The following is a 56,827-nucleotide window of genomic DNA, read 5'->3' on the forward strand; positions in this document are numbered from 1 at the left end:
GATGAACGCACTCGTCGGCCAGAAGATCAGCATCACGTCGCGCAAGGCGCAGACGACCCGCCATCGCATCACCGGCATCAACACGTTCGACGACGCGCAGTTCGTGTTCGTCGACACGCCGGGTTTCCAGACCCGTCACAGCACCGCGCTGAACCGTTCGCTGAACCGCGCGGTCACGTCGACACTGACGTCGGTCGACGTGATCCTGTTCGTGATCGAAGCGGGCCGCTTCGGGCCCGACGACCAGAAGGTGCTCGACCTGATTCCGCCCGGCATGCCGACGCTGCTGATCGCGAACAAGATCGACCGCGTGGCCGACAAGGCGACGCTGTTCCCGTTCATGCAGCAGATGAGCGCGCTGCGCGAATTCACCGAACTCGTGCCGCTGTCGGCGCAGCGGCCGGAAGACATCAAGCGCCTGCTGGAGACGATCAAGCCGTACCTGCCGGAAGGCGAGCCGATCTACGGCGAGGACGAGCTGACCGATCGCAGCTCGCGCTTCCTCGCGGCCGAGATCCTGCGCGAGAAGGTGTTCCGCTGGACCGGCGACGAACTGCCGTACACGAGCACCGTCATCATCGACAAGTTCGAGGAGGAGGGGCGCCTGAAGCGCATCTTCGCGACGATCCTCGTCGAGCGCGATTCGCACAAGGCGATGGTGATCGGCAAGAAGGGCGAGAAGCTCAAGCAGATCAGCACCGAGGCGCGGATGGACATGGAGAAGCTGTTCGACGGCCCCGTGTACCTCGAGACCTTCGTGAAGGTGAAGAGCGGCTGGGCCGACAACGAGGCGGGGCTGCGCGCCTATGGGTACGAATGACGCGCTGACGTCGACTGAAGACGCGGTGACGGCCGGCGCGAACGACGCGCCGCTGCCGGCACCGCCCGAACCGCCGCGCAAGGCGCGGCGCGCGACGTCTCGCACGTCCGATTTCCGCGTCGCCGAGCAGCCGGCGTTCGTGCTGCACAGCTATCCGTACCGGGAAACGAGCCTGATCGTCGACGTGCTGACGCGCGATCACGGCCGGCTCGCGCTCGTCGCGAAGGGCGCGAAGCGCCCGCACTCCGCACTGCGCGGCGTGCTGCAGACATTCCAGCCGCTGCTGCTGTCCTGGTCGGGCAAATCCGAGGTGCGCACGCTGACGGGCGCCGAGTGGGTCGGCGGGATGCTGCCGCTCGTCGGCGACGGGCTGCTGTGCGGCTTCTACGCGAACGAGCTGCTCGTGAAGTTCTGCGCGCGCGAAGATCCCCAGCCGCCGCTGTTCAATCATTACGTGCTGACCCTCACGCGCCTCGCGCACGGCGAACCCGCGGTGCAGGTGCTGCGCTCGTTCGAGCGCGTGCTGCTGCGCGAGACCGGCTACGCGATGGCGCTGAACCGCACGGTCGCGCGCCGTGCGGTCGAACCCGACCGCCGCTACGTGTTCGATCCCGAGCGCGGCGTGCGCAATGCTGACGACGATGTGCCGTCGCACTGGCCGGTCATCACCGGACAGACGTTGCTCGACATGGAGCAGGACGATTACCATCGAGCCCAGACGGTTGCGCAAAGCAAGACGCTGATGCGCTTCCTGCTGAACACCTATCTCGGCGGCACGCCGCTTGCCACGCGCCAGATCCTGATCGACCTGCAAAACCTATGAGCTTCTTCCTGACAACGCCCACCGCCATCGACCTCGGCGTGAACATCGACCACGTCGCGACGCTGCGCAATGCGCGCGGCACCGCCTATCCCGATCCGATCCGCGCGGCGCTCGCCGCCGAAGAGGCCGGTGCGGACGCGATCACGCTGCACCTGCGCGAGGATCGCCGTCACATCGTCGACGCGGACGTGCGCAAGCTGCGCCCGCTGCTGAAGACGCGCATGAACCTTGAATGCGCGGTGACGGCCGAGATGCTCGACATCGCGTGTGAAGTGCGTCCGCACGACGCGTGCCTCGTGCCCGAGAAGCGCGAGGAACTGACGACCGAAGGCGGCCTCGACGTCGCCGGCCACTTCGAGGCCGTGCGCGCGGCGTGCAAGCAGCTTGCCGACGTGGGCGTGCGCGTGTCGCTGTTCATCGACCCGGACGAAACGCAGATCCGCGCCGCGCACGAAGCGGGCGCGCCGGTGATCGAGCTGCATACGGGCCGCTACGCCGAGGCGCACGACGAAGCCGCGCAGCAGCGCGAATACGAGCGCATCGTCGCGGGCGTGCAGGCCGGCGCGAAGCTCGGCCTTAAGGTCAACGCGGGTCACGGCCTGCATTACACGAACGTGCAGCAGATCGCCGCGATCGACGGCATCGTCGAGCTGAACATCGGCCACGCAATCGTCGCGCATGCGATCTTCGCGGGCTGGGACAACGCGGTGCGCGAGATGAAGGCGATCATGGTTGCCGCACGCGTCGCCGCGCTGCATGGCGGCGCGCGTTGAAGATGAAGTTCCATCGCGCCGCCGGCGTCGTTTGCAACCCGGCTCCGCTGGGACGCTCCGGCGCGTACTGACATGGCAATCTACGGTATCGGTACCGACATTGCCCAGGTGAGCCGCGTCGCGGCCGTGCTCGAACGCACGGGCGGCCGGTTTGCCGAGAAGGTGCTGGGCCCCGACGAGCTGCGCGTGTTCCATGCGCGTCGCGCACGTTCCGAGGCGCGCGGCATCGCGTTTCTCGCGACGCGCTTTTCCGCGAAGGAAGCGTTCTCGAAGGCGATCGGGCTCGGCATGCACTGGCCGATGACGTGGCGTGCATTGCAGACCCTCAACCACCCGAGCGGCGAGCCGTACGTGGTCGCGTCGGGCGAACTGGCCGACTGGCTTGCCGCGCGCGGCATCACGGCGCGCGTGACGGTCAGCGACGAACGCGACTATGCGGTGTCGTTCGTGATCGCCGAGACGGACGCCGCGCCCGCACCTGTTTCCCGAACCTCCTCCTGACGGAATTCCCGATTCGATGAAAACGACTCCCGGCCCGGTCATGCTCGACGTCGTCGGCACGGCCCTGTCGCGCGACGATGCGCGGCGCCTCGCGCATCCGAACACCGGCGGCGTGATCCTGTTCGCGCGGCACTTCCAGAATCGTGCGCAACTGACCGCGCTGACCGACTCGATCCGCGCGGTGCGCGAAGACGTCCTGATCGCCGTCGATCATGAAGGCGGGCGCGTGCAGCGTTTCCGCACAGACGGCTTCACGGTGCTGCCTGCGATGCGCCGCCTCGGCGAGCTGTGGGATCGCGACGTGCTGCTCGCGACGAAGGTCGCGACCGCCGTCGGCTACATCCTGGCCGCCGAGCTGCGCGCGTGCGGGATCGACATGAGCTTCACGCCCGTGCTCGATCTCGACTACGGGCACTCGAAAGTGATCGGCGATCGCGCGTTCCATCGCGACCCGCGCGTCGTCACGCTGCTCGCGAAGAGCCTGAACCACGGGCTGTCGCTTGCCGGCATGGCGAACTGCGGCAAGCATTTTCCGGGGCACGGCTTCGCGGAGGCCGATTCGCACGTCGCGCTGCCGACCGACGATCGCACGCTCGATGCGATCCTCAAGCAGGACGTCGCGCCGTACGACTGGCTCGGCTTGTCGCTGTCCGCGGTGATTCCCGCGCACGTGATCTACACGCAGGTCGACCAGCGGCCGGCCGGTTTCTCGCGCGTGTGGCTGCAGGACATCCTGCGCGGCCGGCTCGGCTTCACGGGCGCGATCTTCAGCGACGATCTGTCGATGGAGGCTGCCCGCGAAGGCGGCACGCTCACTCAGGCGGCCGAAGCCGCGCTCGCCGCCGGTTGCGACATGGTGCTCGTCTGCAACCAGCCGGACGCAGCCGAGGTCGTGCTGAACGGGCTGAAGGCGCACGCATCGGCCGAGTCGGTACGACGTCTCAAGCGGATGCGCGCGCGCGGCAAGGCGCTCAAGTGGGACAAGCTGATCGTGCAGCCCGAGTATCTGCAGGCGCAGGCGCTGTTGAGCAGCGCACTGGCGTAAGCGGGGAAGGGGCTGGCGCGGTACCGCGCCATTCCGGTCGCTGAAGCAAAAAGCCGCGCAACCGCGCGGCTTTTTACATGGGGTGCGGCAGGCGTGAACAGGACCGCGGCGGAAATCGGGTATGCCGGCGCGGCAACCTCATGGCGCAACTAACGGTCAAATCCTGCCAGCGCCCGCATGCATCGACGGCCGCTCAGTTCACCTTCATCCGCTGCAGTTTGTTGTACAGCGTCTTGGGGCTGATGCCGAGCAGCGTCGCCGCGCGGTGGCGCGTGCCGCCGACCGCGTCGAGCGTCGCACGGATCAGCAGATCCTCGACGTCGGCCAGCGGCGTGCCGACCTTGATCTGCACGCTGCTGCCGTTCAGCGCGGCGCCGGCGGCGAAGCTGGTCTCGCCGGCGCGCAGCGTCTCGATGAAGTCGCCCGATGCGTCGTACGCGAAGCGCACGCGCTCCTGCAGCTCACGCACGTTGCCGGGCCATTCGTAGGACACGCATTCGCGCACGAAGCCCGGCGCCGCGCGCTTGTCGGTCGTGTTGCGGCCGGTCGCGCGCGCTTCGCGGTTCAGTTCGTCGATCAGCGCGTCCGCGATCGCGAGTGCGTCGCCGTCGCGCTCGCGCAGCGGCGGCATCGTGACCGATGCCGCATCGAGGCGCAGCCACAGATCCTCGCGCAGCGTGCCGTTCGCGACCGCTTCGCGCGCCGGGCGGCGCGTGGTCGCGATCAGCCGGAAATCGCTCGTGATCGCGCTCGTGCCGCCGATCCGCATGAAGTTCTGCGAATCGAGCGCTTGCAGCAGCGCTTCCTGCAGCACGAGCGGCAGCGCGGTGATCTCGTCGAGGAACAGCGTGCCGCCGCCCGCCTGTTCGAACAGGCCCGATTCGCGGCGCTCGGCGCCGTCGAATGCGCCGCGCTCATGGCCGAACAGCACGCTGTCGAGCGATGCGCCGTGCCGGCCGGCCTGCGTGATCGTCCGGCAGTCGAACGACACGAACGGCCCTTTGCGGCGGCGGCTCAGTTCATGCAGCGTGCGTGCGGCCAGCTTCTTGCCGGTGCCGGCTTCGCCCGCGAACAGCACGGCCGTTTCGGTGCGCGCGTTGTGCTCGATCATGTCGTACACGTGCTGCATCGCGTCGCTGCGGCCGACCAGTGCGCCGAAGCGGCCGAGATGGCGCAGCGATGCGCGCAGCGACTGCACTTCGTCGATCAGTTCGTACGGGCGGGGGATTCGCGCGAGCAGGCTGCGCAGGCGCGGAATGTTGATCGGCTTCAGCAGGTAGTCCCAAATACCGTGACGCAGGCCCTCGATTGCGCTTTCGACCGTCGCGTTGCCCGTCAGCACGATGACGGGCAACGAGCCGTTCGGCTGTTGCTGCGGCAGGTGCTGGAGCAGGTCGAACCCGCTGCCGTCCGGCAGGTTCAGGTCGACGAGGACGACATCGGGAATCGAGCGGCCGAGCGCCGTGCGCGCTTCGGCGAGCGACGTGGCCGTGTCGACCGAGAAGCCGTCTGCGGCGAGCAGCGCGGTGAGGCCGGAGAGACTGTTGGGATCGTCTTCGACAATCAGGGCGTGTGGCATGGTGGACGCGAGTCGAGTCAAGAGAGGCGGGCCGTCGGCCATCGGGAGCCGCAGCCGCATGTCAGATTAAAAACTGATTTTATGCCCCGCCGAACGCGTAACGCGCATTATTTCTCCGGCGCTATAAAACAGTTACCGATGATACAAATTGAATATCTTTACCGGTGGATTTTGTGCTTGATATGGCACTGGTTTGTGGTCGCTGTTGGCGACAGGCAAACAAAAAGCGCCCCGAAGGGCGCTTTGTTCGACGCGGGAATCGCTGGCGATTACGCGCGGCTGCGGTATTCGTTCGTGCGCGTATCGATTTCGATCTTGTCGCCGGTGTTGCAGAAGAGCGGAACCTGCAGTTCGAAGCCCGTTGCGAGCTTTGCGTTCTTCAGCACCTTGCCCGACGACGTGTCGCCCTTGACGGCCGGCTCGGTGTAGGTGATCTCGCGAACGAGGATCGTCGGCAGTTCGACCGAGATCGCCTTCTCGTTGTAGAACACGACTTCGCATGCCATGCCGTCTTCGAGGTAGTTCAGCGCTTCGCCCATCATTTCGGCTTCGACTTCGAACTGGTTGTAGTCGGCGTCCATGAACACGTACATCGGGTCGGCGAAGTACGAGTACGTCACTTCCTTGCGGTCGAGCACGACGACGTCGAACTTGTCGTCGGCCTTGTAGACCGATTCCTGGCCTGCGTTGGTCAGCAGGTTCTTCATCTTCATCTTGACGACGGCGGCGTTACGGCCCGACTTGTTGTATTCCGTCTTCGAGATGACCCATGCGTCGCTGCCGATCTGCACGACGTTGCCTACGCGGAGTTCCTGTGCGGTCTTCATAAAAAAACTGTCCTGATCAAATCAAATAAATAGGTGCCTGAGCGTTGCGCAACAGCCGAGGTGCCAAGCGGTGCGTTCCGGTGGACGCCAAAAGCGAGCGCTTGCATGGTCAGCCGTCGGATAACCGCTTATTTTAACTGAGATTTTGCGTATTCGGCCAGCTTTCCGGCGAGATCGCCGACGGCCGCGAGCGTATCGGCCCAGCGGGCCGCGTTGGCGGCCAGTGCGGCGCGGTGTTGCAGGAAATCGGCCCAGTCGGGCGTGCCGGCGCCGTTCCACGCATGCCAGAAGCGCCCGAGCGCCGCGCGCGGCGCGTCGGCGAGGCCGGCAGACAGGTGCGCGAGCGCGGCGTCGAGCTTCGGCAGGTGCACATCGTCGGCCTGCGGGTAGATGTGCCACACGAACGGCTTGCGTGCCCACTGCGCACGGACGAACGAATCCTCGCCGCGTACGAAATTGATGTCGGCCACCCACAGCAGCGGGTCGTAGTCGGCCTGCGGAACGAACGCGAGCCCGTGAGCGACCAGGTTGCCGCTGCTCGCATGCGCGCCCGCGCCGAACGACTCGACCCCGAAAAAGCGCGCCACGGCGGGCGACACGCGGCCGGCCGGCACGAGCGCGACGACCGGTGACGGGCCGTCGCGCCACTGCGCGAGCAGCGCGTCGACGGCCGGATTCTCGTATGCGAACAGGCTGACGACCGTCGTGCCGGGCGCCGGCGGTGCGCCGCCGGTCGCGCGCTGCCACCACGCGGCGCGCGCGGCCGCGTCGGTTTCGAACGTGGTGCGGCGCGCATCGAGGTCGTGTTCCTTCAGGACGCCGCCCGTGCCGGCCGACAGGCCCGGGAAGAAGAATGTCTTCAGCAGCGGGTAGCGCGGATGCGGCGACGGCCGCAAATGGAAATCGGCGACCCAATCCTCGGCGCTCAGGTATTCGAGGTTGATCCACACCGGGCGACGCGCACGGCGTGCCATCGCCGCCAGATACGCACCGGGCAGCTCGCATGCGAATGCCTCGATCACGACGTCGGCGATCTCGAGCGCGTCGCCGGCTTCCGCATGCCAGTGCTCGATCGCGATGCCGTCGACCGACTGCCGTCCCGCGTCGGGATCGACCCCCGGCAGCAGGCGCGCGAACGTGCGCAGGTCGTCGACGAACAGGCGAACCTGCCAGCCGTGCTCGTGTGCGAGCTGGCGCGCGACGCGCCAGCACACGCCGATGTCGCCGAAATTGTCGATTACCGTGCAGAAGAGGTCGCAGGCGATCGGTTCGCCCGGCGCGAGCGGCGCAGCGGATTGGGGGGCAGCGGTGGTGCGTGGCATCGAAGCGGGCCGGTGAATGCTCTAAACTGGCGATTCTAATAGACCCGTCCCGCGTTACAAGGCGCCCGGATCACGCATGACAGCCCCAGAAGCCTCCGATACTCCGTTCGAACCGAAGAAGATCCTTGCGCAGTTGCCGCACATGCCGGGTGTCTATCGCTATTACGACACGGCGGGCGCCGTCCTCTACGTCGGCAAGGCGCGCGACCTGAAGAAGCGCGTGTCGAGCTATTTCACGAAGACGCAACTGTCGCCGCGCATCGCGATGATGGTCACGCGCATCGCGCGCATCGAAACGACCGTCACGCGCTCGGAAGCCGAGGCGCTGCTGCTCGAGAACAATCTGATCAAGGCGCTCGCGCCGCGCTACAACATCCTGTTTCGCGACGACAAGTCATATCCGTACCTGAAGCTCACCGCGCACCGTTTTCCGCGGATGGCCTACTACCGCGGCTCGGTCGACAAGCAGAACCAGTATTTCGGGCCGTTCCCGAGTGCGTGGGCCGTGCGCGAGAGCATCCAGATCCTGCAGCGTGTGTTCCAGTTGCGGACCTGCGAGGATTCGGTCTTCAACAACCGCACGCGGCCGTGCCTGCTGCACCAGATCGGACGCTGCACGGCGCCGTGCGTCGGTGCGATTTCCGACGAGGATTACGCGGTCGACGTGTCGAACGCCGCGCGTTTCCTGCTCGGCCGGCAGTCCGAAGTGATGAACGAGCTCGAGCAGAAGATGCACGCGTTCGCGGCCGAGCTGAAATTCGAGCAGGCGGCTGCGGTGCGCAACCAGATGAGTTCGCTTGCAACGGTGCTGCACCAGCAGGCGATCGAGGTCGGCGGCGACAGCGACGTCGACATCCTGGCGGTCGTCGCGCTGGGCGGCCGCGTGTGCGTGAACCTTGCGATGGTGCGCGGCGGCCGCCATCTCGGCGACAAGGCGTATTTCCCGACGCACGTCGAAAGCGCGCTGACGCTTGTCGAGGGCGGCCTCGGCGACGAGGCCGAGGTGGCGGAGGTTGCCGACGCGGTCGGCGGTGTGCTGCCCGACCAGCCTGCGGCAGAAGGAGGCAGCGCGCGCGGCGACGCGGTGGCGTCGGTCGAGGCCGAAGTGCTCGATGCGTTCATCTCTCAGCACTATCTCGGCAACCGCGTGCCGCCGGTGCTTGTCGTGAGTCATGCGCCCGCGAGCCGCGACCTGCTCGAGCTGCTGTCCGAGCAGGCCGGCCACAAGGTGTCGCTGGTGCGGCAGCCGCAGGGGCAGCGGCGTGCGTGGCTGTCGATGGCCGAGCAGAACGCGCGGCTCGCGCTCGCGCGGCTGCTGTCCGAGCAGGGCTCGCAGCAGGCGCGTACGCGCGCGCTCGCGGAGACGCTCGGCTACGAATGCGACGATCTCGCGACGCTGCGGATCGAATGCTTCGACATCAGCCATACGATGGGTGAGGCGACGCAGGCGTCATGCGTTGTCTATCACCATCACAAGATGCAGTCGGGCGAGTATCGTCGCTACAACATCACGGGTATCACGCCGGGCGACGATTACGCGGCGATGCGGCAGGTGCTCACGCGCCGCTACGAGAAGATGGTCGAGCAGGCCGCGCAGGCGGCCGCCGCCGACGATGCGGCGGGCATCGACGGCGAGTCGACGCGCCAGGCCGAGGCGTCGAGCCTGCTGCCGAACCTCGTGCTGATCGACGGCGGCAAGGGTCAGGTCGAAATCGCGCGGCAGGTGTTCACCGAGCTCGGGCTCGACACGTCGATGCTGGTCGGCGTCGCGAAAGGCGAGGGGCGCAAGGTGGGCCTCGAGACGCTCGTGTTCGCGGACGGCCGCACGCCGCTCGAACTCGGCAAGGAGAGCGCCGCGCTGATGCTCGTTGCGCAGATTCGCGACGAGGCGCACCGCTTCGCGATTACGGGCATGCGCGCGAAGCGGGCGAAGGCGCGCCAGACGTCGCGGCTCGAGGAACTCGAGGGCGTCGGCGCGAAGCGCCGGCAGCGGCTGCTCGCGCGCTTCGGCGGGTTGCGCGGCGTCGTTGCCGCGAGCGTCGAGGAACTCGCGAGCGTCGAGGGCATCTCGCACGCGCTCGCCGAGCAGATCTACAAGCAGCTTCACTGACGCGCCCGTGCGGCCGGCTGCCTTGCCCGCGTTTTCGCGTTCTTGTGGCAGGCCGGTCGACACGGCACAATTGCGAATCCTTTACTGTCCCGGATGCCATGCCGTTCAATTTCCCGATTTTCCTGACGTGGGTACGGATCGTGCTGATTCCGCTCGTCGTCGGCGTGTTCTATCTGCCGGACACGGTGATGGGCGGCGCGCACCGCAATCTCGCGGCGGCGGCGATCTTCATTCTCGCCGCGCTGACCGACTGGTTCGACGGGTTTCTCGCGCGCAAGTGGAACCAGACGTCGTCGTTCGGCGCGTTTCTCGATCCGGTGGCGGACAAGCTGATGGTGACGGCCGCGCTGCTGATCCTCGTGCAGATTTCGCGGGTCGACGCGGCGATCGCGCTCGTGATCGTCGGCCGCGAGATCGCGATCTCGGCGCTGCGCGAGTGGATGGCGCAGATCGGCGCGTCGAAGAGCGTCGCGGTGAACCAGCTCGGCAAGTTCAAGACCGCGTGCCAGATGGTCGCGATCCCGATGCTGCTGTTCTACGGGCCGCTGCCGCTCGGCGTCGCGACGATCGACACGCGCGTGTGGGGCGAGTGGCTGATGTATCTCGCGGCGGTGCTGACGATCTGGTCGATGCTGTACTACATGAAGCTTGCGTGGCCGCAGATTCGCGAGCGCGGCGGCGCGTGACCCGCGCCACGCGTTCGGCGGCGCGGGTTTTTGGAAAAAGGGCTGGAAAAGCCCTTGACATACGAATGTGCCTTAGACATAATCTCGCTTCTCCGCTGCACGGCGAAGTAAGTGCGACGGGGAAGCAGTAGCGCAGCAATACGCGGGAGTAGCTCAGTTGGTAGAGCGCAACCTTGCCAAGGTTGAGGTCGCGAGTTCGAGACTCGTCTCCCGCTCCAGATTTTTCTGGCAGCGTGTTGGTCGGCAAAGCGCTGCACATGCAGGACAAATGCGGGAGTAGCTCAGTTGGTAGAGCGCAACCTTGCCAAGGTTGAGGTCGCGAGTTCGAGACTCGTCTCCCGCTCCAGGATTTTTCGGCAGCGTGTTGGTCGGCAAAGCGCTGCACATGCAGGACAATGCGGGAGTAGCTCAGTTGGTAGAGCGCAACCTTGCCAAGGTTGAGGTCGCGAGTTCGAGACTCGTCTCCCGCTCCAAGTAATGGGGAAGCCACGCTTCCCTTTTTATTTGATGGACTTACGGTCCTCGAATAAAAATCTGTCGCTTGCCTTCACGGCATCCGGACAGTCCGCTTTTGGCGCGATAGCAAAGCGGTTATGCAGCGGCCTGCAAAGCCGTTTAGGCCGGTTCGACTCCGGCTCGCGCCTCCAGGTAGTAAAAGAAAAGCCCCGCTTCGGCGGGGCTTTTCTTTTTCCGTCTCGCGTTCGACGGGTTTCGCATCGAGATGGTGTTCGATCATCGGCGGGGCCTGGTCCGTCGATTCACGTCAATCGAATCGGGTGACGCCTTGTCATGGATCGGACATAAGGTCACTTTGTTGCCCCGGTTTGCCGGCGGCTCCGACACCGTCGCGCGAGGTTCGCCTTTCGATCCGTTTCGCTCTGCACTTGCAAATGTGCCTGTCCGATTTAGTATGCGGAAACCACGCCCGGCGCGGGCGCACACTTATGCGGTAAGGAGACCCATGCACCCCCGGACGGCAGCACCTTACTCCATTGTGGCAGTCGGCATCGTGATCGCCTGCGCGCTGATGGGCCTGTGCGTGCTGCAACTGTTCCAGAGCCGCCACGACGCACTGGAGCGCGCCAGCGAGACCTCGCGCAATCTCGGCCTGATTGCCGAGCGCGACATCGAGCGCAACTTCGAGCTCTACGACCTGTCCTTGCAGGCGTTGATCCATGGCCTGCAGCGGCCGGACGTGATGGCTGCTTCGCCGGCCCTGCGGCACGGCGTGCTGTTCGACAACTCGATGACCGCGCAATTTCTCGGTTCGCAACTGGTGCTCGATGCCGACGGCAACATCATTCTGGATTCGGCCAACGACGTTCCGCGCAAGGGCAATTTCGCCGATCGCAAGTACTTCACCGTTCACCGCGACAATCCAAACGTGGGGCTCTATGTCAGCGATCCGTTCGCGTCGCGCCTGCGCAGCGGCATGCTCAGCATTGCGCTGTCGCGGCGAATCTCGAACCCGGACGGGTCGTTTGCCGGCGTCGCGCTGATTGCGATCAATCTCGAATATTTCCACCAGCTGTTCGCGGGGCTGTCGCTGGGGCGGCATGGGTCGATGTCGCTGATCGGCAAGGATGGCGTCATGGTCATGCGCCAGCCATATGATGTCCGTACCATCGGCCGCGACATCAGCAAGGCGGCAACCTTTCGACGGTTCGGAGCCGCCCCGGAGGGCTCGTTCTCGGAAACGTCGTCGATCGACGGCGTGCGCCGTCTCTACTACTTCAAGCATCTACCGACGCTGCCGCTGATCATCATGGTTGCGGAAGCCGAGCAGGACATCTATGCGGCGTGGCGGCACCGCGCCGTGACGATCGGTGCGCTTGTGGTGACGTTCGGCGCCGCGTTTATTGCGCTGTCCTTCATGCTCGGCGCGCAACTGCGGCGACGGATGCGTGCGGAATCCGAGCTTGTGCTGCTGGCGCGCACCGACGGTCTCACCGGCTTGAACAATCGCCGCAGCTTTGGCGAAGTGCTGGACCGGGAGTGGCGTCGCGCACGGCGGGCCAGTTCCATTTTCTCGCTGCTGTTCGTCGACGTTGACCGCTTCAAGGCCTACAACGACATCTATGGCCACCAGGCGGGCGACGACGCGTTGACCGCGGTCGCACGCTGCATCGGCGAAAACATCCGCCGGCCGGTAGATACCGCGGCCCGCTACGGCGGGGAGGAATTCGTGGTGTTGCTCCCCGATACCCCGCAGACGGGGGCGGCCCAGATCGCCGAGCGGATTCGCGCGGCAATCGACGAACTGGCACTCGAGCACGCCGGAAGCGAATACGGGCGCGTCACCGCCAGTATCGGACTGGCGAGTTGGGCGCCGGATCAGGAGGGGGAGCCGAGCGCCGTGATCAAGGCGGCCGACGAGGCGCTCTACTATGCAAAGGCAACCGGTCGGAACAAGGTCGCTACCTTCCAGCCCACGGCTTGATGGAAACCGGACTCCTCGGTGACCCATGGTTTGGTGGCTTCGATAACACAAAAGCCCCACTTGGCCGTTGCGGATGCAACGGCCAAGTGGGCGATCAGCCATCCACCGGCTGCGCCGGCGTTTCGAGCTTCAACTGATAGAACGCCGCATCGAGCCAGCGGCCGAACTTGAATCCCGCCTCCGTGATCGTGCCCGAGTGCACGAATCCCAGTTTCGTATGCAGTGCGATGCTCCCGGCATTGGTTGCATCGATACAGCCGACCAGCACGTGCACCTGCGCTTCGCGCGCACGCCGGACCACTTCGCGCAGCAGCAGTTCGCCGAGCCCGCGGCCGCGCTGGTCGCGGTGCACGTAGACGCTGTGTTCCACCGTGTACTTGTACGCGGGGAACGCGCGGAACGTACCCCAGCTCGCGAAGCCGAGCAGCGTGCCCGACGCGTCCACCGCGCCGACGACCGGAAAACCGCCCGCGCGCTTCGTTGCAAACCACGTGACCATCGCTTCCGGCGGGCGCGGCCGGTAGTCGTACAGCGCGGTCGAATTCACGATCGCGTCGTTCAGGATCTCGAGGATGGCCGCTGCGTGCTCGGCCTCGCTGCAATCGATCAGGCGCACGTCGTCGCGCTGTTTCGGGGAATTCATAACGGCTCCGGTTGGTTTTGAACGGGTTGCGCACACGCGCGCGCATCACGCGCTCCGCGCGCCGGCCGCGGATGCATCGCAGATCACGACGACATAGTGCGCGGCATGCGACGACGGATTGCTGAAGATCAGCGGCCGATCGAGCCGCATGGCCAGACAGTCGCCTTCGTGAAGTTCGTGAAGCTCGCTGCCGAACGTGACGTCGACGCGGCCGCTGATGATCCATATCTGCTGATGCAGTGCGCTTTCGCGTCCGCCGCTGTCGTACGCGACGCGCGCGCCGGGCGGGAAATCGACCTCGACGAGCTGGATCGGCGACGGCCAGCCGGGCGGGGACAGGTTGCGCCGCACATAGCCGGACGCCGGATCGCGCCATTCGGCCTGCTGCGCGCGCCGTGCCAGCGGCTGCGCGGGCGTGTCGTCCCGGTCGCCGCCGAACAGCCCGGCCAGCGACACGCCGAGACCTGCCGCGAGCTTGTCGAGCACGACGGCCGTCGGGCTGGCCGACGCGCGTTCGATGAGCGAGATCATCGAACGGCTGACGCCGGAGCGCGCGGCCAGCGCATCGAGCGTGTAGCCTCGAGCAGTACGCAGATCACGCACGCGCCGGGCGATGCGCTCGTTGATGCCGGTATCGTCGGCAGCGGTCGTCACTGATTCTTGCATGATGGATTAATTCTCCAGCAAACTGGAATTCGGTGTCAACGGTGCATTGGCGGCGGCCGACCGATGGCGCGATGGCCTCCGAACGCCTTGCCCGGCAGTCACGCGCAGCGTAATATACGAATCGACTACGTTTCGTTTAATTGGGGATATATGGGCATCATCAAGATTTCCGAGCACATGCACGAACGGCTGCGCTCGACGAGCACGGCGTTGAGTCGGTCGATCAACGCACAGGCCGAACACTGGCTGCGTGTCGGGATGCTGGCGGAACTCAATCCGGCGCTGTCGTACGGTGACATCTGCCGGATGCTGATCGAGGCCGAAGCACGGGGCGGCGACGTGGCTCCGGCAGAGCCGGTCGCGCATGGCATCGAGCAGGTGGCGTAATGGTGAAGCGCGAAATCCCGATCCGCGGCACCGCGGAAATCGCCAAGTCGCGCGAGGCCGCGAAGCTCGCGTCGCAGGTGCTGACGATGATCGCCGAGCATGTGAAGCCTGGCGTCTCCACCGATGAACTGGACGCGCGCTGCCGCGAATACATCGTCGACGTGCTCGGCGCGATACCGGCGAACATCGGCTACCACGGCTATCCGAAGACCCTGTGCGCGTCGGTCAACCATGTGGTCTGTCACGGCATTCCGTCGTCACGCCCGATGCGTGACGGCGACATCGTGAACCTCGACATCGCGGTGATCAAGGACGGCTGGTACGGCGATACGAGCCGCATGTATTTCGTCGGCGAACCGGGCGAACTCGCGCGGCGTCTCGTCGCGGCAACCTACGAAGCGATGCACGCGGGTATCCGCGCGGTGCGTCCGGGCGCGACGCTGGGCGACGTCGGTTACGCGATCCAGCAGGTCGCGCATCGCGAAGGGTTCAGCGTGGTCCGCGAGTACTGCGGGCACGGCATCGGCGACGTGTATCACGACGAGCCGCAGGTGCTTCACTACGGCCGTCCGGGCACCGGCGTGCCGCTGCGGCCGGGGATGATCTTCACGATCGAGCCGATGCTCAACGCGGGCAAGCGCGACACGCGCGTGCTGCCGGACGGCTGGACGGTCGTCACGAAGGACCATTCGCTGTCCGCGCAATGGGAGCACATGGTCGTGGTGACGGAAACGGGCTTCGAGGTGCTGACCGACGATGCGAAGCCGCTGGCATTTGCGGCGCTTTCCGGCACGCACGTGGCCTGACGCGTGCCGTGCGCCGCGTCAGGCGGCGCAGCGGCGCGGCGGCGCAAATGAACGGGCCCCGCAGCAGGGCCTGTTTCGTTCGAGGTCGCGCGGCACGATTCACCCGCGACTGCGGTTGCCTGTTGCGTGACGCGAGACCGCGGCTTAACCGCGCGCTTTCTGCCATGCGTGTTCGACGAACACGCGGCACAGCGCTTCCATCCCTTTGCGGTCTTCATCGTCGAAGCGTGCGGCGACCGGGCTGTCGACGTCCCACACGCCGATCAGCGTGCCGTCGCCGGCCACCAGCGGCACGACGATTTCCGATTCCGATGCCGCATCGCACGCGATATGGCCGGGGAAGTCATGCACGTCGCGCACGACCTGCGTCTCGCGCGTCTGCGCGGCCGTGCCGCACACGCCCTTGCCGAGCGCGATCCGCACGCACGCCGGCTTGCCCTGGAACGGCCCGACCACGAGTTCGGCCCCGTCGAAGAAGTAGAAGCCGGCCCAGTTGAGGCGGTCGAGCGAGTGGTAGACGAGCGCGGAGAAATTCGCCGCGTTCGCGGTCAGGTCGCGTTCGGACTCGACGAGCGCACGTGCCTGCTCGACAAGCGTCGCATATTGATCGGCCTTGGAGGCGGTGGGGTCGTTGGACAGCGTGAACATGGCGGGAAAGCGATAGGGGTTGTGAAAATGCGCGATGCGCAAAATGCGCGATGCGCGTCCCGCAGTCTACGGCACGCGCGTGCGGTCTGCAGCGCGCGGTTGCGTGTGACGCGGCGCGCTCAATCGGGCTCGAGCCCGGCAAACCGCTCCGCCAGAAAATCGAGCAGCGCCCGCACCGCGGGCAGCAGCCCGCGCCGCGACGCGAATACTGCGTGCACGATCTCGCGGCGCGGCGCCCAGTCCGGCAGCACGGTCGCCAGTTCGCCGTGCGCGACCTCGTCGCGTACCATCATCGTCGGCAATTGCACGACACCGACGCCCGCGACCGCCGCCGCGCGCAGCGCGAGCATGCCGCCCGTCACGAAGCGCGGCTGGTGATGGATTTCGGCCTGAGCGCCGTCGGGCCCGCGCAGCCGCCACACGTGCGCGGACTGTGGCACGCCGTGATCGAGGCTCGGCAGACGCGCGAGATCGGCGGGAACGGCCGGCACGCCATGTTCGCGCAGCAGTGCGGGGCTCGCGACGAGGCACTGGCCGCGCTCGGCCAGCACGCGCAGCGCGAGATCGCTGTCCTCGAGCGGCGGCGGGCGCACGCGGATCGCGACATCGATCCCTTCGCCGACCACGTCGACGCGCCGGTTGGTCGCTTCAAGGTGGATCTCGACGCGCGGGCACTCGGCCATGAACGCGGCGATCATCGTGCCGACCAGCGAATCGAGCAGCACGATCGGGCAACTGACGCGCACGATGCCGCGCGGCTCCTCGTGCAGCAGCGCGATCGCCTCGTCGGCCGCATCGGCCTCGACGAGCATCGCGCGGCAATGCGCGTAATAGGTCTGGCCGACGTCGGTGACCGTGAAGCGGCGCGTCGAGCGCTGGATCAGCCGCATCCCGAGCCGCGCCTCGAGCAGTGCGACGCGACGGCTCAGCTTCGATTTCGGCATGTCCAGCGCGCGCCCGGCCGACGCGAAGCCGCCATGCTCGACGACCTGCACGAAATAGTAGAGATCGTTCAGATCTCGTTCTTTATCGTTCATGAAATGGAACGCTGAGTGCGATTTTGGCAGTCTACCGGATCGATCGTTCCACCTCTATATTCATGCTCAGGATGCGAAACACGTGTTTCGCCGCAATTTGGAGAGGGCAATGAAGAAGATCCAGGGTGTGTACAGTGCGCCGCGCGGCCATTGGGTCGGCGACGGTTTCCCGGTGCGTTCGATGTTCAGCTACCAGTCTCACGGCGCGCACCTGAGCCCGTTCCTGCTGCTCGACTACGCGGGCCCCGCGACGTTCGAGCCGGCTTCGGCTCCGCGCGGTGTCGGCGAGCATCCGCATCGCGGGTTCGAAACGGTGACGATCGTCTATGACGGCGAAGTCGCGCACCGCGACTCGACCGGCGCGGGCGGCGTGATCGGCCCGGGCGACGTGCAGTGGATGACGGCCGCGAGCGGGATCCTGCACGAGGAATTCCACTCGGAGGCATTCACGAAGCGTGGCGGCCCGCTCGAGATGGTGCAGCTGTGGGTGAACCTGCCCGCCGCGGACAAGATGGGCGCACCCGGCTACCAGACGCTGCTGAACGCGGACATCCCCGTGGTCGAATTGCCGGACGGCGCGGGGCGTGCGCGGATCATCGCGGGCGAACTCGACGGGCGGCGCGGCGCGGCCCGCACGCACACGCCGATCGACGTGTGGGACGTGCTGCTCGTGGCAGGCGGCCATGCGCGGTTCCCGGTCGCCGACGGGCGCACGCTCGCGGTGGTCGTGCTGAGCGGCACGGTGCAGGTGAACGGCGAGACGGTCGCCCGCGAAGCGCAGTTCGTGCAACTGGGTCGCGACGGCCGCGACGTCGAGATCGAAGCGAACGGCGACGCGAAGCTGCTGATCCTGAGCGGCGAGCCGATCGACGAGCCCGTCGTCGGTTACGGGCCGTTCGTGATGAACTCGCAAGCGGAGATCCGTACCGCGATCGAGGATTTCAACAGTGGCCGCTTCGGCAAGATGCCGGCATGACGGACAGGCCCCGCGCAATGCGGGGCCTTTTTTGCGCGCGGGCGTTACGCGCGGGCGGACGGTCGCGCGTGCTTCGAGGCATAATCAGCGGTTGCCGCGCGCCGGCCGGCGCGCCCGAATCAGGACCGCACATGAACGCATCCGCACCCGCCGCATCCTCGAGCGCCGCCGATCTCGACTGGCGCTGGAAATCCTTCGACGCGCTGACGGCGCGCGAAATCTACTCGATCCTCGAAGCGCGCAGCGCGGTGTTCGTGGTCGAGCAGAACTGCGTGTATCACGATATCGACGATGCGGACCAGGCCGCGTGGCACCTGGCCGCATACGATCCGGCCGGCCGTCTGGCCGGCTATCTGCGCGTGCTGCTGCCCGATGCGCAGAACACCGACGTGCGCATCGGCCGCGTGCTGACGACCGCCGCGTTTCGCGGCGCGGGCCTCGGCAACGGGCTGCTGTCGCGCGCGCTCGAGCATATCCGCGCGCAGTGGCCGGATACGCCCGTGAGCCTGCATGCGCAGGCCCACTTGCAGCGCTTTTACGGCGCATTCGGCTTCACGCCGAGTTCGGACGTGCACGACGAGGATGGTATCCCGCACGTGTGGATGAGCAGCACGCGCGCGTGATGCGCGACGCGCCCGGCAGTCAGTGCGCGGTGCGCGCCACCGATGGCTGGTCCGCGCGCTGCACGGCCCGTTCGCCGATCAGGCGCCCGCGCGCGGACAGCCGCAGCCAGTGCCGCAGCGCGATCAGCGCGCCGATCACGCTCATCATCGAGCCGGGAATCCACAGCAGCAGGCCGCCGATCTGCTGGTCGCGCAGCGGGCTCAGCCACGTGAACGCGCGGCCGCAGATCGAGTAGATCGGATACAGCTCGTGCGGCGTGAAGAAGATCAGCGCGCCGAGCGCGATCTGCGGCGGGATCGCCGCGACGACGATCAGGATCCGGCGGCCGGGCGACAACCGCGCGGGCGGCGCGGGGCGCGGATCGACGACGAGCCACCAGAACAGCAGCCCGTCGATCACCATGCTCCAGTTCATCACGCGATAGAGGCGCCAGTCGAGCATCGCGATGAAGTGGATCGGCGACAGCAGCCAGAAATAGATCAGCCCGACGAACAGCACGACCGCGACGACGGGATGGAACACCACGTCGAGCGTCGCGCGCACGGGCGCCCACGCGAGCGCGGGGCGCACGAAGCGCTGCCGCCAGCGAAACGGGATGCCCGCGCGAATCGCCGCGCCCGGATAGGACAGCGCGATGAAGAACGGCCCGAGGTGGTGCAGCACGAGGTGCTGCGCGCGGTGCAGGAAGAACTCGTGCTCGAAGAAATAGTCGAGCCGCGTATGCAGCGCGATGTAGAGTGCCGTCAGCCCGAACCAGAACGAGAACTGCCGCAGCGGCGACACCTTCGCCTTCTTCATGCCGCGCGCGAACAGCACGGCAGCCGTCAGCACCGCGATGACGACGGTCGGCGACGGTTCCCACGGATCGAGCCAGTACAGGAGGTTCATCGCGCGCGCATCACTTCGCCTGGGCCGGCGACTTCACGGCGAACGGCGTGTCGACCGTTTCGCCGTCGGAGAATTTCAGGCGCAGGTGCACGGTGTCGCCCGGCTTGATCGCGTGTTTCGGCTCCTCGAGCATGAAGTGATAGCCGCCCGGCGCGATGTCGACCTTGCCGCGCGCGGGGATCGTCAGCTTGTCGACCATTTCCATCTTCTGCGTCGAGCCGTTCGAGACGGTCTGGTGCAGCATCGTCATCCCGTAGTCGGGGCTGTCGACATCGACGAGATCGACCGGCTTGTCGCCCGTGTTCACGAGCGTCACGTAGCCGCCGGCCGGCAGCTTGTTCGGCAGCCACCTCACCCACGCGTTCTGCGCGGTGATCGTGCCGGCGGCATAGGACTGGGCGGCGGCGCACAGCGCGGCGAGGAGGGCGAACGTCTTGAGGGTCGTTTTCGTCTTCATGTCGGAATGCATTCAGGTAGTGGGGGCGGTGTCGATGATCCGGCGCACATCGGCGGCGATGGCGTCGGGCGAGTCGCGGTCGGTCGCGAGCAGGCGCGCGCGGCCGCTCGCGTCGAAGATGTAGACGGCCGAGCTGTGCGTGACTTCGTAGCCGCCGGACGGATCGCGTTTTTCCATCTGGTACGCAACGCGATAGCGCTTTGCGAGCGATTCGATCTGGCGATCGGTGCCGGTCAGGCCGCGCGCATGCGCGGGGTCGAACGCTGCGACATACGATTGCATCGCCTGCGGCGTGTCGCGCGCGGGATCGACCGAGACGAACAGGATGCGCGCGTCGTTCGCCTGCGGGCCGAGCTTCGCGAGCACTTCCATCAGCCGCGCCATCGTTTCGGGGCAGACATCGGGACAGTGCGTGTAGCCGAAGTAGACGAGCGCGACGCGGCCGCGGAATGCATCGGCTTCGACGGGATGGCCGTCGCCGCCCGTCAGCGTGAACGACAGGTCGGGCAGGTGGCCGGTGACGTTGGTCAGGTTCCAGCGCGGCTCGTCGCGCGTGCACGCGGCGAGCGCCATGGCGGCGGCGAGGGCCGCGGCCGTGCGGATGAAACGGGAGAAGCGCCGGCGCGGCGCGGGACGGGCAGACGGCATCCTGGGGCTCGATCGGACGGAATGGTGGCCGGCCGGCGCGGCGCCATGCGTCGCGCGGCAGGCGGTTGCGACTGTAGCGCAATTCGCGCGCCTGCGTCCTTTCGAAACCGGTACGGCGCGGGCGAGCGGGGCAATATGTCGCAGTCGACGCGGCTGGCGGCGCGCTGCTTGCGATGCGCCGGTTTCGCCCAACTCGATGCGCAGGCGCGGTAAGATGCGCACAATTCCATTCGCGCAGCGGCAGCCCGGCGTTTGCCGGCCGCCCCTCACATTATCGAATCGATGCAATCCGTTCCGGCTTCCCTGTCCCTGACCGATACCGCGTTCTTCTTCGACTTCGACGGCACGCTCGTCGAACTGGCGCCGACGCCCGACAGCATTCACGTTCCGCCGTCGCTGCCGACGCTGCTCGACGAGCTGCGCCGCCGCTCGCACGGCGCGGTCGCGATCGTGTCCGGGCGCGGCATCGACAACCTCGACACGTTCCTGAAGATGCCCGGCCTGCCGATCGCCGGCCTGCACGGCGCGGAGCGCCGCGATGCGAACGGCGACACGCAGCGCATCGGCTTCAACGACGAACGTCTGCTGCGCATCGAGCGCGAGCTCGCGGCCGTCGTCGACCGTCATTCGGGCATGCTGCTCGAAATCAAGGGCGCGGCCGTCGCGCTGCACTATCGCAACGCGCCCGAGCGCGAGGCGGTTGCGCGCGAAGCGGCCGAGCGCCTCGTCGCCGAATACGCGGATGCGTATGTGCTGCAGCCCGGCAAGATGGTGTTCGAGATCAAGCCGAAGGGTGTCGACAAGGGGCGTGCGCTGGCCGCGTTCCTCGACGAGCCGCCGTTCGCGGGCCGCATGCCGCTGTTCGCGGGCGACGACCTGACCGACGAGAAGGGCTTCGCGGTGGTCAACGCGCGCGGCGGCCTGTCGATCAAGGTCGGCGCGGGCGAGACGTCCGCCCGCATGCGGCTCGACTCGGTCGACGCGCTGCACGAGCAGATCGCGTGCTGGCTTGGCGCGGGGCTGCCGCACGCATGAGCCGGCTCATCATCGTTTCAAACCGCGTCGCCCCGATTTCGGAAGGCGAACCGGCGGCGGGCGGCCTCGCGATCGGCGTCTACGATGCGCTGAAGGAGACGGGCGGCATGTGGTTCGGCTGGAGCGGCGAGGTCGTCGCCTCCGGCGCGCCGCAGATCCGCATCGAGGAGCGCGGGCCCGTGACGTTCGCGACCGTCGGCCTGTCGCGCCGCGATTACGACCAGTATTACCGCGGCTTCTCGAATGCGACGCTGTGGCCCGCGTTCCATTACCGCGCGGACCTGATCCAATACGACCGCCACGAATTCGACGGCTATCGCCGCGTCAACGTATGGCTTGCGCAGCAGCTCGTGCCGCTGCTGCAGGACGACGACGTGATCTGGGTGCACGACTATCACCTGATCCCGTTCGCACGCGCGCTGCGCGAGGCCGGCGTGAAGAATCGCATCGGCTTCTTCCTGCACATCCCGTTTCCGGCCGCGCAGGTGCTCGTCAACGTGCCGCCGCACCGCGAGCTCGTCGAGTCGCTGTGCGCGTTCGACCTGCTCGGTTTCCAGACCGAGCCCGACCTGCGCGCGTTCTGCGACTACGTCGAATTCGAGGCGGGCGGCGAGGTCGAACGCGACGGCCATACGGTGCGCGTGCGCGCGTTCGGCCAGACGCTGCGCGCGGCCGCCTATCCGATCGGCGTATATCCGGACGAGATCGCGACGCTCGCGCAGGCGGGCGAGCACGGCAAGGCCGTACGCACGCTCGCGACGTCGCTGCGCGGGCGGCAACTGATCATGAGCGTCGACCGGCTCGATTATTCGAAGGGGCTCGTCGAGCGGTTCCGCGCGTTCGAGAAACTGCTCGAACACCAGGCGTCGATCCGCAACCGCGTGTCGTTCCTGCAGATCGCACCGTCGACGCGCGCGGACCTGCGCGCATACCAGGACATCCGCCTGCAGCTCGAAGCGGAGTCGGGGCGCATCAACGGGCGTTACGCGGAGCTCGACTGGGCGCCGATCCTCTACATTCACCGCCAGTACGACCGCCAGGTGCTGGCCGCGCTGTACCGGCTCGCACGCGTGGGTTTCGTGACGCCGCTGCGCGACGGGATGAACCTCGTCGCGAAGGAGTATGTGTCCGCGCAGAATCCGGACGATCCGGGCGTGCTCGTGCTGTCGCGTTTCGCGGGCGCCGCGCGCGAGCTGACGGGCGCGCTGATCGTCAATCCGATCGATATCGACGGGATGGCCGATGCGCTGTCACAGGCGCTGACGATGCCGCTCGCCGAGCGGCGCGCGCGTTACGCGGACATGATCGCGCAGCTTCGCGAGAACAACGTGTCGGTGTGGCGCGACAACTTCCTGCGCGATCTGCAGCATGGCTAGCCGGTAGGTCCGACGCATCGCGCGGCGCATTCCGCGTCATCCCGGCTGGCCGTTCCCGATGCAATGAAAAAAAGCCGCAGTGCGTGAAGCACTGCGGCTCTTTTATCGGCTGCGCGCGGACGCGTCAGGCCACGCGTTCGCCGGTCGGCGCGTTGCCGTCGGGGGCCGCGTGATGGCGGCCGTGCTGCTTCGCGAGCAGGTCGCGATACAGGCCGGGGCGGTTGCGCAGTACTTCGGGGCTGCCGTCGTCGATCACCTTGCCGTTGCTCATCACGATGATCCGGTCGAAGTTGCGCAGCGTCGACAGGCGGTGGGCGATCGCGATCACCGTGCGGCCGACCATCAGGCGGTCGAGCGCGCTCTGGATCGCTTCCTCGGATGCGCTGTCGAGCGCAGACGTCGCTTCGTCGAGCAGCAGGATCGGCGCATCCTTCAGGATCGCACGTGCGATCGCGATGCGCTGGCGCTGGCCGCCCGACAGCTTGACGCCGCGGTCGCCGACGATCGTGTCATAACCTTCCGGCATCGCCTCGATGAACTCCGCGCAGCGCGCGTCGCGCGCGGCGGCGAGCACTTCGTCGCGGGTCGCGTCGGGGCGGCCGTACGCGATGTTGTCGTAGATCGTCCGGTGCAGCAGCGAGATGTCCTGCGGCACGAGCGCGATCGCGTGGCGCAGGCTGTCCTGCGTGATCGCCTTCACGTCCTGGCCGTCGACCTTCACGACGCCGTCCTGCGTGTCATAGAAGCGCTGCAGCAGCGCGAGCACGGTCGACTTGCCGGCGCCCGACTTGCCGATCAGGCCGACGCGCTGGCCCGGTTCGATATGGAGATCGAAGTGGTCGAGGATCGCACGGCGGTGCGGATACGCGAACGTCACGCGCTCGAAGGCGACGCGGCCGCCCTTGGCCGACAGCGGCTGCGCATCGGAGCGGTCCTGCATCCCGTGCGGCTCGAGCAGTGTCTTCACGGCTTCGGACAGCCGTGCGACGTGCTGCGTGACGTCGACGAGCGCAACCGCGAGATCGCGCGTGCCGTGCAGGATCGTGAAGCCGAGCGAGCTGACGAGCACGATGTCGCCCGACGTCGCGCGGCCCTGGTCCCACAGCCACAGTGCCCAGCCGAGCAGGCCGGCGGACAGCATCGCGGTGATCACCGCGTGCAGCAGGCGCAGCTTCTCGAGATAGAGCAGGCTCTGCTGGCGCGCGTCCATCTCGGCCTTGACCGTCGCGCCGAAACGCTTCTGCTCGCGCAGCGTCATCCCGAACGCACGTACGAGGCCCATGTTGCCGATCACGTCGACGAGTTCGCCGTCGACCGCCGCGGCCTTTGCCGCGAACGCATGGTGGCGGGCCGAGCCGCGCCCGGCGAGCTTGAACAGGATCACGGACAGCACCGCCGAGCAGCCGAGCAGGCCGGCGGCCATCAGCGGATTGACGACGATGATCATCAGGATCGCGCCCATCACCGCGATGCACGGCGGCAGCACGTTCCACGCCATCGTGTTCTCCGACGTGTAGACCGCGTTCGACGTGGCCGTGATGCGGCTCGCGAGCGTGCCGGGCTGTTTTTCCGAGTAGTAGGTCGGCGAATGGCCGATCAGGTACTGGAACAGGTCGCGCCGCAGGTCGCCGGTGACCGCGACGAACGTGTGCGCGGCGACCCAGCCGCCGACGCGCCACAGCAGGTTGTCGGCCGCGATCAGCCCGACGAGCAGCGCGAACGCGCTCCACAGCGGGCCCGGGTGATGGCGCCCGGTCGCCAGCACGTCGATCAGGTGCTTGATCGCGTATTGCGAGCCGAGCGCGCAGCCGACGGCGGCCAGCACGCTGCAGAGCACGATGAGGTGGGCCACGGGATGCAGGCGGATGTAGCGGAACAGGAACGCGATCGGCCGATGCGCGTAGCTCGACAGCTTCGCGTTGTGGGCGTTGCGCTGGGCAGGGGTGAGAGATTCCAAAATATGCGTGCGGTGATTCGGTGGTTGAGCGTTGCGGCGGGATCGCATGCCGGCGTTCGCCCGGACTGAATAATCCGGCATTGTAAACAACGCATGCGTTGCGCTGCGCGAATCTTGCCTTGGCCAGGGGCTCGCGATCTATTTTGAGATAAAATCCGGCATCCCGTCCTGCCTCATGTGCCGGAATCAAGCTGCCGGCAGTCACGGGTGACCAGGATCGCCAAAAGGGCCTTCCACTCTAGAACGGACACCCGAGTCCGCGGGTTGCAAAGTGTTGCGCCTTTGTAACAAAGTAAAGTGTTTGAAATGTTGTGCGCCGTATCGGGATTAACCCTAGATAATCGGCTCCGGGTTCGATTCCAGGTTTTTTTACGAACCCCTGTCAACGGGTCTTCGTTTCAAACGTTCTATGCCTGTCGCGTCGCCGACGCTCCTCGAGCAGCGCGGGTTCGACGCCCCCGGCAGGCTGATTCGTCCGATTTTTCGGACGAAATGCATCCAGCCCGGAGACCGCCGGCAGGTTGCCGACCCAACCTGGTTTTTAGCCGATTTTTTAGGAGTTACGCATGCGAATCGCCCAAATCGCTCCGTTGCACGAAGCAGTTCCCCCGAAGCTGTACGGCGGTACCGAGCGAGTGGTGTCCTATCTCACCGAAGCACTTGTCGAGATGGGGCATGACGTCACGCTCTTCGCGAGCGGCGATTCGCAAACCTCCGCGAAGCTCGAAGCGTGCTGGCCGCAGGCGCTGCGCCTCGACCCGACGATCCGCGACGTGATGGCACCGCACATGCTGCTCCTCGAGCAGGTGCGCCGCCGCGCGGAAGAGTTCGATGTCCTGCACTGCCACATCGACTACTACCCGTTCTCGCTGTTCTCGCGCCAGCCGGTTCCGCATCTGACGACGATGCACGGCCGTCTCGACCTGCCGGAACTGCAGCCGATCTTCAACGCATTCAGCGACGTGCCGGTCGTGTCGATCTCCGACAACCAGCGCATCCCGCTGCCGCAGGCGAACTGGCTGTCGACCGTTTATCACGGCCTGCCGGAAAACCTGCTGACGCCGATCCCGAACGTGAAGCCGAGCTATCTCGCGTTCCTCGGCCGCATTTCGCCGGAGAAGCGCGTCGACACGGCGATCCGCATCGCCGAGCAGGCCGGCCTGCCGATCAAGATCGCCGCGAAGCTCGACAAGGCCGACCGCGCGTACTACGAAGAGAAGATCAAGCCGCTGTTCGCGCTGCCGCACGTCGAGTACATCGGCGAAATCAGCGAGTCCGAAAAGACCGAATTCCTCGGCAACGCGCACGCGCTGCTGTTCCCGATCGACTGGCCGGAGCCCTTCGGCCTGGTGATGATCGAGGCGATGGCATGCGGCACGCCGGTGATCGCGTTCAAGCGCGGCTCGGTGCCGGAAGTGATCGACAACGGCGTGTCGGGCTTCGTCGTCGAAGACGAACTGTCGGCCGTCGCGGCGCTCAAGCGCCTCGATACGCTGCCGCGCGAGAAGGTCCGCGCCGCGTTCGAAGCACGCTTCTCGTCGAAGGTGATGGCGCAGAACTACGTGAAGGGCTACGAGGAACTGCTGCGCCAGAAGCGCCGCACCGTGCTCCGCGAAGTCAACGCAAGCTGATTCGCCGGCCGCCGCCGCACGGCGGCGCGCGGCCGTCATCGACGCCCCGTCCGGGTTCCCGGCGGGGCGTTGTCACATCCGCGGCGCGGATCTGTTGTATTCTCGCCGCGCCCGACGCCGCGAACGGCCCATGAAGCGGCCGGGCATGCCATCCGGCAGTCTGTCCAGGCGGTAATGTCCCTATAATGGCCGTGCCGTGAAATCCGGCCCCGCACGATCATCCAGAGGAGAGCTGTCTTGGCGAGAACGAAAACCACGCGCGCAGCGCCGGCCCCGGGCGCCGGCGTGATCTTCGCGTTGCGCGCGATCGGTCTCGTGCTGCTCGCGCGCTGGCTGTTCTCGATGTCCCAGATGGGCTATCGGGCGTCGCTGTCGGCGATGGTGTCGTCGCCGTGGGCGTTCGTCTACCTCGTGCTGATCTTCCTGCTGCTCGCGTTGCCGGGTGCCGTCGCGCGCGCCGAGCGGCCGTTTCATCCGTTGCCGCAATGGCTGCGCCAGGCGCTGCGCGTCTTCGCGCTGATCGGCTTCCTGTTCGCCGTCTGGTCGGTCGGCGCGTTCGCATGGGCGGCCGGCTGGCGCCGCGCGCTGCATGCGGTGACGGCGACCAACGGCTGGCTCGTCGCCGCGCCGGCGCTCTATGCGGCGATCGTCTGGATCTGCCGTCCGCGGCCGCTGTGGCGGACCAACGTGGCGGCACGCCGCTTCGCGGTCGGCCGCTACGCGATTTCGCTCGACGTGCTGACGCGTACCGCGATCGTCTGGATGGAAAGCCGCAAGGTCGGCCAGTACGACGCGCGCGAGCTGTCGGTGCGCTGGCCTGGCCGGGCGGCGCCCGTCGCGGGTGATCAGGGCGCGCCGGACGTGCAGCCGGCGGCCGTGCCGCCACGCGGCGGCGGCCTGTTCCGGCGGCCGAAGGTGGAGTTGCTGTGGGATTCGCCGGCAGCCGTCGGCCATAACCGGCAGATCGTGATGCGCGCGCCGCTTGCGACCGAGGGCGACCGCGTCGCGGTGCTCGCGCTCGACGCGGCGCTCAAGCAGATCGTCTGACACGGCTCGCGCACCGGGCGCGGGCGACAAGGAGGCACGATGATCGTCCGTTGGTTGCTGGCTGCCATTCACCTGAGCGCGTTCGCCGTCGCGTTTGCCGCGATCGCGGGGCGCAACCGCGCGTTGCGTCGGCTCATCGCGTCGGCGCAGGCGGCCGACCTGCCCGGCGTATTCAAGGCCGATGCTGCCTGGGGGCTGTCGGCGCTCGTGCTGATCGTGACGGGGCTGATGCGCGCGTTCGGCGGTTTCGAGAAAGGCACCGCGTACTACCTGCACGAACCGCTCTTTCATCTGAAGATGACCGCGCTTGTGATGATCCTGCTGCTCGAGGTCGTGCCGATGCTCGGGCTGATCCGCTGGCGTGTCGCCGCGCGGCGGCAGCAGATGCCCGACATCGGCCGCGCGCGCACCTATGTGCGGATCGGCCATTGGCAGGCCGTGCTGCTGGTCGTCATCGTGTTCGCCGCATCGGGGATGGCGCGGGGGATTGGGGCGGCCGGCTAGGGCTGGCCGCGTAGCGCTAGCCGGCCAGGTGCGGCCGGCCAGGTGCGGCTCGGCTGGTCCGGCATAGCCGCAAGCAACCGTCCGGATCTCGTTCCACCTGCACCGCCTCTCCAGCCCGACATCAGCCGGGTCGGCCTCGAACTGCATCATTCCTTCGGACTTCGTCCCGGCCGGGCGAGGCCGTCGCCCGGGCCGTCCGTGCTCAGCGCACGAGGCAGGGGCGCTTGTTGTTGAACGTCCACCCCGGAATCAGATACTGCATGGCCGCCGCGTCGTCGCGTGCGCCGAGTCCGTGCTGCTTGTACAGCTCGTGCGCGATCGCGACCGCATCCATGTCGATGTCGATGCCGAGCCCCGGCCGCTTCGGCACTTCCACCAGCCCGTTCTCGATCTTCAGCGGTTCGCGCGTCAGCCGTTCGCCGTCCTGCCAGATCCAGTGCGTGTCGATCGCGGTGACCTGGCCCGGCGCGGCGGCCGCGACATGCGTGAACATCGCGAGCGATACGTCGAAGTGGTTGTTCGAGTGCGAGCCCCACGTGAGACCCCAGTCGCGGCACATCTGCGCGACGCGCACCGAACCCTGCATCGTCCAGAAGTGCGGATCGGCGAGCGGGATGTCGACAGCCTGAAGCTGCACCGCGTGACCCATTTGCCGCCAGTCGGTCGCAATCATGTTGGTCGCCGTCGGCAATCCCGTCGCGCGACGGAATTCGGCCATCACCTCGCGGCCCGAGTAACCGTTCTCCGCGCCGCACGGATCTTCCGCATAGGCGAGCACGTGATGCTGGTCGCGGCACAGCCGCACGGCCTCGTCGAGCGACCACGCGCCGTTCGGATCGAGCGTCACGCGCGCGTCGGGGAAGCGTTCGGCGAGCGCCGTCACGGCCTCGATCTCGCTCGCGCCTTCGAACACGCCGCCTTTCAGCTTGAAGTCGTTGAAGCCGTAGCGCGCATGCGCGGCCTCGGCGAGCCGCACGACCGCCTCGGGCGTCAGCGCCGGCTCGTCGCGCACGCGGGCCCAGTCGTCGGTCGCGCCGCTGCCGTCGCGATAGGGCAGCGCGGTCTTGGTGCGGTCGCCGACGTAGAACAGGTAGCCGAGCATTTCGACGCGCTCGCGCTGCTGGCCCTCGCCGAGCAGGGCGGCGACCGGCACGCCGAGATGCTGGCCGAGCAGGTCGAGCAGCGCGGCTTCGAGCGCGGTGACCGCGTGGATCGTCGTGCGCAGGTCGAAGGTCTGCAGCCCGCGGCCGCTCGCGTCGCGGTCGGCGAAGGTGCGCCGCACGTCGTTGAGCACCGCGTGGTAATTGCCGACCGGCTGGCCGACGACGAGTGCGCGCGCATCGTCGAGCGTGCGGCGGATGCTTTCGCCGCCCGGCACTTCGCCGACGCCGGTCCGGCCCGCGCTGTCCTTCAGGATCACGAGGTTGCGGGTGAAGAACGGGCCGTGCGCGCCGCTCAGGTTGAGCAGCATGCTGTCGTGGCCGGCGACCGGAATCGCTTGCAGGTCGACGATGCGCGGCGTGTCGTGGGAAGGCGAGGCAGTGGCGGCGTTCATGGGCGGCGATGGCGAAAGGGTGGGCAATGCCGTGCGGCAAAAGCTTTGCCGCGCGCGGCGGGAGGTGCGATCATTCGACAACCGACGTGCGCGGCGCGCAAGGCCCGCATGTCGACAGCAAACCCGGAGCGGGGTGGGAGCGACAACCGGACCAGCGAAGCGCAGAACGCGAACGCTGGCTGATCGTAACGCATGGGACCAGCAGGCGCCGGAACGCCGGCTTGAGTCGACAGGAGAACCGTGCGTATATCATCAGTCGTCGGATGACTTGTGACGCAGTATAATGAATCATCGGCTTTCGCTCAAACCCCGCGTAAACCCTCGGCCCACATTACGATCATTCAAAAAGGAACCGGCCTCATGTCCGTGCCTACGTTTCCCGCAGCGCCGCGCCGTCGCGCACGCAGCCTCGCACAAGATGTCGTCGACGCGCTGACCGCGCAGATCGAAAACGGCACGCTGCGTCCCGGCGACAAGCTGCCGACCGAAACCGAAGTCATGGCGGCGCAGGGCGTGAGCCGCACGGTCGTGCGCGAGGCGATCTCCCGGATGCAGGCGAGCGGCCTCGTCGAAACGCGCCACGGTATCGGCAGCTTCGTGCTGGAGCCGTCGCGCCGCCAGGCGCTCGGCATCGATCCCGCGACGATCACGACGCTGCGCGACGTGCTCGCGGTGCTCGAGTTGCGCATCAGCCTCGAGAGCGAGTGCGCGAGCCTCGCCGCGCAGCGCGCGAACGATACCGACCTCGCCGCGCTGCGGCGTGCGCTCGACGCGATCGCGACGGGGGCGGGCGGCGGCCGCGACACGGCGCAGCTCGACTACCAGTTCCACCTGCAGATCGCGCAGTCCACCGGCAACCGCTATTTCGTCGACATCATGACGCAGCTCGGCACGTCGATCATCCCGCGCACGCGCGTGAATTCGGCGCGCTTTGCCGGCGACGATCTCGAGCGCTACGTCGGCCGGCTGAATCACGAGCACGAGGATATCTACGAGGCGATCGCGCGCCACGACCCGGAGGCCGCCCGCGCCGCGATGCGCACACACCTCACCAACAGCCGCGAGCGGCTGCGCCGCGCGCACGAGGCGGCCGAGGCCGAGCGCGACACACAGGCCAATTGATGCGCCGGGCAGTGCGGCCCGCGTTGCCGCGGGCCCGATTGCATCGCGCCAACATCAGTCGTCATACGAGATCGGCGTAACTTCGCCGGTCTCCGGGGCCGGACGGCGTTTCCGCCGCCGGCCGCCGACACCGCCGATCAGCCTCCCTTCGTCACGATCGTCTTCCACGCGCCGCTCTTCACCTGGTACAGCGTCGACATCCCGCTCTTCAGCGAGCCGTCGTTCGCGAACGAGATGCGGCCGGTGACCCCTTCGAAGTCGACCTTCTTGAGCACCGGGCGATAGACCTTCGGGTCGGTCGAGCCGGCCGCCTGCATCGCCTTGATCGCCGCCCAGGCCGCGTCGTAGCCGAACTGCGCGTACGACAGCACGTCGACGCCGAAGCGCTTCTTGAAGCGCTGTTCGAAATCCTTGCCTTGCGGCAGTTCGTCGAGCGGCCGGCCGTATTCCCACGCCATCGCGCCTTCGGCAGCCGGGCCCGCGATCTTGATGAACTCGTTGTCCTTCACGCCGCCGCCGCCGACGAACTGCGCGTTCAGCCCGAGCTGGCGCATCTGCTTGACGAAGTTCGCGGCGAGCGAATCGAGGCCGCCGAAGAAGATCAGGTCGGGGTTCTTGCCCTTCAGGCTCGTGATCTGCGCGCGGAAGTCGACCGCCTGGTTGTTGGTGAACTCGCGGCCGATGATCGTGCCGCCGGCAGCCTTCACGGCCTTCTCGAATTCGTCGGCCTCGCCCTGGCCGAACGCGGTGCGGTCGTCGATGATCGCGATGCGCTTCGCCTTCGTCACGTCGACCGCATACTTGCCCGCGTTGCCGGCGTTCTGGCCGTCGGTCGCGATCACCATGAACATGTTCGCGAGCCCGCGCGACGTGAGCGTCGGGTTGGTCGCGGCCGGATCGATCACCGGGATGCCGGCCTTGTCGTAGACGACCGACGCCGGAATCGTCGTCCCCGAGTTGAAGTGGCCGACCACGACCGACACGTTCTGGTCGACGAGCGCTTGCGCGGCCTGCACGCCGATGCGCGGGTCGGCCTGGTCGTCCTGCACGACGAGATTGAAGTGCACGGGCTTGCCGGCGATCTGCACCTTCTGCGCGGCGGCGTCATCGAGCGCGAGCTGCACGCCGTTCTGCAGGTCCTTGCCGTAGCCGGCGTTCACGCCCGTGAGCGGCGCGGCGAAGCCGACCTTCACATCGGTTGCGTCGGCGGCCCGGGCGGCCTGTTGCGAGAGGAGGGCCAGCGCGGATGCAATCGACACCGACAGCAGGGAATGACGGAATTTCATGTGGTTCCTCTTGTTCGATACCTGCGAGTGGGTACCGCACGCGCTCGGGCGGGCCAGGCGCGTGCGACGGGCGGGCGGTTCGACCGCTTCTCGGAATCGGGCGGGGAGGTCGGCATCGTGATCCTCGGAAGAATCTCCCGTCAGGCTCCGCGAAGAGCCCCGATCGCCTCGATTTATAGGTCGCCGATATGCACGGGTCTTGGCAATTTGCCGCGCATTCGATGAGGATTTGCGCACAGCTTCCGCGCGTGCGGTGGCGGCCGGTATCGGGAGTTTCCCGTCGCGAACGGAACGGGCGGGGAGGAGGGGGAGCGGCGCGGGCCAAGACGCGACACGGCCCGCCGGGGCCGCGCCGCGTGTGGGACACCGTCAGTCGGACAGCGCGTCCGATGCGGCCTCGGCGTCGCTGTGCGACGACGTCGTGCGGATCGCCGGGTCGCTCGTGCTCGGGCGGCCCGTCTCGACGTGGCCTGCGAAGCGGCGCTGGAAGCCGAGCGGCTTGCCGTCGCTGACGGTCAGGTCGTACCAGCCGTGGCTGCCGCGCAGGTCCCAGTAGTCGTCGACCCGCGCGCCCGGTGCGAGGTCGAACGTGCGCGCGTGGCCGTGGCCGTAAGCGTTCGTGACCTTGAGCCGCACGGCCTTGTGGCCGCGATTCATCAGGCGCAGCGTGATGTTGCCGTTCGCGACGTCGTAGCCGTAGATCACCTCGGGGTTGACGCTCGCGGGGCCGACCGCCGACGCGGCGGGGCTGCGGAAGTGGCAGTAGAAGCCGTTCGGGCCGTACACGTCGAGGTCGTACAGGCCGAGCGACGGCGCGGGGCTCCACGTGTCGGAGATCCGCTTGCCGGCATCGACCGTGTAGGCCCACGGGCCGTCGACGCGGTTGCGCGCCTGGACCTGGAACGCCGCGCCGGCGGCGCCGGTGTTTGCGAAGGTCAGCCGGAACTGGCCGCTCGCGTTGTCGATCCGCCCGTGCACGAACAGTTCGTACGGCAGCGCGCGCGCCGGACGCAGGCCGTGTTCCTGCTTCGGCAGATGCTGGACGACCGGCGGCACCGGGATGTAGTCGGGGTGACGATTGCGGTCGGGCGGCGCGTAGCCGGTCGTGTCCGGGAGCTGCGGCCAGCTTGCGTCGGGCGTCGAGAAGTCGAACGCGGACGTCAGGTTGCCGCACACCGTGCGGCGCCACGGCGACACATTGGCCGCGGTGACCGCATACTGCGCGCCGAACCGCGCCTCGATGAATTGCAGCAGCGACGTGTGATCGAAGGTCTGCGAGCAGACCCAGCCGCCCTTGGTCCACGGCGACACGACGAGCATCGGCACGCGCGGCCCGAGCCCGTACGGGCCGGCCATGTGCGACGCGTCGCCGGCGAACACTTCGTTGGTCGTCTCGACGGTCGACAGCCCGTTGTCGCGCGATTGCGGCGCGAACGGCGGCGGCACGTGGTCGAAGAAACCGTCGTTTTCGTCGTACGTGATGAACAGCGCGGTCTTGCTCCATACTTCGGGATTCGACACGAGCGCCTTCAGCACCTGCTCGATGTACCACGCGCCGTAGTTCGCGGGCCAGTTCGGGTGCTCGGAATACGCTTCCGGCGCGCAGATCCACGACACCTGCGGCAGCGTGCCGTTCTTCACGTCCTGCTGCAGCACGTCGAACAGCGTGCCGCCCGCGCTGATGTTGGTGCCGGTGCGCGCTTTCTCATACAGAGGCGTGCCGGGCAGCGCGGTGCGGTACTGGTTGAAGTAGAGCAGCGCGTTGTCGCCGTAGTTGCCGATGTACGGGTTTTGCGTCCAGCCCCACGAGCCGTTCGCGTCGAGCCCCGTGCCGACGTCCTGGTAGATCTTCCACGACACGCCGGCCTGTTCGAGCACTTCCGGATAGGTCTTCCAGCCGTAGCCCTTTTCCTCGTTGCCGAGCACCGGGCCGCCGCCCGTGCCGTCGTTGCCGACGTAGCCCGTCCACATGTAATAGCGGTTCGGGTCGGTCGAGCTCGGGATCGCGCAGTGGTACGCATCGCAGATCGTGAACGCGTCGGCGAGCTGGTAATGGAACGGGATGTCGTCGCGCTTCAGGTAAGCCATCGTCGTGGTGCCCTTGTTCGGCACCCACTGATCGTAGCGGCCCTTGTTCCACGCGGCGTGCATGTCCTGCCAGCCGTGCGGCAGGTCCTGCAGGAACTGCAGGCCGAGCTTGTCCGCGCCGGGGTGGAACGGCAGCAGCTCGGCCGGGCCGACCGGCTGGTGGAACACCGACTTGCCGTTCGCGAGACGCAGCGCGCGCGGGTCGCCGAAGCCGCGGACACCGCGCATCGTGCCGAAGTAATGGTCGAACGAGCGATTCTCCTGCATCAGGATCACGATGTGTTCGATGTCGCGGATCGTGCCGGTGCGGCGGTTTGCGGGAATCGCAAGCGCATCGCGGATCACGGGCGGAAACAGGTTCAGCGCGGCGGCGCCGGCAGTGCCGGCGGCGACGCGCAGGAAGTCACGACGGTTCGATCGGGTCATGGTCGTTATCGTGCGGTAAAGAGGGGAGCCGATTGGCGGGACCTACGGGAAGGGCGCGTCCGGGTCGCAGGATGCGGCTGCGCGGGGGCGTGCCGACGCGAGCATAGCGAGGAATCGGTGTCATTCATGTGAAGTCCGGAATCGTTTGCACATGCATCGGACCGGCATCGGGATGCGTATCGCCGGCGGTTATGGTGCGGCAGGGAAAGCAGGACGGCAGGGAAAGCAGGACGGCAGGGAAAGCAGGACGGCAGGGAAAGCAGGAAAGCAGGAAAGCAGGAAAGCAGGAAAGCAGGAAAGCAGGAAAGCAGGAAAGCAGGAAAGCAGGAAAGCAGGAAAGCAGGAAAGCAGGAAAGCAGGAAAGCAGGAAAGCAGGGCGGCGCGCATGCGCGCCGGCGAAGCGGAGGTCGGTTCGGGCGCGTCAGGCGTCCGTCACCCACGCGCCGAACCATTCGCTCGGGCGTGCGATCTCGTCCTGCGCGGCGACGAGTTCGAGTTCGTAGCGGCGCGCATCGTAGGTGGCCTTCACGACCGCGTGCACGGCCGCGAGCGTATGCTCGAACGCGGCGCGCACGGAGTCGCCGCGCAGCCGGCGCGCGACGAACACCGCGCTGGTGAGGTCACCGACGCCGACCGGATGGCGCGGAAATGCGTATAACGGACGCTGGCCGATCCACGCTTCGGTTTCAGTGACCGCGAGCATGTTGAAGCGGTCGGCCGGGCTGTTGCGGTCGTGCAGGTGCTTGACGAGGATGATCTGCGGGCCGCGGCGGATCAGCGCGCGGCACGCGTCGACGGCTTCGGCGACGGTCTCGATGCGCCGCCCGACGAGCTTTTGCAGTTCGGTGTGGTTCGGCGACATGCCGTCCGCGAGCGCGGGCACCTCCTGGACCATGAATTCCTCGACGCCGGGCTCGGGCCGGATGCCGCCCGTCTGGCCCATTGCCGGATCGCAGAAGTACCACGCGTCCGGATTCATCGCCTTCACCGTGCGGACGATCTCGACTGCCGCGCGCGCCTGCGGCGGCGAACCGAGGAAGCCGGACAGCACGGCGTCGCAGCGCTTGAGCGCGCCGATCGCGGCGATCCCGTCGACGAGCTGCTCCATCTTCGCGGCATCGATCGCGCTGCCGGCCCAGTGGCCGTACTGCATGTGGTTCGACAACTGGACGGTATTGAGCGGCCAGACGTTGACGCCGAGGCGCTGCATCGGGAACACGGCCGCACTGTTGCCGGCATGGCCGTAGATGACGTGCGACTGAATGCTGAGGACGTTTTTCATGGGAATCCGCCTGCAGGCGTTTCAGGGTCACGTCACACGATACCCGAGTTCGTCGCGCACGCGGAAGTCGCGCGGCCACCGAGTGTTGCGCGCCGTCGTCAGCCGACCGCGTAGAATCGCGGGGCGCGGCGCCGTCCGGCTGCCCGCGTGCGTTTCCAATCACCGTGACCGCCATGCCTTCGATTTGCAAGATGTTGTCCGTCGCGCGCGCCGCCCTGCTCGGCGCGGGCGTTGCCTTCGCATGCGCGAACGCCGCCGCCGAGGCCGCCCCGGTGCCCGCCGGCAACGACGGGCCGGCGTACGGCCCGCGCCTGGAAGGCTTCACCTACCCGGAACCCCTGCACCGCTACGCGTTCGTGTCGCAGCGTGAAACCCTCGAGATGATTTACATGGACGTGCAGCCGGCGCACCCGAACGGCCGCACCGTCGTGCTGCTGCACGGCAAGAACTTCTGCGCGGGGACCTGGGAAGACACGATCGGCGTGCTGAGCCGCGCCGGCTATCGCGTGATTGCGCCGGACCAGATCGGCTTCTGCAAATCGTCGAAACCCGATCGCTACCAGTACAGCTTCCAGCAGCTCGCGCGCAACACGCACGCGCTGCTGGAATCGATCGGCGTGAAATCGGCGACGATCGTCGGCCACTCGACGGGCGGGATGCTCGCGATGCGCTACGCACTGATGTACCCGAAGGCGACCGACCAGCTCGTGCTCGTGAATCCGATCGGCCTGGAGGACTGGAAGGCGCTCGGCGTGCCGCCGCTGTCGGTCGACTACTGGTATGCGCGCGAGCTGAAGACGACGGCCGACGGCATCCGCCGCTACGAGCAGAGCACGTACTACGCGGGCAAGTGGTCGCCGTCGTACGAGCGCTGGGTGCAGATGCTCGCCGGGATGTATCGCGGCGCCGGCCGCGACGCGGTCGCGTGGAACTCCGCGCTGATATACGACATGATCCTCACGCAGCCGGTGGTCTACGAACTCGGCGCGATCCGCGTGCCGACGCTGCTCATGATCGGCGACAAGGACACGACCGCGATCGGCAAGGATGTCGCGCCGCCCGACGTGCATGCGAAGCTCGGCCGCTATCCGGAACTCGCGAAGCGCACGCAGGCGGCGATCCCCGGCGCGCAGCTAGTCGAATTCCCGGCGCTCGGTCACGCACCGCAGATCCAGGATCCGGATGCATTCCACAAGGCGCTGCTCGACGCTCTGGAGGCCGCGCACCCGCAGTGATGCGGGGCGCGCTCGCGCCGTCAGCGCGTTTCGTTCGCGAGTTCGTCGCGGATCTGCGCGGCCAGTTCGAACGAGCGCAGCCGCGCGGCGTGATCGTAGATCTGCGCGGTGACGATCAATTCGTCCGCCCCCGTCTGCGCGATGCGGTCGCGCAGCTTGTCGCGCACCGTGTCGCGCGAGCCGACCGCCGCGAACGACAGCGAATGCGCGACGTTCGCGAGTTCGAGCTCGTTCGCCTCGAGCACGTCGACGGGCGGCGGCAGCTTGCCCGGCGTGCCGCGCCGCAGATTGATGAACTGCTGCTGCAGCGACGTGAACAGGCGCCGCGCCTCGTCGTCGGTATCGGCCGCGAACACGTTGACGCCGACCATCGCGTGCGGCTTCGGCCATGCGGCCGACGGCCGGTACTGTGCGCGGTAGATCTCGAGCGCGCGCATCAGGTAGTCCGGCGCGAAGTGCGACGCGAACGCGAACGGCAGCCCGAGCATCGCGGCGAGCTGCGCGCTGAACAGGCTCGAACCGAGCAGCCACACGGGCACGTCGAGCCCCGCGCCGGGCACCGCGCGCACGCGCTGGCCGGGCACCGGCTCCGCGAAGTAGCGCAGCAGCTCGGCGACGTCGTCCGGAAACGAGTCGGCGCTGCCGATCAGGTCGCGGCGCAGCGCGCGCGACGTGGTCTGGTCGGTGCCGGGCGCGCGGCCGAGGCCGAGATCGATGCGCCCCGGATACAGCGACGCGAGCGTGCCGAACTGCTCGGCGATCACGAGCGGCGCGTGGTTCGGCAGCATGATGCCGCCGGACCCGACGCGGATCGTCTTCGTGGCGCCCGCGACATGGCCGATCACGACGGCGGTCGCCGCGCTCGCGATGCCGGGCATGTTGTGATGCTCGGCGAGCCAGTAGCGCTGGTAGCCCCAGCGTTCCGCGTGTTGCGCGAGATCGACGGTGTTGCGGAAAGCCTGCGAGGCGTCGGCGCCGGCCGGAATGGGGGCGAGATCGAGTACGGAAAACGGAGTCATCGGGTGGCCTTCGAAAGGGGCGCGCGGTGATGCGCTTACGCAACAAATGCCAAGGATTTTGCCAAAGGGTTCCGGAACGTGCTGGGCGCGCGCCGATACCCATGCGCGTCGCAGGGACGCAGGGGCGCATTCGATGATTGTTGCAAAAATCAATCTAATCGCCGGTTAATTACCAATCTTTACGGCAATTGGACGTGAATCCGCATCGACCGACAAATTTGCACGAAACGTTTGATTTTCAAGACTGCAATACGCCTGCAAAGTGCTTACGCTAACGTAAACGCGGTTGCGCCTGAATGGTTCGCCGGCCGCACAGCTTTGCTGAAATTGCACCAGTCCGTTTCTCGTAGTGCCGAGCGCGGGGTGCCGCAGGCTGATAAAATCCGGCGCCTGCCCATGTTGTGCCGATGGTAGCCATTCGAGTCTTCCCGCATCCCCGTCCGGGCGTCGCGCGGAGATGCGCCATACGAAGCCGGGCATGGCAACACCCGAAAGCGGGTCGTGCCTCCCCCATATACAGACGCTGCTGGAACAAGGAGTCGGGTCGTGCCCGCGTTCGTCGCTGTCCGAATACCGCATCACGCTCAATCACGCTCAAGCGTTCGCCGTGGCGTTCAGGTCGCCGGGAGGCGTCGCGCATGACGCCGACCGCAACGCTGCTCGACTGGCTCCTGATCGCGTTCACGCTGGCCGCGGCCGGTTATGCGCTCGTCGCCGCGTTCGCGCCGCAGCCGCGCATGCCGCGCACGGCCGCGCGCGACGGCTACGAGCCGGTCAGCGTGCTCAAGCCGCTGTGCGGCGCGGAGCCGCACCTGTACGAAAACCTCGCGACCTTCTGCGAGCAGCGCCATCCGCGCCACGAAGTGCTGTTCGGCGTCGCGTCGGCGGCCGATCCGGCCATTGCCGTCGTCGAGCGGCTGCGTGCCGACTATCCCGAGTGCGACATCACGCTGGTGGTCGACTCGCGCGTGCACGGCAAGAACCTGAAGGTCAGCAACCTGATCAATCTCGCCGAGCGCGCGAAGTACGGCCGCATCGTGATCGCGGACAGCGACATCGCGGTGAAGCCCGATTATCTGGAGCGCGTGACGGCGCCGCTCGCCGACGTGTCGGTCGGCGTCGTCACGTGCTTGTATCATGCGCGCAGCGTCGGCGGGTTCTGGACGCGGATCGGCGCGCAGTTCGTCGACGCCTGGTTCGCGCCGTCGGTGCGGATCACGCACCTCGGCCGCTCGAGCCGCTTCGGCTTCGGCGCGACGCTCGCGCTGACGCGCGACACGCTCGACCGGATCGGCGGCTTTCTCGCGCTGAAGGACGAGCTGGCCGACGATTTCTGGCTCGCCGAACTGCCGCGCCGCCTCGGGCGGCGCACCGTGCTGTCGGAGGTCGACGTCGCGACCGACGTGATCGAGCCGTCGTTCGGGCCGCTGTGGCACCGCGAGACGCGCTGGCTGCGTACGATCCGGTCGCTGAACCCGGCCGGCTTCGCGTTCCTGTTCATCACATTTACCGCGCCGTGGCTCGCGATTGGCGCGGCGCTCGCGCTGCGTCTCGACGGAACTTTCGCCGGCACGCTGGCGGGCGGGGCGGCCGCCGTCGGCGCATTCGGGCGGCTCGTGCTGCACGCGCGCGGCGAGGACGGCTGGCGCGCGTTCTGGCGCGACCTGCCGCTCGTCGCGGTGCGCGACACGCTGCTCGCGCTCGAGTGGCTCGCGGCGGTGTTCGGCACGCACGTCGTGTGGCGCGGCGCAAGGATGACGGTCGTCGGCGGCGAACGCGCGGCGGCGGCCGTGGAAGGGGGGGACGGCCGCTAGGGCCGCTCCCGGACGAACCCGGCCCGAGGGCCGAGACGCGCTGTGCGGCGATGCCGCGCGGCGCGACATGACAGAGAGGCGGGCGCCGGCAGGGCGGCCCGCGGTTTTTTGACTGAATCGTTGTATCGAAACGAACTATGCAGGCTACCGGAGCATTCATGAAAACGCTGTTCTTGCAGGCCCCTTCGTATGACGGCTTCGACGGCGGAGCCGGCTCGCGCTATCAGGCGAAGCGCGAAATCCGTTCCTTCTGGTATCCGACGTGGCTCGCGCAGCCGGCCGCGCTCGTGCCGGGCAGCCGTGTCGTCGACGCACCGGCCGACGGCCTGTCGGTCGAGGAGACGCTGAAAATCGCGAACGACTACGATCTCGTGATCATCCACACGAGCACGCCGTCGTTCCCGACCGATGCGATGTTCGCGCAGGATCTCAAGAAGATGAAGCCGTCGATGCTGGTCGGCATGGTGGGCGCGAAGGTGATGGTCGATCCGCACAACTCGCTCACGGCGAGCGAGGCAATCGACTTCGTGTGCCGCGAGGAATTCGACTACACCTGCAAGGAAATCGCCGAAGGCAAGCCGTTCCCCGAGATCAAGGGCTTGAGCTGGCGCGCGAAGGACGGCTCGATCGAGCACAACGAAGCGCGTCCGATCCTCGAGAACATGGACGAACTGCCGTTCGTCGCGCCCGTCTACAAGCGCGACCTGAAGATCGACAACTACTTCATCGGCTACCTGAACTACCCGTACGTGTCGATCTACACGGGCCGCGGCTGCAAGTCGCGCTGCACGTTCTGCCTGTGGCCGCAGACGGTCAGCGGCCATCGCTACCGCACGCGCTCGGTCGAGAACGTGCTCGCGGAAGCGAAATGGATCCGCGACAACATGCCGGAAGTGAAGGAACTGATGTTCGACGACGACACCTTCACCGACGACCTGCCGCGCGCCGAAGCCATCGCCATCGGTCTGGGCAAGCTCGGCATGACGTGGTCGTGCAACGCGAAGGCGAACGTGCCGTACAAGACGCTGAAGGTCATGAAGGAAAACGGCCTGCGCCTGCTGCTGGTCGGCTTCGAATCCGGCGACGACCAGATTCTCGTGAACATCAAGAAGGGCGTGCGCACCGATTTCGCGCGCCGCTTCAGCGCGGACTGCAAGAAGCTCGGCATCAAGATCCACGGCACCTTCATTCTCGGCCTGCCGGGCGAGACGCAGGAGACCATCAAGAAGACGATCGAATACGCGAAGGAAATCAATCCGCACACGATCCAGGTCTCGCTCGCCGCGCCATACCCGGGCACGACGCTCTACAAGCAGGCCGTGGAAAACGGCTGGATGGAAGAGAACAAGACCATCAACCTGGTGAGCAAGGAAGGCGTGCAGCTCGCGGCGATCGGCTATGCGCACCTGTCGCGCGACGAGATCTATCACCACCTCGAGCAGTTCTATCGCCAGTTCTACTTCCGTCCGTCGAAGATCTGGGAGATCGTCCGCGAGATGCTGACGAGCTGGGACATGATGAAGCGCCGCCTGCGCGAGGGCGTCGAGTTCTTCCGCTTCCTGCGCGCGCACGAGGCCTGATTCGTGGCGACGCAGCGGGCGGCGCGGGCGCTGATCTTCACCGCGGACGACTTCGGGCTGCATCCGCGCGTCAACGCGGCGGTCGAGCGTGCGCATCGCGACGGCGTGCTGAACGCCGCGAGCCTGATGGTCGGTGCGCCCGCCGCGCAGGATGCGATCGAACGCGCGCGGCGGCTGCCGTCGCTCGCGGTCGGCCTGCACCTCGTCCTCGCGGACGGGCCGGCCACGCTGCCCGCGCATGACATTCCCGCGCTCGTCGGCTCCGACGGGCGGTTCGGCGACGCGATGGCGAAGGACGGCTGCCGCTTCTTCTTCCTGCCGCACGTGCGTGCGCAACTGCGCCGCGAGATCCGCGCGCAGTTCGACGCGTTCGCGGCGAGCGGCCTGCCGCTCGACCACGTGAACGCGCACAAGCATTTCCATCTGCATCCGACCGTGCTGTCGATGATCATCGAGATCGGCCGCGACTACGGGTTGCGTGCGGTGCGGCTGCCGTACGAGACGAGCGCGCCCGCGCTGCTCAAGCCGTGGATCGCGCTCGTGCGCGCACGGCTCGACCGCGCCGGGCTCGCGCACAACGACTACGTGGTCGGGATCGAACACACGGGCGCGATGGACGAGGCCGTGCTGCTCGACGCGCTCGCGACGCTGCCGCCGGGCGTCGGCGAGATCTACTGCCATCCGGCCGAGGCCGGCGACGGCCCGATCACGCCGACGATGGCCGGCTACCGTCCGGTGGACGAACTCGATGCGCTGCTGTCGCCGCGCGTCGCCGCCGCGCTGAAGGCGGCGGGCGTCGCGACCGGAGGCTTTGCCGACGTGTTCGGCCAGCGTGCGGCCAGGCGCGGCGCACATGCGCCGCGCACACCGGGAGCGCAGCCGTCATGACCAGGTGGATCAAGTGGCTCGGCTGGCCGATCGGCATCGGCATCCTGCTCGCGCTGGGGCTGCACGAAGGCATCGGCGACGTGTCGCAGATGCTCGCGCGCGCCGGTTACGCGCTGCTGTGGCTCGTGCCGTTCCACGCGCTGCCGCTGCTGCTCGATGCGTATGCATGGCACCTGCTGCTCGACCGGCGCAGCTCGCTGCCGTTCCTGTGGTGGATCGCGACCGTGCGCGAGGCCGTGAACCGGCTGCTGCCGGTGGTCGGGATCGGCGGCGAACTCGTCGGCATCCGGCTCGCGCGCTGGCAGGTGCCCGACGCGAGCCGCGTGACGGCGTCGGTGATCGTCGAGGTGCTCGTGACGATCGTCGTCCAGTATGCATTCGCGGCGCTCGGCCTCGTGCTGCTGCTTTCGACGACGCACGACATGGGCGGCGGCACGATCGGCCTCGCGCTGCTGCTGACGCTGCCGTTGCCCGTGCTCGGCGTCGTGCTGATGCGGCGCGGCGGCATCTTCCACGCGATCGAGCGTTTCGCGGGCCGCCTGCTCGGCGATTCGCACCGGCTGCTGCAGGGCGTCGACGGCCGCCGGCTCGACGCCGACATCGACGGGCTGATGTCGCGCACGGGCCTGCTGTTCAGCGCGTTCTTCTGGCAACTGGCCGGCTACGTGCTCGGCGCGCTCGAGATCTACTGGGCGCTCGCGCTGCTCGGCCATCCGGTGTCGATCGGCGGTGCGATCGCGATCGAGGCGATGACGCAGGCCGTGCGGCATGCGGCGTTCATGGTGCCGGGCGGCCTCGGCGTGCAGGAGGCGACCGTCGTGCTGCTCGCGCAGATGTTCGGCGTCGATCGCGAGACGGCACTGTCGCTCGCGCTGGTCAAGCGCGGCCGCGAGGTGCTGTTCGGCTGCGTGGCGCTCGGTTCGTGGCAGCTCGCCGAACTCGTGCGCACGCGCCGCCGCATCAACGACGCGCCGCCGGCCGGGCCGCGCGGGCCGCATCCGGCGAGCCGCACGCCCGAAACCGAAGCTGAAACCGAAACGACGCATTGAACACGAGACGGGCCGCGCGCCCGTCTCGCGCTTTTGGCGTCGTGCGGGTATGCTTGCCGCGTGTTTTCTCGACGCGCATTTCTTCCGATGATTTTCCGTTTCCGGCTGCTTCCCGTGACGATGCTGGCCGCCGCGCTGGCGCTGACCGGCTGCGACGACAAGCAAGGTAACCTCGACGTGCAACGCATCCGGGACTTCTTCAACGCGATCAAGCCCGCGCCGCTGCTGCTGAAGGGGCTGAAGGTCGGCGAATCGACCGAGGCCGACGTGCGCGGCACGATGGGCAAGCCCGAGACCGAGCGCGTGTTCACCGACGGCTCGAAGCGTCTCGAATATCCGCGCGGCCCGATGGGCAACCAGACGTGGTTCGTCGATCTCGATGCGAGCGGCCGTTACACGGGCGCGACGCAGGTGCTGACCGCAGAGAATTTCGCGAAGGTGCGCCCCGGGATGAACGAGGACGAGGTGCGGCGCCTGCTCGGCAAGCCCGGCGACATCGCGCAGTATCCGCTGAAGCCCGAGACGGTCTGGAGCTGGCGCTGGCTCGAGGACGGCGTCAACACCGACGCATTCTTCAACGTCCATTTCGGCCCGGACGGGCTTGTCTATACGACTTCGCGCTCCGACATCCTGAAGGGGCGGTGAGCCGGCCCGCGTTCGGCGCTATATCGAAAAAGCGACCGGAAAATTGCAAAAAGTCCGCTTCCCTGCGTGTCATCCGACTGTCAGGAAGCGGCTTTTTTCCTTTTGAAACAGCGGCGTAGGCCGGGGTTGCAAATGGCGGGACGGGTTGCTGCAATGCAGCAATCGCGCGCAAGGTGATTTGAGACAAACAATTTCGCTTGCGACTATCCGCGTCAGCCCGGCGCGGGACAGGCATTCGCGTCGGCATCCATTCCAACTCTGGAGACGCGCGTGTTCCTTTACGGCTTTGGTCCTGTCCTCTGGGCCGGCACCGTGCAGACCATCGAACTGTCGGTGCTGTCGCTCGCCACTGCGGTGGCGCTGGGGCTGATCGGCGCGGTGGCGAAACTGTCGCACAACCGGGTGCTGCGAGCGATCGCGACCGGTTATACGACGCTGATCCGCTCGGTGCCCGATCTTGTGCTGATGCTGCTGCTGTTCTACAGCATCCAGATCTGGCTGAACCAGTTCACCGACCTCGTCGGCTGGAACCAGATCGACATCGATCCGTTCGTGGCCGGCGTGCTGACGCTCGGCTTCATCTACGGCGCGTACTTCACCGAGACGTTTCGCGGTGCGTTCCTGTCGGTGCCGCGCGGCCAGCTCGAAGCCGGTGCCGCATACGGGATGAGCGGCGCGCGCGTGTTCGCGCGGATCATGTTTCCTCAGATGATGCGCTTTGCGCTGCCCGGGATCGGGAACAACTGGCAGGTGCTCGTGAAGGCGACCGCGCTGGTGTCGATCATCGGTCTCGCGGACGTCGTGAAGGCCGCGCAGGACGCCGGCAAGAGCACGTTCAACATGTTCTTCTTCATCCTCGTCGCGGCGCTGATCTACCTCGCGATCACGACCGTTTCCAACCTCGTGCTGATCCAGCTCGAGAAGCGTTATTCCATGGGCGTGCGGCACGCAGAACTATGATCGAGATCCTCCAGGAATTCGGCAAGGCGTTCCTTTTCTGGGACGGCCAGCGCCTCTCCGGCCTTGCGGTGACGCTGTGGCTGCTCGTCGCGTCGATTTCGCTCGGCTTCGTGTGCGCGGTGCCGCTCGCGGTCGCGCGCGTGTCGAAGAAGAAGTGGGTGTCGATGCCCGTGCGGTTCTACACGTACGTGTTCCGCGGCACGCCGCTCTACGTGCAGTTGCTGCTGATGTACACGGGCATGTACAGCCTCGAGTTCGTGCGTTCGCATTCGCTGCTCGACGCGTTTTTCCGCAGCGGCTTCAACTGCGCGATTCTCGCGTTCGCGCTGAATACCTGCGCGTACACGACCGAGATCTTCGCGGGGGCGATCCGCGCGATTCCGCACGGCGAGGTCGAGGCTGCGCGGGCGTACGGGATGACGCCGTTCACGATGTACCGCCGCGTGATCCTGCCGTCGGCGCTGCGTCGCGCGCTGCCGCTGTACAGCAACGAGGTGATCCTGATGCTGCACGCGACGACCGTCGCGTTCACGGCGACCGTACCCGACATCCTGAAGGTCGCGCGCGACGCGAATTCCGCGACCTACATGGCGTTCCAGTCGTTCGGAATCGCCGCGCTGATCTATCTTGCGGTATCTTTCGCACTCGTCGCGGCGTTTCGCCGTGCGGAGCGCCACTGGCTCGCGTATCTCGCGGCCGGCCGTCATTGATTTCACTTCGAGGAGAGCCAGATGGCCGAGATCACTCAAACGAGCGCTACCGCTTCCACCAAGCTTGCGGCGGTCGACATCCACAAGCGCTATGGCGACAACGAGGTGCTCAAGGGCGTGTCGCTGAACGCGAAGGCCGGTGACGTCATCAGCATCATCGGCGCGAGCGGTTCGGGCAAGAGCACGTTCCTGCGCTGCATCAATTTCCTCGAGCGGCCGAATGCGGGGCAGATCGTCGTCGACGGCGAGACCGTCCGCACGAAGACCGACCGCACCGGTGCGCTCGAAGTCGCCGATCACAAGCAGCTTCAGCGTATCCGCACGAAGCTCGCGATGGTGTTCCAGCACTTCAATCTGTGGGCGCACATGAACGTGCTCGAGAACGTGATGGAAGCGCCCGTACACGTGCTCGGCATCCCGAAGAAGGAAGCCGAGGATCGCGCGCGCGCGTATCTCGAGAAGGTCGGCCTCGCGCCGCGCGTCGAGAAGCAGTATCCGTCGCACCTGTCGGGCGGCCAGCAGCAGCGCGTCGCGATCGCGCGTGCGCTCGCGATGCATCCGGACGTGATGCTGTTCGACGAGCCGACGTCTGCGCTCGACCCGGAGCTGGTGGGCGAAGTGCTGAAGGTGATGCAGAAGCTCGCCGAGGAAGGCCGCACGATGATCGTCGTCACGCACGAGATGGGCTTTGCGCGCAACGTGTCGAATCATGTGATGTTCCTGCATCAGGGGCGGACCGAGGAAGAGGGCGATCCGAAGGAGGTGCTGGTGCGCCCGCAGAGCGAGCGTCTCAAGCAGTTCCTGTCGGGCAGCCTCAAGTAACGCGACAGGGCAGGTTTCATACGTGGTACCGGTGTCCCGTCCCGCAGGCGCCACCCGCACGACGCAGGTGGTGATCGTTGCATTGCCGCCCGTGTCGATGTCGGGCGTGGGCCCGATCGTCGATGCGCTGAATCTTGCGAACGAGATCGACGGGCGGCTGCTGTATCGCTGGCAGGTATGTTCGTGGGACGGGCGGCCCGTGCCGCTCGCGGGCGGCGCGCAATGGCATGCCGATGCGGCGTTCAACGATGCGATCGCATGCGACTGGCTGATCGTCGTGACCGAGCGGTTTCAGCAGTTTGCCGATTACCGGCTGTTTCTCGCGAGTCTCGCGCGCGTCGGGCAGCGTACGCCGCTCGTGACCGGCATTCATCACGGCGTGTGGTGGCTCGCGATGGCCGGGCAGCTTTCCGGTTATCGCGTGAGCGTGAACTGGGAGACGTATCAACAGTTTGCCGAGCAGTTCGAGCGGTCGATCGTCACGCAGCAGATCTTCGAGATCGATCGGGACCGCGCGACGTGCGCGGGCGGGCAGGCTACCGTGGATTTCATGCTGGCGATGATCGGCCGGGAACATGGGCCCGATCTCGGCGAGCGGATTGCCGATGCGCTTGGTGCGGGGACGTTGAGGAGTGGCGAGGAACGTCAGCGGATTCCTTTCGTGACTGCGCCCGGCGAGCGGCATCCGCGGTTGAACGATGCTTTGCTGTTGATGGAGGCCAATGTCGAGGATCCTTTGACTACCGATGAGATCGCCGAATTGGTCGGCGTTTCGCGCCGACAGTTAGAGCGGTTGTTTCGGCAGTATCTTGGGGCGATGCCCTCGAAGTATTACCTCAATCTCCGGTTGCTCAAGGCAAGGACGCAGTTGCAGCGCACGAGCAAATCGGTCGTGCAGGTTAGTCTTGCCTGTGGGTTTTCTTCTGCTGCGCACTTTTCCAATGCTTATCGCGAGAGGTTCGGGGTGACGCCTCGGGAAGATCGGCGAGCGTGGCTCGAGAAGCAGACCGGGAGTGAGCCTCGCGGGGGCGCGTTGGTCGAGCGGGGTGTGAAGGATTGATTCGTGGTTTCGTGGGTTGCTTGCGGTTTTCGTGAAGCACCTGTGATCGTGTCGGTCTATTAGCGTCGCCCCTGCGCGGGGCGGCGGTTACTTTTCTTTGTCTTGCCAAAGAAAAGTAACCAAAAGAAAGGCGCTGTGAAAACGCATGACTTCCCGGTGCCGTGGTCAACAGAGTGGCCCTCGCCTAAGTGTCCGCGCCAGTCAGGAGACCGGAGTGGTTCGAGCAATGGTTCTGACGCGCCGCACCACCCAACGAAGCGGTATACCGCCCGCTAGCTCCATCCTCGCTACGCTCGGCTGCAAGGTACTTCAGGTCGTGCGGCTTGCGCTCGTGTGCTTCCAACCGCAACACATCGCCGGGTCGAGCATTCTCACTATTCACATCTTCGTGCGACCAGGCCGGTTGCCAGCTACCAGCGCTGGCTCCACTGCCCTGGGCGGGCGCGAGTTTCGGTGTTCGTTGAGTGCGTCCCTCTTTTTCTGCAACGAGAGGTGCGGACCGCGTGCATATCGAGTTTGGGGTGGTATTCCGATTGTGCTGCTTGAGGGATATGTACCTGTCGGCCGAGCGAAGCGAGGGCGGAGCTTGCGGGCGGTATACCGCTCTGTTGGGTGGTGAGTGGTGTCAGAACCATTGCTCGAACCACTCCGGTTTCCTGACTGGCGCGGACACTTAGGCGGCGGCCACTCTGATGACCACGGCACCGGGAGGTCTTGCGTTTTCACAGCGCCTTTCTTTTGGTTACTTTTCTTTGGCAAGACAAAGAAAAGTAACCGCCGCCCCGCGCAGGGGCGACGCTAATAGACCGACACGATCACAGGTGCTTCACGAAAACCGCAGGCCGACCACCCAAAAGCCGCAACCAAAAACACCAACCCCCGCCGGGAGCGCAAAATAAAGCGAACTATCCGCTTCCGATAGAACCCGTCGCAATTCCGCAAGACGCTTGCGTCACCCTTACCTAAACTTGATCCTGTTGAACCCTCTTACGAAACCGAAAGGAACGACCATGACGACCTCGACCGTGACCCGCCAGACATTCGACGAAGTGATGGTGCCGGTATTTTCCCCCGCCCCGTTCGTGCCGGATCGCGCAGAGGGCTCCCGCGTGTGGGACACGGCCGGCCGCGAGTACGTGGATTTCGCGTGCGGCATCGCGGTGACGTCGCTCGGCCACGGCCACCCGGAACTGCTGAAGGTCCTGGACGAACAAGGCCGCAAGCTCTGGCACATCGGCAACGGCTACACGAACGAACCGGTGCTGCGCCTCGCGAAGCGGCTCGAATCGCTGACCTTCGCCGATCGCGCATTCTTCGCGAACTCGGGCGCGGAAGCGAACGAAGCCGCACTGAAGCTCGCACGCCGCGTCGCGTTCGATCGCCACGGCGCCGACAAATTCGAAATCATCTCGTTCGTTCAGTCGTTCCACGGCCGCACGTTCTTCACGGTCAGCGTCGGCGGCCAGCCGAAGTACTCGGAAGGCTTCGGCCCCGTGCCGGCCGGCATCAAGCACCTGCCGTACAACGACATCGAAGCCGCGAAGGCGGCGATCGGCCCGCAAACCTGCGCGGTGATCGTCGAGCCCGTGCAGGGCGAAGGCGGCGTGATCCCGGCCGATCCGGCCTTCCTGAAGGCGCTGCGCGAAGCGTGCGACGCCAACAACGCACTGCTGATCTTCGACGAAGTGCAAACGGGCGTCGGCCGCACGGGCCAGTTCTACGCATACATGGACACGGGCGTCACGCCGGACATCCTGACGACCGCCAAGGCGCTCGGCAACGGCTTCCCGATCGGCGCGATGCTGACGACGAACGAACTGGCCGCGCACTTCAAGGTCGGCGTGCACGGCACGACGTACGGCGGCAACCCGCTCGCATCGGCGATCGCCGACAAGGTCGTCGAACTGATCGGCGACCCGGCACTGCTCGAAGGCGTGCGCGAACGCAGCGTGCGCCTGAAGGGCGCGCTCGAACGCATCAACGCACGCTTCGGCATCTTCAAGGACATCCGCGGCAAGGGCCTGCTCGTCGGCGCGGAGCTCACCGCCGCGTTCGACGGCCGCGCGAAGGACTTCGTCAACGCCGCAGCGGAGAACGGCCTGATCATGCTGATCGCCGGCCCGAACGTGCTGCGCTTCGTCCCGTCGCTGGTGATCCCGTTCGATCTGCTCGACGAAGGCGTCAAGCGCTTCGAGAAGGCGGTCGAACAAGTGCTCGCCGCGCAGGAAGCCACCGCGCGCTGATCGGCGCACCCATCGCAGACAGGAACGACGATGCTATTTGTTCGCCCCGGCAAACTCACGGATCTCGATGCGCTCGCGCACATGGCGCGCACCGCGCAGCCGGTCCTGCACTCGCTGCCGCACGACCGCGCGGCGCTCGAAGCGCGCGTGGCGCTCTCGGAGGATTCGTTTCGCGCGGACGTCGACTTCGCCGGCGAGGAGTTCTACCTCTTCGTGCTCGAGGATTCGTCGACGGGCAAGCTGCTCGGCACGGCGAGCATCGTGGCCGCGGCCGGCTACTCGGAGCCGTTCTACGCGTTCCGCAACGACGCACTGATCCACGCGTCGCGCGAGCTGCACGTGAACCGCAAGATCCACGCGCTCACGATGTCGCACGAGCTGACCGGCAAGAGCCGGCTCGCCGGCTTCTACGTCGATCCGTCGCTGCGCGGCGACGCGGCCGCGCACCTGATCTCGCGCGCCCGGATGATGTACATCGCCGCGAACCGCCGCCGCTTCACGCCCGAAGTGTTCACGCTGCTGCTCGGCGTGAGCGACGGCAACGGCGCATCGCCGTTCTGGGAAGCGGTGGGCCGCAAGTTCTTCGGCCGCGACTTCACCGACGTCGACATCGCGTCGGGAGGCCGCAGCCGCACGTTCATCGCGGAAGTGATGCCGGCCTATCCGATCTACGTGCCGCTGCTGCCGGAAGCCGCGCAGCGCGTGCTCGGCGAGCCGAACGAGACGGCACTGCTCGCGTACGACATCCATCTCGAGGAAGGCTTCGAGCCCGACCGCTTCGTCGACATCTTCGACGCGGGCCCGGTGCTGACCGCGCAGGTCGACCGCATCGCGTGCGTGAAGCACGGTACGGAGCGCGTCGTGCGCGAGGCCTCGCACCAGCAGGGCGACGTCGCGTACATGGTGTCGACGGGCAGCGGCGAATCGTTCCGCTGCGTGCTGGCCGACCTGCCGGGCGACACGGCCGATGCGCCGCTGGCCGGCGACGTGCGCGCGGCGCTCGGTGCGAAGGATGGCGATGTCGTGCGCTGCGTGCCGCTGCACCGCCGCGACGATGAAGATTTGAAGGGAGACGCAGCATGATCGTCGTTCGGGTCGTACAAACGGGCGACGTCGACGCGCTCGTGTCGCTCGCGAAGGAAACCGGGCCGGGCCTGACCACGTTCAAGCCCGACCGCGACGCGCTCGCCGCGCGCATCGAGCGCACGCGCCGCACGCTGGCGGGCGAGGCCGCGCCGGGCGAAGCCGGCTACTTCTTCGTGATGGAAGACTCGAAGACGGGCGACATCGCGGGCGTGTGCGGGATCGAATCGCAGGTCGGCCTCGAACAGCCGTTCTACAACTACCGCGTGAGCACGGTCGTGCACGCGAGCCAGGAGCTCGGCGTATGGACGCGGATGTCCGCGCTGAACATCTCGCACGACCTGACGGGCTATGCGGAAGTGTGTTCGCTGTTCCTGAGCCCGCGCTATCGCACGGGCGGCGTCGGCGGCCTGCTGTCGCGCTCGCGCTTCATGTTCATCGCGCAGTTCCGCGAGCGCTTTCCGGAGCGCATCTGCGCGGAATTGCGCGGCCACTTCGACGAAGATGGCACGTCGCCGTTCTGGCGCGCAGTCGGTTCGCACTTCTACCAGATCGATTTCAACGCGGCCGACTACCTGAGCTCGCACGGCCGCAAGTCGTTCCTCGCGGAACTGATGCCGCGCTACCCGGTGTATGTCGACCTGCTGCCGCAGGACGCGCAGGACGCGGTCGGCCTCACGCACCGCGACACGCTGCCGGCCCGCAAGATGCTCGAGGCGGAAGGGCTGCGTTACCAGAACCACGTCGACATCTTCGACGCGGGCCCCGTGCTCGAATGCCACGTGAACGACTTGCGCACGGTGCGCGAGAGCGTCGTCGTGCCGGTCGCGATCGGCGTGCCCGACGCGCAGGGCGACCATCCGCCGACGTCGCTCGTATCGAATACGTCGCTCACCGATTTCCGCGTCGGCGTCGCGCCGGGCGTGGTCGCGAACGGCTCGTTCGTGCTGTCGGCCGACGATGCCGTCGCGCTCGACGTGAAGGCCGGCGATCCGGTCCGCGTGCTGCCGCTCAAAGTCAAACAGGGATAAACGAATCATGACGGAACTCTTCATCGACGGCGCCTGGGTCGCAGGCTCGGGCCCCGTCTTCGCTTCGCGCAACCCGGGCACCGACGAGATCGCATGGCAGGGCGACAGCGCATCGGCGGCCGATGTCGACCGCGCGGTCGCGAGCGCGCGCCGCGCGTTCGCCGGCTGGTCGGCGCTCGACTTCGAATCGCGCTGCGCGATCGTCAAGCGCTTCGCGGCATTGCTCAACGAACGCAAGGAAGCGATCGCAACCGCGATCGGCCGCGAGACGGGCAAGCCGCTGTGGGAAGCGCGTACCGAAGTCGCGTCGATGGCCGCGAAGGTCGGCATCTCGATCCAGGCCTACCAGGAACGCACGGGCGAGAAGCGCCAGGACATGGCCGACGGCGTCGCGGTGCTGCGCCACCGCCCGCACGGCGTCGTCGCGGTGTTCGGCCCGTACAACTTCCCCGGCCACTTGCCGAACGGCCATATCGTGCCCGCGCTGATCGCCGGCAACACGGTCGTGTTCAAGCCGTCGGAGCTTGCGCCGGGCGTCGCGCGCGCGACGGTCGAAGTGTGGAAGGAGGCCGGGCTGCCGGCCGGCGTGCTGAACCTCGTGCAGGGCGAGAAGGACACGGGCATCGCGCTCGCGAACCATCGGCAGATCGACGGGCTGTTCTTCACGGGCAGCTCGGACACCGGCACGCTGCTGCACCGGCAGTTCGGCGGCCGTCCGGAAATCGTGCTCGCGCTCGAGATGGGCGGCAACAACCCGCTCGTGATCGGCGAAGTCGAGGACATCGATGCGGCCGTGCATCACACGATCCAGTCGGCATTCCTGTCGGCCGGCCAGCGCTGCACGTGCGCGCGCCGCATCTTCGTGCCGCAGGGCGCGTTCGGCGATCGTTTCCTCGCGCGCTTCGCCGACGTCACGTCGAAGATCACGGCCGACGTGTTCGATGCCGATCCGCAGCCGTTCATGGGCGCGGTGATCTCGGCGCGCGCGGCGGCGAAGCTCGTCGACGCGCAGTCGCGCCTGATCGAGCAGGGCGCGAAGCCGATCGTCGCGATGACGCAGCGCGATCCGCGCCTCGGTTTCGTGAACGCGGCGATCGTCGACGTGACGGGCGTGGCGAACCTGCCCGACGAAGAGCATTTCGGCCCGCTCGCGCAAATCGCCCGCTACGCGACGTTCGACGAAGCGATCGAGCGCGCGAACGACACGGCGTTCGGCCTGTCCGCCGGCCTGCTCGCCGACGACGTGCGTGCCTGGGAACACTTCCGCCGCACGATCCGCGCCGGGATCGTCAACTGGAACCGGCCGACCAACGGCGCATCGTCCGCCGCGCCGTTCGGCGGCACGGGCCGCTCGGGCAACCATCGTCCGAGCGCATATTACGCGGCCGACTATTGCGCGTATCCGATGGCATCGGTGGAAAGCACGCAACTGACTTTGCCCGCGAGCCTGTCGCCGGGCCTGCATTTCTGATCGAGGGAACGACGATGAACGCACAAGAAGCCAATTTCGACGGGCTCGTCGGCCCGACCCACAACTACGCCGGGCTGTCGTTCGGCAACGTGGCGTCGCTCAACAACGAGAAGTCGGCCGCGAACCCGAAGGCCGCCGCGAAGCAGGGGCTGCGCAAGATGAAGCAGCTCGCGGATCTCGGTTTCGCGCAGGGCGTGCTGCCGCCGCAGGAGCGGCCGTCGCTGCGCCTGCTGCGCGAGCTCGGCTTCTCGGGCAAGGACGCGGACGTGATCGCGAAGGCCGCGAAGCAGGCGCCGGAGCTGCTCGCGGCGGCGAGCTCGGCGTCGGCGATGTGGACCGCGAACGCGGCCACCGTCAGCCCGTCGGCCGACACGAGCGACGGCCGCGTGCACTTCACGCCGGCGAACCTGTGCAGCAAGCTGCATCGCGCGATCGAGCACGACGCGACGCGCCGCACGCTGTCGACGCTGTTCGCCGATCCCGCGCACTTCGCGGTGCACGAGGCGCTGACGGGCACGCCGGCGCTCGGCGACGAAGGCGCGGCGAACCACACGCGCTTTTGCGCCGAATACGGCAAGCCGGGCATCGAGTTCTTCGTGTACGGCCGTGCGGAATACCGCCGCGGCCCCGAGCCGAAGCGCTTCCCGGCACGCCAGACCTTCGAGGCGAGCCGCGCGGTCGCGCATCGCCACGGGCTCGCCGAAGAAGCGACGGTCTATGCGCAGCAGGATCCGGACGTGATCGACGCCGGCGTGTTCCACAACGACGTGATCTCGGTCGGCAACCGCGACACGCTGTTCACGCACGAGCGCGCATTCGTCAACAAGCAGGCGATCTACGACACGCTGACCGCCGCGCTCGACGCTCGTGGTGCGCGCCTGAACGTGATCGAGGTGCCCGACGCGGCCGTGAGCGTGAACGACGCGGTGACGTCGTATCTGTTCAACAGCCAGCTGCTGTCGCGCGCGGACGGCTCGCAAGTGCTCGTCGTGCCGCAGGAATGCCGCGAGAACGCGAACGTCGCGGCGTATCTCGACCATCTCGCGGCCGGCAGCGGCCCGATCCACGACGTGCTCGTGTTCGACCTGCGCGAAAGCATGAAGAACGGCGGCGGCCCCGCGTGCCTGCGCCTGCGCGTCGTGCTGAACGAGGCGGAGCGCGCGGCGGTCACGTCGAACGTGTGGATCGACGACACGCTGTTCGCGTCGCTCGACGCGTGGATCGACAAGCACTATCGCGATCGCCTCGCACCGGAAGACCTCGCCGATCCGGCGCTGCTCGACGAATCGCGCACGGCGCTCGACGAGCTCACGCAGATCCTGCGCGTCGGGTCGCTGTATGACTTCCAGCGCTGACGCACCGATGTCCGCCGCCGCGCCGCTCGACGACTTTCTCGCGTTCACGCTGGCCGGCACCGTGCCGGCCGCGACGGACGGCGCCTGCGCGGGCGGGGCAGTCCGCTGGCAATGGCTCGGCGACGGGCTGCTCGCGCTCGAACCGGCCGCGGCTGACGGTGCGGCGCGCGCGAGCGTGCTCGTATCGGCGGGCGTGCACGGAGACGAGACGGCGCCGATCGAGCTGCTGTCGATGCTCGTGCGGGATCTCGCATCGGGCGCGCTGCCGCTCGCGTGCCGGCTGCTGGTCGTGCTCGGCAACGTGCCGGCGATGCGTGCCGGCGAGCGTTATCTCGACGACGACCTGAATCGCCTGTTCAGCGGCCGTCACGCGCAGGTGCCCGCGAGCCGCGAAGCGCCGCGCGCCGCGCGGCTCGAAGCGGCGGCTGCCGCGTTCTTCGCGGCGGCGCCGGCGGGCGGCGTGCGTTGGCACATCGACATGCATACGGCGATCCGCGCGTCGGTGTTCGAACAGTTCGCGCTGCTGCCGCATACCGGCACGCCGCCGACGCGCACGATGGTCGAATGGCTCGGCGACGCGCGCATCGCGGCCGTGCTGCTGCATACGGCGAAGGGCAACACGTATTCGCATTTCACGGCCGAGCACTGCGGCGCGCTCGCATGCACGCTGGAACTCGGCAAGGTGCGGCCGTTCGGCCAGAACGACCTGACGCGCTTCGCGCCGGCCGACCTAGCCGTGCGTCGACTCGTATCGGGTGCGCGGAGCGACGCCGGGGCCGAGTTGCCGCGTGTATTCACCGTGATCGACCAGATCACGAAGCAGAGCGACGCGCTCGAGCTGTTCGTCGCGGCCGACGTCGCGAACTTCACCGCGTTCGCGCGCGGCACGGTGCTCGCGCAGGACGGCGACTACCGCTACACGGTGACGCACGACGAGGAACGGATCGTGTTTCCGAACCCGACCGTGAAGCCGGGCCTGCGCGCGGGACTGCTCGTCGTCGACACGACGCGCGAGACGCTCGCGGCACTTGTCTGAGCGCGTGTCCCGACCGATTGCGCGGCCGCGACGGCACGCGGCCCGCGGCCTTGCATATTTGCGACATCGTCTTGCAAGTTCGGCTGCCGACACGGCCGGCGCCGTGCACGCACCGCAGCATCGCGCGCGGGCGGCCGCTTTGCCATATCGGGCCGCGCGGATTGGTACAATCGCGGCCTTGCGGCTGTTGCGCCGCATCACGGCGCGGCATCGACATTGTCGCGGCCATCCGGCCCTGCAATGATGCAAGCGCCCGTAGTTCCGGAACATTCGAGTATCGAGGAGAGCACCTGATGAAGTTGGATTGGCGTAAAGTGGCCGCGCACGCGGTGGTGGCGGCATCGGTGGCGGCGGCAGGCAGCGCGTTTGCCGCGGATCTGAAGGAGATCCGGTTCGGCGTCGAGGCCTCGTACGCACCGTTCGAATACAAGACGCCCGACGGCAAGCTGACCGGCTTCGACATCGATATCGGCAACGCGGTGTGCGCGAAGCTGAAGACGAAGTGCGTGTGGGTCGAGAACGACTTCGACGGCCTGATCCCCGCGCTGCAGGCGCGCAAGTTCGACGCGATCAACTCGGACATGACGATCACCGACCAGCGCAAGCACGCGATCGCGTTCACCGATCCGATCTACACGATTCCGAACCAGCTGATCGCGAAGCAGGGCAGCGGCCTGCTGCCGACCCCGCAATCGCTGAAGGGCAAGCGCGTCGGCGTGCTGCAGGGCACGATCCAGGAAGCATACGCGAAGAAGAAGTGGGCGCCGGCCGGCGTCGAAGTCGTGCCGTACCAGACTCAGGATCTGGCCTA

General features: G+C 67.1%; 51 protein-coding genes and 4 tRNA genes (2 of these 55 cut by a window edge). 39 read left to right on the forward strand and 16 right to left on the reverse strand.

What is annotated here, in order from left to right:
* The 5 genes from era to nagZ form a co-directional block, all read left to right on the forward strand.
* A protein-coding gene (gene era, locus FPJ27_RS24470; RefSeq protein ID WP_072435993.1) for a GTPase Era crosses the window boundary here: on the forward strand, positions 1-820 show its 3' portion. It extends 80 nt beyond the left edge of the window; the window shows 820 of its 900 coding nt (coding positions 81-900); its start codon lies off the left edge, out of view; its stop codon occupies positions 818-820.
* Positions 807-1,643: a DNA repair protein RecO gene (recO, locus tag FPJ27_RS24475; protein ID WP_072435992.1), complete on the forward strand. Its 837-nt coding sequence runs from the start codon at positions 807-809 to the stop codon at positions 1,641-1,643. Before era ends, recO begins: the two co-directional genes overlap by 14 nt.
* Positions 1,640-2,416, forward strand: coding sequence for a pyridoxine 5'-phosphate synthase (gene pdxJ, locus FPJ27_RS24480; protein WP_072435991.1), 777 nt, complete (start codon positions 1,640-1,642; stop codon positions 2,414-2,416). The genes recO and pdxJ overlap by 4 nt, the downstream gene beginning before the upstream one ends.
* A 72-nt stretch (positions 2,417-2,488) precedes the next feature.
* Entirely contained in the window at positions 2,489-2,917 is a 429-nt protein-coding gene (gene acpS / locus FPJ27_RS24485; RefSeq protein ID WP_021159685.1) for a holo-ACP synthase, read from the forward strand.
* Between the two features lie 16 nt (positions 2,918-2,933).
* On the forward strand, positions 2,934-3,962 hold the full coding sequence (gene nagZ / locus FPJ27_RS24490; protein ID WP_204426032.1) for a beta-N-acetylhexosaminidase: 1,029 nt from the start codon (positions 2,934-2,936) through the stop codon (positions 3,960-3,962).
* 193 nt (positions 3,963-4,155) lie between these two features.
* Here the strand turns inward: nagZ and FPJ27_RS24495 are convergent, their stop codons facing one another.
* The 3 genes from FPJ27_RS24495 to earP form a co-directional block, all read right to left on the reverse strand.
* The gene (locus FPJ27_RS24495; RefSeq protein WP_175962311.1) at positions 4,156-5,541 is read right to left on the reverse strand and encodes a sigma-54 dependent transcriptional regulator; all 1,386 of its coding nucleotides are present in this window, start codon (positions 5,539-5,541) and stop codon (positions 4,156-4,158) included.
* Between the two features lie 269 nt (positions 5,542-5,810).
* Entirely contained in the window at positions 5,811-6,368 is a 558-nt protein-coding gene (efp, locus tag FPJ27_RS24500; RefSeq protein ID WP_034186515.1) for an elongation factor P, read from the reverse strand.
* A 128-nt stretch (positions 6,369-6,496) separates the two neighbouring features.
* Positions 6,497-7,690 (reverse strand): elongation factor P maturation arginine rhamnosyltransferase EarP, encoded by a 1,194-nt coding sequence (gene earP / locus FPJ27_RS24505; protein ID WP_204426033.1) that lies wholly within the window; start codon positions 7,688-7,690, stop codon positions 6,497-6,499.
* A 76-nt stretch (positions 7,691-7,766) separates the two neighbouring features.
* On the opposite strand from earP, the gene uvrC reads away from it, so the two are divergent.
* The 7 genes from uvrC to FPJ27_RS24540 all read left to right on the forward strand — a co-directional run bounded on the left by uvrC (position 7,767) and on the right by FPJ27_RS24540 (position 12,926).
* Positions 7,767-9,800: an excinuclease ABC subunit UvrC gene (gene uvrC, locus FPJ27_RS24510; RefSeq protein ID WP_204426034.1), complete on the forward strand. Its 2,034-nt coding sequence runs from the start codon at positions 7,767-7,769 to the stop codon at positions 9,798-9,800.
* Positions 9,801-9,898: 98 nt separating this feature from the next.
* A complete protein-coding gene (pgsA, locus tag FPJ27_RS24515; RefSeq protein WP_034183114.1) occupies positions 9,899-10,486 on the forward strand; it encodes a CDP-diacylglycerol--glycerol-3-phosphate 3-phosphatidyltransferase in 588 nt (195 codons plus the stop codon).
* 142 nt (positions 10,487-10,628) lie between these two features.
* Positions 10,629-10,704 (forward strand) — tRNA-Gly (locus FPJ27_RS24520).
* A gap of 52 nt (positions 10,705-10,756) precedes the next feature.
* Positions 10,757-10,832, forward strand: a tRNA-Gly gene (locus tag FPJ27_RS24525).
* A 51-nt stretch (positions 10,833-10,883) separates the two neighbouring features.
* Positions 10,884-10,959 (forward strand) — tRNA-Gly (locus FPJ27_RS24530).
* 100 nt (positions 10,960-11,059) lie between these two features.
* Positions 11,060-11,133 (forward strand) — tRNA-Cys (locus tag FPJ27_RS24535).
* 314 nt (positions 11,134-11,447) lie between these two features.
* Positions 11,448-12,926, forward strand: coding sequence for a sensor domain-containing diguanylate cyclase (locus FPJ27_RS24540; protein ID WP_072435983.1), 1,479 nt, complete (start codon positions 11,448-11,450; stop codon positions 12,924-12,926).
* 94 nt (positions 12,927-13,020) lie between these two features.
* Here the strand turns inward: FPJ27_RS24540 and FPJ27_RS24545 are convergent, their stop codons facing one another.
* Positions 13,021-13,569: a GNAT family N-acetyltransferase gene (locus tag FPJ27_RS24545; RefSeq protein WP_034183116.1), complete on the reverse strand. Its 549-nt coding sequence runs from the start codon at positions 13,567-13,569 to the stop codon at positions 13,021-13,023.
* Positions 13,570-13,614: 45 nt separating this feature from the next.
* On the reverse strand, positions 13,615-14,235 hold the full coding sequence (locus tag FPJ27_RS24550) for a helix-turn-helix domain-containing protein (RefSeq protein WP_204426035.1): 621 nt from the start codon (positions 14,233-14,235) through the stop codon (positions 13,615-13,617).
* A 150-nt stretch (positions 14,236-14,385) separates the two neighbouring features.
* Here FPJ27_RS24550 and FPJ27_RS24555 point away from each other — a divergent pair, with 150 nt between their 5' ends.
* Together FPJ27_RS24555 and map are read left to right on the forward strand one after the other, a co-directional pair.
* A complete protein-coding gene (locus FPJ27_RS24555) occupies positions 14,386-14,622 on the forward strand; it encodes a ParD-like family protein (RefSeq protein WP_034183118.1) in 237 nt (78 codons plus the stop codon).
* A complete protein-coding gene (gene map, locus FPJ27_RS24560; protein ID WP_204426036.1) occupies positions 14,622-15,428 on the forward strand; it encodes a type I methionyl aminopeptidase in 807 nt (268 codons plus the stop codon). The genes FPJ27_RS24555 and map overlap by 1 nt, the downstream gene beginning before the upstream one ends.
* Before the next feature lie 144 nt (positions 15,429-15,572).
* Here the strand turns inward: map and FPJ27_RS24565 are convergent, their stop codons facing one another.
* Both FPJ27_RS24565 and FPJ27_RS24570 read right to left on the reverse strand, forming a co-directional pair.
* Positions 15,573-16,076 (reverse strand): GAF domain-containing protein, encoded by a 504-nt coding sequence (locus FPJ27_RS24565; RefSeq protein ID WP_072435979.1) that lies wholly within the window; start codon positions 16,074-16,076, stop codon positions 15,573-15,575.
* 119 nt (positions 16,077-16,195) lie between these two features.
* Entirely contained in the window at positions 16,196-17,113 is a 918-nt protein-coding gene (locus FPJ27_RS24570) for a LysR family transcriptional regulator (RefSeq protein ID WP_204426037.1), read from the reverse strand.
* 109 nt (positions 17,114-17,222) lie between these two features.
* Between FPJ27_RS24570 and FPJ27_RS24575 the strand changes: the two genes are divergently transcribed.
* Positions 17,223-18,089 carry a pirin family protein gene (locus FPJ27_RS24575; protein ID WP_204426038.1) on the forward strand — a complete coding sequence of 289 codons (867 nt, stop codon included), beginning with the start codon at positions 17,223-17,225 and terminating at the stop codon, positions 18,087-18,089.
* A 131-nt stretch (positions 18,090-18,220) separates the two neighbouring features.
* Positions 18,221-18,712 carry a GNAT family N-acetyltransferase gene (locus FPJ27_RS24580; protein WP_204426039.1) on the forward strand — a complete coding sequence of 164 codons (492 nt, stop codon included), beginning with the start codon at positions 18,221-18,223 and terminating at the stop codon, positions 18,710-18,712.
* Between the two features lie 19 nt (positions 18,713-18,731).
* Here FPJ27_RS24580 and FPJ27_RS24585 read toward each other — a convergent pair whose 3' ends face one another.
* The 3 genes from FPJ27_RS24585 to FPJ27_RS24595 are packed head-to-tail and all read right to left on the reverse strand — an operon-like array spanning position 18,732 to position 20,706.
* Positions 18,732-19,601, reverse strand: a complete 870-nt coding sequence (locus tag FPJ27_RS24585; RefSeq protein ID WP_072435975.1) for a cytochrome c oxidase assembly protein — start codon at positions 19,599-19,601, stop codon at positions 18,732-18,734.
* A 10-nt stretch (positions 19,602-19,611) separates the two neighbouring features.
* Positions 19,612-20,058, reverse strand: a complete 447-nt coding sequence (locus FPJ27_RS24590) for a copper chaperone PCu(A)C (RefSeq protein ID WP_204426040.1) — start codon at positions 20,056-20,058, stop codon at positions 19,612-19,614.
* A gap of 12 nt (positions 20,059-20,070) precedes the next feature.
* Positions 20,071-20,706, reverse strand: a complete 636-nt coding sequence (locus FPJ27_RS24595; RefSeq protein ID WP_204426041.1) for an SCO family protein — start codon at positions 20,704-20,706, stop codon at positions 20,071-20,073.
* A 282-nt stretch (positions 20,707-20,988) separates the two neighbouring features.
* Here FPJ27_RS24595 and otsB point away from each other — a divergent pair, with 282 nt between their 5' ends.
* Together otsB and otsA are read left to right on the forward strand one after the other, a co-directional pair.
* Positions 20,989-21,741: a trehalose-phosphatase gene (gene otsB / locus FPJ27_RS24600; protein WP_072435973.1), complete on the forward strand. Its 753-nt coding sequence runs from the start codon at positions 20,989-20,991 to the stop codon at positions 21,739-21,741.
* Positions 21,738-23,117, forward strand: coding sequence for an alpha,alpha-trehalose-phosphate synthase (UDP-forming) (gene otsA, locus FPJ27_RS24605; RefSeq protein ID WP_072435972.1), 1,380 nt, complete (start codon positions 21,738-21,740; stop codon positions 23,115-23,117). The genes otsB and otsA overlap by 4 nt, the downstream gene beginning before the upstream one ends.
* A 124-nt stretch (positions 23,118-23,241) precedes the next feature.
* On the opposite strand, the gene FPJ27_RS24610 is transcribed toward otsA, so the two are convergent.
* The gene (locus FPJ27_RS24610; protein WP_072435971.1) at positions 23,242-25,074 is read right to left on the reverse strand and encodes an ABC transporter ATP-binding protein; all 1,833 of its coding nucleotides are present in this window, start codon (positions 25,072-25,074) and stop codon (positions 23,242-23,244) included.
* A gap of 566 nt (positions 25,075-25,640) precedes the next feature.
* On the opposite strand from FPJ27_RS24610, the gene FPJ27_RS24615 reads away from it, so the two are divergent.
* From FPJ27_RS24615 to FPJ27_RS24625, 3 genes are all read left to right on the forward strand, one after another.
* The gene (locus FPJ27_RS24615; RefSeq protein WP_006476459.1) at positions 25,641-26,705 is read left to right on the forward strand and encodes a glycosyltransferase family 4 protein; all 1,065 of its coding nucleotides are present in this window, start codon (positions 25,641-25,643) and stop codon (positions 26,703-26,705) included.
* A gap of 237 nt (positions 26,706-26,942) precedes the next feature.
* Positions 26,943-27,752: a hypothetical protein gene (locus FPJ27_RS24620; RefSeq protein WP_204426042.1), complete on the forward strand. Its 810-nt coding sequence runs from the start codon at positions 26,943-26,945 to the stop codon at positions 27,750-27,752.
* A gap of 39 nt (positions 27,753-27,791) precedes the next feature.
* Complete coding sequence (locus FPJ27_RS24625; protein ID WP_204426043.1) at positions 27,792-28,256, forward strand: DUF2214 family protein; 465 nt, start codon at positions 27,792-27,794, stop codon at positions 28,254-28,256.
* Positions 28,257-28,458: 202 nt separating this feature from the next.
* On the opposite strand, the gene gudD is transcribed toward FPJ27_RS24625, so the two are convergent.
* Complete coding sequence (gene gudD / locus FPJ27_RS24630; RefSeq protein ID WP_204426044.1) at positions 28,459-29,811, reverse strand: glucarate dehydratase; 1,353 nt, start codon at positions 29,809-29,811, stop codon at positions 28,459-28,461.
* Positions 29,812-30,171: 360 nt separating this feature from the next.
* On the opposite strand from gudD, the gene FPJ27_RS24635 reads away from it, so the two are divergent.
* The gene (locus FPJ27_RS24635; protein ID WP_034183131.1) at positions 30,172-30,933 is read left to right on the forward strand and encodes a FadR/GntR family transcriptional regulator; all 762 of its coding nucleotides are present in this window, start codon (positions 30,172-30,174) and stop codon (positions 30,931-30,933) included.
* Between the two features lie 137 nt (positions 30,934-31,070).
* Here the strand turns inward: FPJ27_RS24635 and FPJ27_RS24640 are convergent, their stop codons facing one another.
* The 3 genes from FPJ27_RS24640 to pdxY all read right to left on the reverse strand — a co-directional run bounded on the left by FPJ27_RS24640 (position 31,071) and on the right by pdxY (position 36,015).
* A complete protein-coding gene (locus FPJ27_RS24640; RefSeq protein ID WP_175962327.1) occupies positions 31,071-32,219 on the reverse strand; it encodes a branched-chain amino acid ABC transporter substrate-binding protein in 1,149 nt (382 codons plus the stop codon).
* A 369-nt stretch (positions 32,220-32,588) separates the two neighbouring features.
* Complete coding sequence (locus FPJ27_RS24645; protein ID WP_204426045.1) at positions 32,589-34,733, reverse strand: phospholipase C, phosphocholine-specific; 2,145 nt, start codon at positions 34,731-34,733, stop codon at positions 32,589-32,591.
* A 421-nt stretch (positions 34,734-35,154) separates the two neighbouring features.
* Entirely contained in the window at positions 35,155-36,015 is an 861-nt protein-coding gene (pdxY, locus tag FPJ27_RS24650) for a pyridoxal kinase PdxY (protein ID WP_034183134.1), read from the reverse strand.
* A 173-nt stretch (positions 36,016-36,188) separates the two neighbouring features.
* Here pdxY and FPJ27_RS24655 point away from each other — a divergent pair, with 173 nt between their 5' ends.
* Complete coding sequence (locus FPJ27_RS24655; RefSeq protein WP_072435965.1) at positions 36,189-37,250, forward strand: alpha/beta hydrolase; 1,062 nt, start codon at positions 36,189-36,191, stop codon at positions 37,248-37,250.
* A 20-nt stretch (positions 37,251-37,270) separates the two neighbouring features.
* Here the strand turns inward: FPJ27_RS24655 and FPJ27_RS24660 are convergent, their stop codons facing one another.
* Positions 37,271-38,269, reverse strand: a complete 999-nt coding sequence (locus FPJ27_RS24660) for an LLM class flavin-dependent oxidoreductase (RefSeq protein WP_072435964.1) — start codon at positions 38,267-38,269, stop codon at positions 37,271-37,273.
* Between the two features lie 638 nt (positions 38,270-38,907).
* Here FPJ27_RS24660 and hpnI point away from each other — a divergent pair.
* The 16 genes from hpnI to FPJ27_RS24740 form a co-directional block, all read left to right on the forward strand.
* Positions 38,908-40,083: a bacteriohopanetetrol glucosamine biosynthesis glycosyltransferase HpnI gene (hpnI, locus tag FPJ27_RS24665; protein WP_204426046.1), complete on the forward strand. Its 1,176-nt coding sequence runs from the start codon at positions 38,908-38,910 to the stop codon at positions 40,081-40,083.
* A 158-nt stretch (positions 40,084-40,241) separates the two neighbouring features.
* Positions 40,242-41,663 (forward strand): hopanoid biosynthesis associated radical SAM protein HpnJ, encoded by a 1,422-nt coding sequence (gene hpnJ, locus FPJ27_RS24670; protein WP_031400064.1) that lies wholly within the window; start codon positions 40,242-40,244, stop codon positions 41,661-41,663.
* A 3-nt stretch (positions 41,664-41,666) separates the two neighbouring features.
* On the forward strand, positions 41,667-42,551 hold the full coding sequence (hpnK, locus tag FPJ27_RS24675; RefSeq protein ID WP_204426047.1) for a hopanoid biosynthesis-associated protein HpnK: 885 nt from the start codon (positions 41,667-41,669) through the stop codon (positions 42,549-42,551).
* Complete coding sequence (locus FPJ27_RS24680; protein WP_072435961.1) at positions 42,548-43,600, forward strand: HpnL family protein; 1,053 nt, start codon at positions 42,548-42,550, stop codon at positions 43,598-43,600. Before hpnK ends, FPJ27_RS24680 begins: the two co-directional genes overlap by 4 nt.
* 87 nt (positions 43,601-43,687) lie before the next feature.
* Complete coding sequence (locus FPJ27_RS24685; protein WP_034183140.1) at positions 43,688-44,245, forward strand: lipoprotein; 558 nt, start codon at positions 43,688-43,690, stop codon at positions 44,243-44,245.
* Positions 44,246-44,515: 270 nt separating this feature from the next.
* Positions 44,516-45,205: a histidine ABC transporter permease HisQ gene (gene hisQ / locus FPJ27_RS24690; RefSeq protein WP_006488734.1), complete on the forward strand. Its 690-nt coding sequence runs from the start codon at positions 44,516-44,518 to the stop codon at positions 45,203-45,205.
* Positions 45,202-45,915: an ABC transporter permease gene (locus FPJ27_RS24695; RefSeq protein ID WP_204426048.1), complete on the forward strand. Its 714-nt coding sequence runs from the start codon at positions 45,202-45,204 to the stop codon at positions 45,913-45,915. The genes hisQ and FPJ27_RS24695 overlap by 4 nt, the downstream gene beginning before the upstream one ends.
* 21 nt (positions 45,916-45,936) lie before the next feature.
* Positions 45,937-46,737 carry an ABC transporter ATP-binding protein gene (locus FPJ27_RS24700; RefSeq protein WP_072435958.1) on the forward strand — a complete coding sequence of 267 codons (801 nt, stop codon included), beginning with the start codon at positions 45,937-45,939 and terminating at the stop codon, positions 46,735-46,737.
* A gap of 22 nt (positions 46,738-46,759) precedes the next feature.
* The gene (locus FPJ27_RS24705; RefSeq protein ID WP_204426049.1) at positions 46,760-47,797 is read left to right on the forward strand and encodes a GlxA family transcriptional regulator; all 1,038 of its coding nucleotides are present in this window, start codon (positions 46,760-46,762) and stop codon (positions 47,795-47,797) included.
* A gap of 1,010 nt (positions 47,798-48,807) precedes the next feature.
* Positions 48,808-50,040 carry an aspartate aminotransferase family protein gene (locus FPJ27_RS24710; protein WP_034183144.1) on the forward strand — a complete coding sequence of 411 codons (1,233 nt, stop codon included), beginning with the start codon at positions 48,808-48,810 and terminating at the stop codon, positions 50,038-50,040.
* Positions 50,041-50,070: 30 nt separating this feature from the next.
* Complete coding sequence (aruF, locus tag FPJ27_RS24715) at positions 50,071-51,123, forward strand: arginine/ornithine succinyltransferase subunit alpha (RefSeq protein WP_204426050.1); 1,053 nt, start codon at positions 50,071-50,073, stop codon at positions 51,121-51,123.
* On the forward strand, positions 51,120-52,154 hold the full coding sequence (gene astA, locus FPJ27_RS24720) for an arginine N-succinyltransferase (RefSeq protein ID WP_072435955.1): 1,035 nt from the start codon (positions 51,120-51,122) through the stop codon (positions 52,152-52,154). Before aruF ends, astA begins: the two co-directional genes overlap by 4 nt.
* Before the next feature lie 7 nt (positions 52,155-52,161).
* Positions 52,162-53,625: a succinylglutamate-semialdehyde dehydrogenase gene (gene astD, locus FPJ27_RS24725; RefSeq protein ID WP_204426051.1), complete on the forward strand. Its 1,464-nt coding sequence runs from the start codon at positions 52,162-52,164 to the stop codon at positions 53,623-53,625.
* A gap of 14 nt (positions 53,626-53,639) precedes the next feature.
* Entirely contained in the window at positions 53,640-54,980 is a 1,341-nt protein-coding gene (gene astB, locus FPJ27_RS24730; RefSeq protein WP_204426052.1) for an N-succinylarginine dihydrolase, read from the forward strand.
* A 7-nt stretch (positions 54,981-54,987) separates the two neighbouring features.
* Positions 54,988-56,016 (forward strand): succinylglutamate desuccinylase, encoded by a 1,029-nt coding sequence (gene astE / locus FPJ27_RS24735; protein ID WP_177318335.1) that lies wholly within the window; start codon positions 54,988-54,990, stop codon positions 56,014-56,016.
* Between the two features lie 293 nt (positions 56,017-56,309).
* Positions 56,310-56,827 carry the 5' portion of an ABC transporter substrate-binding protein gene (locus FPJ27_RS24740; RefSeq protein ID WP_072435952.1) on the forward strand. 277 nt of this gene lie beyond the right edge of the window, so 518 of the gene's 795 nt are visible here — the first part of the coding sequence; it begins with the start codon at positions 56,310-56,312; its stop codon lies beyond the right edge, outside the window.

Origin of the sequence: Burkholderia sp. MS455 (genome assembly GCF_016899445.1) — a bacterium.
GTDB lineage: Bacteria > Pseudomonadota > Gammaproteobacteria > Burkholderiales > Burkholderiaceae > Burkholderia > Burkholderia pyrrocinia_C.

Coding starts and splice junctions, on each gene's coding strand:
- recO (WP_072435992.1), top strand. CDS start 807: ATGGGTACGAATGACGCGCTGACGTCGACTGAAGACGCGGTGACGGCC.
- pdxJ (WP_072435991.1), top strand. CDS start 1,640: ATGAGCTTCTTCCTGACAACGCCCACCGCCATCGACCTCGGCGTGAAC.
- acpS (WP_021159685.1), top strand. CDS start 2,489: ATGGCAATCTACGGTATCGGTACCGACATTGCCCAGGTGAGCCGCGTC.
- nagZ (WP_204426032.1), top strand. CDS start 2,934: ATGAAAACGACTCCCGGCCCGGTCATGCTCGACGTCGTCGGCACGGCC.
- FPJ27_RS24495 (WP_175962311.1), bottom strand. CDS start 5,541: ATGCCACACGCCCTGATTGTCGAAGACGATCCCAACAGTCTCTCCGGC.
- efp (WP_034186515.1), bottom strand. CDS start 6,368: ATGAAGACCGCACAGGAACTCCGCGTAGGCAACGTCGTGCAGATCGGC.
- earP (WP_204426033.1), bottom strand. CDS start 7,690: ATGCCACGCACCACCGCTGCCCCCCAATCCGCTGCGCCGCTCGCGCCG.
- uvrC (WP_204426034.1), top strand. CDS start 7,767: ATGACAGCCCCAGAAGCCTCCGATACTCCGTTCGAACCGAAGAAGATC.
- pgsA (WP_034183114.1), top strand. CDS start 9,899: ATGCCGTTCAATTTCCCGATTTTCCTGACGTGGGTACGGATCGTGCTG.
- FPJ27_RS24540 (WP_072435983.1), top strand. CDS start 11,448: ATGCACCCCCGGACGGCAGCACCTTACTCCATTGTGGCAGTCGGCATC.
- FPJ27_RS24545 (WP_034183116.1), bottom strand. CDS start 13,569: ATGAATTCCCCGAAACAGCGCGACGACGTGCGCCTGATCGATTGCAGC.
- FPJ27_RS24550 (WP_204426035.1), bottom strand. CDS start 14,235: ATGCAAGAATCAGTGACGACCGCTGCCGACGATACCGGCATCAACGAG.
- FPJ27_RS24555 (WP_034183118.1), top strand. CDS start 14,386: ATGGGCATCATCAAGATTTCCGAGCACATGCACGAACGGCTGCGCTCG.
- map (WP_204426036.1), top strand. CDS start 14,622: ATGGTGAAGCGCGAAATCCCGATCCGCGGCACCGCGGAAATCGCCAAG.
- FPJ27_RS24565 (WP_072435979.1), bottom strand. CDS start 16,076: ATGTTCACGCTGTCCAACGACCCCACCGCCTCCAAGGCCGATCAATAT.
- FPJ27_RS24570 (WP_204426037.1), bottom strand. CDS start 17,113: ATGAACGATAAAGAACGAGATCTGAACGATCTCTACTATTTCGTGCAG.
- FPJ27_RS24575 (WP_204426038.1), top strand. CDS start 17,223: ATGAAGAAGATCCAGGGTGTGTACAGTGCGCCGCGCGGCCATTGGGTC.
- FPJ27_RS24580 (WP_204426039.1), top strand. CDS start 18,221: ATGAACGCATCCGCACCCGCCGCATCCTCGAGCGCCGCCGATCTCGAC.
- FPJ27_RS24585 (WP_072435975.1), bottom strand. CDS start 19,601: ATGAACCTCCTGTACTGGCTCGATCCGTGGGAACCGTCGCCGACCGTC.
- FPJ27_RS24590 (WP_204426040.1), bottom strand. CDS start 20,058: ATGAAGACGAAAACGACCCTCAAGACGTTCGCCCTCCTCGCCGCGCTG.
- FPJ27_RS24595 (WP_204426041.1), bottom strand. CDS start 20,706: ATGCCGTCTGCCCGTCCCGCGCCGCGCCGGCGCTTCTCCCGTTTCATC.
- otsB (WP_072435973.1), top strand. CDS start 20,989: ATGCAATCCGTTCCGGCTTCCCTGTCCCTGACCGATACCGCGTTCTTC.
- otsA (WP_072435972.1), top strand. CDS start 21,738: ATGAGCCGGCTCATCATCGTTTCAAACCGCGTCGCCCCGATTTCGGAA.
- FPJ27_RS24615 (WP_006476459.1), top strand. CDS start 25,641: ATGCGAATCGCCCAAATCGCTCCGTTGCACGAAGCAGTTCCCCCGAAG.
- FPJ27_RS24625 (WP_204426043.1), top strand. CDS start 27,792: ATGATCGTCCGTTGGTTGCTGGCTGCCATTCACCTGAGCGCGTTCGCC.
- gudD (WP_204426044.1), bottom strand. CDS start 29,811: ATGAACGCCGCCACTGCCTCGCCTTCCCACGACACGCCGCGCATCGTC.
- FPJ27_RS24635 (WP_034183131.1), top strand. CDS start 30,172: ATGTCCGTGCCTACGTTTCCCGCAGCGCCGCGCCGTCGCGCACGCAGC.
- FPJ27_RS24640 (WP_175962327.1), bottom strand. CDS start 32,219: ATGAAATTCCGTCATTCCCTGCTGTCGGTGTCGATTGCATCCGCGCTG.
- FPJ27_RS24645 (WP_204426045.1), bottom strand. CDS start 34,733: ATGACCCGATCGAACCGTCGTGACTTCCTGCGCGTCGCCGCCGGCACT.
- pdxY (WP_034183134.1), bottom strand. CDS start 36,015: ATGAAAAACGTCCTCAGCATTCAGTCGCACGTCATCTACGGCCATGCC.
- FPJ27_RS24655 (WP_072435965.1), top strand. CDS start 36,189: ATGCCTTCGATTTGCAAGATGTTGTCCGTCGCGCGCGCCGCCCTGCTC.
- FPJ27_RS24660 (WP_072435964.1), bottom strand. CDS start 38,269: ATGACTCCGTTTTCCGTACTCGATCTCGCCCCCATTCCGGCCGGCGCC.
- hpnI (WP_204426046.1), top strand. CDS start 38,908: ATGACGCCGACCGCAACGCTGCTCGACTGGCTCCTGATCGCGTTCACG.
- hpnJ (WP_031400064.1), top strand. CDS start 40,242: ATGAAAACGCTGTTCTTGCAGGCCCCTTCGTATGACGGCTTCGACGGC.
- FPJ27_RS24680 (WP_072435961.1), top strand. CDS start 42,548: ATGACCAGGTGGATCAAGTGGCTCGGCTGGCCGATCGGCATCGGCATC.
- FPJ27_RS24685 (WP_034183140.1), top strand. CDS start 43,688: ATGATTTTCCGTTTCCGGCTGCTTCCCGTGACGATGCTGGCCGCCGCG.
- FPJ27_RS24695 (WP_204426048.1), top strand. CDS start 45,202: ATGATCGAGATCCTCCAGGAATTCGGCAAGGCGTTCCTTTTCTGGGAC.
- FPJ27_RS24700 (WP_072435958.1), top strand. CDS start 45,937: ATGGCCGAGATCACTCAAACGAGCGCTACCGCTTCCACCAAGCTTGCG.
- FPJ27_RS24710 (WP_034183144.1), top strand. CDS start 48,808: ATGACGACCTCGACCGTGACCCGCCAGACATTCGACGAAGTGATGGTG.
- aruF (WP_204426050.1), top strand. CDS start 50,071: ATGCTATTTGTTCGCCCCGGCAAACTCACGGATCTCGATGCGCTCGCG.
- astA (WP_072435955.1), top strand. CDS start 51,120: ATGATCGTCGTTCGGGTCGTACAAACGGGCGACGTCGACGCGCTCGTG.
- astD (WP_204426051.1), top strand. CDS start 52,162: ATGACGGAACTCTTCATCGACGGCGCCTGGGTCGCAGGCTCGGGCCCC.
- astB (WP_204426052.1), top strand. CDS start 53,640: ATGAACGCACAAGAAGCCAATTTCGACGGGCTCGTCGGCCCGACCCAC.
- astE (WP_177318335.1), top strand. CDS start 54,988: ATGTCCGCCGCCGCGCCGCTCGACGACTTTCTCGCGTTCACGCTGGCC.